Below are 45901 nucleotides of genomic sequence, written 5' to 3' on the forward strand. Positions count from 1 at the left end.
CGTCACCGACGGTATCGCGATGGGCCACCAGGGCATGAAGTCGTCGCTGGTCAGCCGTGAGGTGATCGCGGACTCGGTCGAGCTGTCGGTGCGTGGGCATTGCTACGACGCGCTCGTCGGCTTCGCCGGATGCGACAAGTCGCTGCCCGGCATGATGATGGCGATGCTCCGGCTGAACGTGCCGTCGATCTTCGTCTACGGCGGATCGATCCTGCCCGGTCGGTTCCAGGACCGCGACGTGACGGTGGTCGACGTGTTCGAGGTCGTCGGCCGCTATGCCGCCGGCGCATGCCCGCTCGAGGAGGTGCACGATCTGGAGAAGGTCGCCTGCCCCGGCGCGGGCGCGTGCGGGGGGCAGTTCACCGCCAACACCATGGCCTGCGTCGCCGAGGCGATCGGGCTGAGCCTGCCCAACAGCAACATGGCACCCGCGCCTTATGCCAGCCGCGAGCAGATCGCGCATGCCGCTGGCGTGCAGGTGATGGAGCTGGTGGAGCGCAACCTGCGCCCGCGCGACATCTGCACCCGCGACGCGTTCGAGAACGCATGCCGCATCGTCGCGGCGACCGGCGGATCGACGAACGCCGCGCTGCACCTGCCCGCGATGGCGAGCGAGGCGGGGATCGAGCTCGACCTGTTCGACGTCGCCGGCTTCTTCCGCTCGACGCCCTATCTCGCCGACCTGAAGCCCGGTGGGCAATATGTGGCGCGCGACATGCACGATGCGGGCGGCGTCTACATGCTGATGAAGACGATGCTGGGTGCAGGCCTGCTCCACGGCGACTGCATGACCGTCACCGGCCGCACGCTCGCGGAGAATATCGACCGGGTGACGTGGAACCCGGAGCAGAAGGTGATCCGCGAGGTGACCGACCCGCTGTCGCCGACCGGCGGCGTCGTGGGCCTCAAGGGCAGCCTCGCCCCCGACGGCGCGATCGTGAAGGTCGCGGGCATGCACCGGCTGGTGTTCGAAGGCCCGGCGCGGGTGTTCGATTGCGAGGAGGACGCGTTCGCCGCCGTCGAGGCGCGCGCGATCCGCGAGGGCGAGGTGGTCGTCATCCGCTACGAAGGCCCAAAGGGTGGCCCGGGCATGCGCGAGATGCTGTCCACCACCGCCGCGCTGTATGGGCTGGGCATGGGCGAGAAGGTGGCGCTGGTGACGGACGGCCGCTTCTCGGGCGGCACGCGCGGCTTCTGCATCGGCCATGTCGGGCCAGAAGCCGCCGACGGCGGCCCGATCGCGCTGGTGGAGGACGGCGACCCGATCCGTATCGACGCGGAGGCGGGCACGATCGATCTGCTGGTCGATCCCAACATCCTGGCCGACCGCCGCGCAGGTTGGCGGGCGCCGGTCAACGCCTATGGCTCGGGCGCGCTGTGGCGCTATTCACGCAACGTCGGCCCGGCGCGCACCGGCGCGCTGACCCATCCCGGCGCGGCGGCGGAGAGGCACGTGTATGCGGATATTTGAGCGGCCTCGCCCCGGATCGCTACTCTACCCGTCACCCCAGCGAACGCTGGGGTCTCCGCGCAGGAAGGACCTGCCTCGCAGAGATGCCAGCTTTCGCTGGCATGACGGATTAGGGCTGTCAGTGCTTGCACTGTCGGCGGCGTGTCATTCTCCTTCTGGCGACAACACCGCCGCCCAGCCCGATCCCGCCCTCGTGCAGGCCGAAGCCGCCGCCAACGCGCAAGCCGCGGACGACGGCCGCATCCTGTGCGCCACCGGCGGCGCGTCGACGATGACGCGCACCTGCACCGTCGATCGCGAGACGTCCCCGCGCGGCCTCGTCCTGACGCTCCATCATGCCGACGGCGGCTTCCACCGGCTGCTCGTCACCACCGACGGCCGTGGCGTCATGGCCGCGGACGGCGCGCAGGATGCGACCATCACGGTCGTCGGTCGCGACGAGATCGAGGTGAAGATCGGCAACGACCGCTACCGCCTGCCCGCGACCGTGGGCAAGCGATCCGCATGATCCCGCTCGCCGGCGCGGCCGTCCTGACGGCGGCGCGGATGAAGGAGGCGGAGGCGGCGTCCGGTGTCGACCTTGCCGACCTGATGCGTCGCGCCGGCGAGGGCATCGCGGCCGCCGTCCATCGGTTGGCGGCAGGCGCGGAGGTACTGGTCCTATGCGGGACGGGCAACAACGGCGGCGACGGCTGGGTCGCGGCGGCGTCGCTCGCGCGGGGTGGCCTGCCGGTGCGCGTGGCCGCGCTGGGCGAGCCGGCGACCGATCTCGCGCGCGCCGCCCGTGCCGGCTGGTCGGGTCCGGTCGAGACGCTGGCCGACGCGGCGCCCGCGCCTGTGCTGGTCGACGCGCTGTTCGGCACGGGGCTTTCGCGCGCGCTGCCGGAGTCGGCGCAGGCCGCGCTGGTCCGGCTTGCCGGCGCCGCCCGGCTGCGGATCGCGGTGGATGTACCGAGCGGGGTTGCGAGCGACGACGGCGCGGTGTTCGGGCGGGTGCCGCGTTTCGACCTGACGCTCGCGCTCGGCGCCGCCAAGCCGGTGCATATTGTGCAACCCGGCGCGCGCTATTGCGGAACGGTGCGGCTGATCGACCTCGGGATCGCCATGCCGAGCGACGTGCACGTGCTCGCCCGGCCTGACCTGCCGCGACCGGGGCCGGACGCGTACAAGTTCTCGCGCGGCATGGTCGCGGTCGTGCCCGGGCCGATGCACGGCGCCGCGCTGCTCGCCAGCACGGCGGCGATGCGGGCAGGGGCCGGATACGTCCTGCTGCTCGATGGTGGGGAAGGACCGCCGCATGCGTTGGTGCGCCGCGCCTGGTCGCCCGAGGCGCTGGCGGACCCCCGCATCGGTGCGGTGCTCGTCGGCAACGGGCTCGGCCGCGACGACGAGGCGCGGCGCAGGGTGGCGGCGGTGCTCGCCACCGATTGGCCGCTGGTGATCGACGGCGACGCGCTGCGCTTGGTATCGCCCGAGGAGTTGGCCGCCCTGCGCCGCGCCGTGATCCTGACCCCGCATCAAGGCGAGTTCCAGGCGCTGTTCGGCGACCTGCCGGGCTCCAAGATCGACCGCGCGCGCGACGCCGCTCGCCGCTCCGGCGTGGTCGTCGCCTACAAGGGCGCGGACACGGTGATCGCGGCGCCCGATGGCCGGGTGGCGTTGGCGGGCGACGCGAGCGACTGGCTGTCGACCGCGGGCAGCGGCGATGTGCTGGCGGGCACAACCGCGGCTATGTTGGCCGGCGGGGTGGACCCGTTCGACGCGGCCTGCGCGGCGGTTTGGCTCAACGGCGAGGCGGCGCGCGCGTGCGGGGCGGCGTTCATCGCCGACGACCTCGCTTACGCGCTGACGGCCGCGCGGGCGTCGTTGTGAACGACAGTCCGGTCCCGCGCGTCGCCGCGAACCTCATCTTGCGCGTCGCCGCGCGGGGCGACGGCGTGTTGGAGGACGGCCGCCACGCCGCCTTCGCCGCACCCGGCGACACGCTGACGGCCGACGGCGCTGTGGTCCCCGGCCCGCACCACCAGGCGCCGCCGTGCCGCCACTTCCCGGTCTGCGGCGGCTGCCAGCTCCAGCATCTCGACGACGCAAGCTACGCGGGCTTCGTCGCCGACCGCGTCGCGACCGCGCTCGTCGCGCAGGGCCTGTCCGCGCCCGTCCGCCCGCCGCTCGTCTCGCCGCCGCGCACCCGCCGCCGGGCGACGCTGCATGCCGAAGCGAAAGGCGGACGCGTCCGGCTGGGCTTCACCGCCGCTGCTTCGCACGACATCGTCGACCTGCACGAGTGCTGGGTACTTGCGCCCGAGCTGTTCGCGCTCGTCGGCCCGCTCAGGAAGTTGCTCGCCCGGATGAAGCTGCGCCGCCGCGCCGACGTGCAGATGACGCTGATCGACGGCGGCGTCGACGTCAGCCTGGCGGGCGTCACCGCCGAGGGGCTGGCCGCGACCGAGGCGCTGACCACGTTCGCGCAGGCGCATGGCCTCGCGCGCCTGTCGCTCGATGAGGGTTATGGGTCCGAGCCACGCTGGGAACCGCGTCCGGCGACCGTGACGCTCGGCGGCGTGCCGGTGCCGTTCCCGGCCGGCGGCTTCCTCCAGGCGACGGCGGAGGGCGAGGCGGCGCTGGTCGCAGCGGTGCGCGAGGCCGTCGGAGCATCCACTGCGACGGTGGATCTGTTCGCGGGCCTCGGCACCTTCGCACTGGCGCTGCCCGGCCGCGTCCATGCGGCGGAGGCGGCGCGCGATGCGGTGCTGGCGCTGAAGTCGGCGGGCGCACGTGCCGGACGCGCGCTGACCGTCGAGCATCGCGACCTGTTCCGCCGACCCGTCACGGCCGAGGAGCTGTCGCGCTTCGACGCCGCCGTCATCGACCCGCCGCGTGCCGGCGCGCAGGACCAGGTCGCGGCGCTGGCGGCGAGCGCCGTTCCCGTCATCGCCTATGTCTCGTGCAACCCCGCGAGCTTCGCGCGCGATGCGGGGGCGCTAGTCGCGGGCGGATACCGGCTCGACTGGGTGCAGCCGGTAGGGCAGTTCCGCTGGTCGACGCACGTCGAGTTGGCCGCGCGGTTCGTTCGGTAGGCGGTCGCCCTCACCCTTCCGCGCCTGACGGCGCTCCCTCCCTCTCCCAACGGGAGAGGGAAGGGGCCCGCTCGCGCAGCGAGTGGGAAGGGTGAGGGCGACCAACTCAATACTCCGCCCCCACGAAATACAGCCCGTCCGGCGGCGCGTTCAGCCCCAGCCGTGCCCGGTTGCGCGCCGCCAGCGCATCGGCCAGCTTGTCCGGCGTCCACTGGCCCTGGCCGACCATCGAGAGGCAGCCCACCATCGAGCGCACTTGGTGATGCAGGAACGAGCGCGCCGAGGCGAACACGTCGATCCGCTCGCCGTCCCGGACCACGTCGAGCCGGTCGAGCGTCCGCACCGGGCTGTCCGCCTGGCAGTGCGCGGAGCGGAAGGTTGTGAAGTCATGCCGCCCGACCAGCCGCGCGGCGCCCGCCCGCATCGCGCCCTCGTCCAGCGGGCGCGTCACCAGCCAGGCGAGCCCGCGCTCCAGCGTCAGCGGCGCGCGGCGGTTGACGATGCGGTAGCGGTAATGGCGCGCGACGCACGAGAAGCGCGCGTGCCAATCGTCCGCCACCGGCTCGCAGGCGAGGATCGCGACCGGATCGGGCCGCAGCCGCGCGTTGAGCGCTTCGGCCAGCCGGAACGGCGCGATGTCCTTCGCCACGTCGACATGCGCGCGCATCGCGGTCGCATGGACGCCCGCGTCGGTGCGCCCGGCGGCCTGGACCGACGCCGTCTCGCCGGTGACGGCGAGCACCGCGCGCTCGATCGCCGCCTGGACGCTCGGGCCATGGTTCTGCCGCTGCCAGCCCATGAAGGGCCGACCGTCCCACTCAACCGTCAGCGCGAAGCGGGTCACACCAGCATGGTACCGGCCGGGACGGGAAAGCCGCGCAGCAGCTCTGCCGTGCTCGTCACGCCGCGCCCCGCGCGCTGCACCAGCGTGGGCCGCAGCGCACCGTCGCGGCAGGCGATCGTCAGCAGCCCGTCGACCGTCGTGCCCTCGCCGCCGGGAAAGGTGAAGGGCAGCGAGTCGGCGGCCAGCACTTTCACCCGCTCGCCCGCGATCGCGATCCAGGCGCCCGGCGCCGGGTTCATCGCCCGGACCTGCCGCTCCGCTTGCGCCGCGGTGCCGTAGCAATCGAGCCGCGCCTCCGCCTTGTCGATCTTGGCCGCATGGGTCACGCCCTGCGCCGGTTGCGGTACGGGCGGGTGGTCGTCGAGGTCCGCCAGGACCCGCACCATCAGCGCAGCGCCCATCGCCGCCAGTTCCGCCGTCAGCTCGCCCGCCGTCTTGCGCGCGACCGGCGTGCGTCCCTCCAGTCGCACCGGGCCGGTGTCGAGCCCCGCCTCCATCTGCATGATCGCAACGCCCGTCTCGGCATCGCCGGCCAGGATCGCGCGCTGGATCGGCGCCGCGCCGCGCCAGCGCGGCAGCAGCGAGGCGTGGGTGTTGAGGCAGCCATGCACCGGCGCATCGAGCACCGCGCGCGGCAGGATCAGGCCGTAAGCCGCGACCACCGCCACGTCGGCACCTAGCTCGGCGAATGCCGCCTGCTCGTCCGCGCCCTTCAGCGACACCGGGCAGCGCACCGGGATGCCCAGCTCCTCCGCCCGGCGCTGGACGGGCGAGGCGACCAGCTCGCGCCCGCGCCGCCCGGCGGGCCGCGGCGGCTGGCTGTACGCCGCGACGAGGTCGTGCCCTGCCGTCACCAGCGCGTCCAGCACCGGCACCGCGAAGCCGGGCGTTCCCATGAAGACTATGTGCATCGTCCGCTTCGCTCTGGCCGCATGAGGTGTCCCTACCGCCGTCGTCACCCCGGCGAAAGCTGGGGTCGCCCTACAACGAGGCGATGCCAGCTTTCGCTGGCATGACGGCGGGGGGAGCCCATATATCGCCGATGGCATCCCCCGAGATCGAGGCGCTGACGCAGGCGCTTGCCCGTCTGCCCGGCCTCGGCCCGCGGTCGGCGCGGCGCGCGGTGCTGCACCTCCTCAAGAAGCGCGATGCCGCGATGGGGCCGCTGCGCGCGGCGCTGGAGGCGGTGGACGAGCGGCTGGCGACCTGCGCGACCTGCGGCAACGTCGACACGTCCGATCCCTGCTCGGTCTGCGCAGACCCGCGCCGCGACGCGCGCGCGTTGTGCGTGGTGGAGGAGGTGGCGGACCTTTGGGCGCTAGAGCGCTCGCGGCTGTTCCCCGGCCGGTTCCACGTGCTCGGCGGGCGGCTGTCCGCGCTGGAGGGCGTGCGGCCCGAGGACCTCGCGATCGACCGGCTGGTCGCGCGCGTCGAGGCGGGCGGGATCGACGAGGTGGTGCTGGCGATGAACGCGACGCTGGAGGGGCAGACGACCGCGCATTACCTCGCCGAGCGGATCGAGCGTTTCCCGGTGCGCGTCACGCAGCTTGCACATGGCCTGCCGGTAGGCGGCGAGCTCGACTATCTCGACGAGGGCACGCTGGCCCAGGCCATGCGCGCGCGGCGGCCGGTGAGCTGAGAGTTTGTTTGAAACGCGCCGAGGCGCGTTGTCCGACTAACTCCGAGCGATCAGGCGGCGCTCGCGGCCGCGTCGGGGGACAGCAGCCAGACGAGCCCCTCGCCGGCGGTCGCGAACACGCGGGCGTAATCCTGCGTCATCACCCGGCGTACCTGCATCCGAACGAGCGAGTCGCCTGTCACGATCGCGATCCGGCGCGCCTTCGGAAAATGCGCCATATGGTCCTGGAACGCGGCGAGCACTTCCTGCGACTGGAGCGTGGCGAGGCTGACGTCGATCCGCATCAGATACCCCGCCCGCATGTGATGGCGGATGAAGGCCGAGCCGAGGTCGGCGATGTAGCGGCGCGCCTCCTCCACGCTCATCAGCCCGGACAGGCGGACGTCCACCAGCCCGGCCCGATCGTCGATCTCGATGTCGAACATACAACTCCTCCGCACGCCGCGACGGGGTAGGCGTCGTCCGCCCCGCCACCTTGATGCATGTTCAAGTTGGCCAGACGCATAGGTTAAGAATTGCGCGATCAGTGCGAGTCGTCGTCCGGCGGCGGGTGACCAGGGCCGCCCGCGATGCCCGTGCTTTCGGGCGCACGCTCGCGGCGCTCGGTCCAGTCGAAATGGATGCGCACCCATTCGCCCAGCATCTCCTTGCCGCCGCGCCGGGGCGGCACGACCAGGAACTGCCACGCCGCCTGGCGCAGCATCCGCGACAGGCCGGACCCGACCGGCGTCTCGTCGAGCTCGCGGCAGTTCTCGACATGGTAATGCTCGATCATGCGACAGGCGATGTTCGCCGATCCGCTGGGGATGCCGCCCTTTGGAATGTAGAAGGCGAGCTCGGCGCTGGTCGGCTCGCGATACCAGCGGACGGGATAGAGCGGCGCGCCGCCGGGCCCTTCGCCCGGACCATAAGGCGCCGCGCTGTCCTTGCCGTCGCCCTTGTCGCCCAGTCCCTCGCCCTGGTGCGACGGCAGCGCGCCGATGTCGGACGACGCGAACTGGTCCTTGTTGAGCGACAGCATCTTGGGCGGCGCGGCGGAGGCGACGGGCGGCGGAGGCGGTGGCGCGACGTGTGGCGTCGGCGGCACGACGCTCTTGGGCGCGGCGCCGCTGGCCGCCTTGTTCTCCTTCTTCACCGTTTTGGTGACGGCGGCGGGCTTCTCGGACGGCGGCAGCATCGAGAAGGTCGCCATCATCGGCTTCTGCTCGGGTCGGCGCAGCCCGGGCACGATGCCCAGCCCCAGCAGCATGCCGATCACCAGAGCGACGACGACGAAGGCGAGCGCGAGCGCCAGCAGGCGGCGGCGGGGCGACACGGCACCGCGATAGGTGCTGGGCAAATAGGCGGCCGCGGGCATGTCGACGCGCCGCGTACAGCGCGCGGGCGCATGCCGCAATGCGGCGGGAGTGGAATGACGCCTTCTTCATGCGCGCCTTGTTTTCGTGGAGCCGCCCGGCTTGACGTCCTGCGCCCCGCTTCCTAGCCCGCGGCCATGCCCGTCCTCTCCGTCGTCGAAGTCCCTGATCAGCGCCTGCGCACGACCTGCGCGCCCGTGGCGGAGGTGACCGACGACGTGCGCCGGCTCGCCGCCGACATGATCGAGACGATGTACGCCGCCAACGGGATCGGCCTCGCCGCGCCGCAGGTGGGCGTGCTGACGCGGGTGGTGGTGATCGACCTGCAGGAGCGGGCGGCGGTGGATGGAGAGCCGGCAGAGGTGCAGGCCGAAGATGCGGAGCCCGAGCGCGTCCGCGACCCCAAGGCCTATATCAATCCCGAGCTCGTCTGGGTCAGCGAGGAGCTGTCGACCTACAACGAGGGCTGCCTGTCGATTCCCGATCAATATGCGGAGGTGACGCGGCCGGCGCGCTGCCGCGTCCGCTGGCTGGACGAGCAGGGCGCGGAACATGAGGCGGACATGGACGGCCTTATGTCCACGTGCATGCAGCACGAGATCGACCATCTGAACGGCGTGCTGTTCATCGACCACATCTCGCGGCTGAAGCGCGACATGGTGATGCGCAAACTCGCGAAGGCACGCAAGGCGGGGTGAGGGGTTTGCGGAACCTTGCGGCGTCGCCCCACCCTTTCCCGTCATCCCGGACTTGATCCGGGGTCCCGCTTTGCTTCTAGCCGCGGGAAGAAGCGGGATCCCGGATCAAGTCCGGGATGACGGGAAAGGGGGGCCGCGGACCACTTGTCGATCATAGGACGTTCGTGATACGTTCCCGCACATGACGCAGTGTCCGCTCCATCCCCAATCGTCCGGCCTCCTTCCGGCCCGCACGCGCGCACGCGAGGATGGTAGGACCTTTGCGACCTTAGCCGGCCAAGCCGCATGACCGGCGCCACGCTGCTGATCGTCGTCGCGGCGCTCCTCGCGCTCGCGGTCGGCCTGGTACTCGGCTGGCTGGCGGGCGCACGCGGGACCAGGGCCGCGCAGGGCGAGCGCGACGCGCGTGAGGCGGACTTCCGCCGTGCGATCGTCGACCTCGCCGGCGCGGAGCAGCGCGCCGCCGTCGCCGACCGGCTGCGGATCGATCTCGACGGCGCGCGCGACGAGCGGGAGGTGGCACGCACCCGCGTCGCCCGGCTCGAGGCGGAGGTCGCGGGCTTCGACGAGAAGATGGACCTGCAGGCCGACGCGTTCGAGGCGCGGCTGGCGGCCCAGCTCGAATCGGCCGACGCGCGGCTGACCGAATTGCGCGAGGCGAAGGACGTGCTCGCCGGCCAGTTCGGCGAGGTTGCGAACAAGCTGCTCGGCGACGCGCAGCGCCAGTTCCTCGAACGCGCCGACGCGCGTTTCCGCCAGTCCGAGGAGAATGCCGGCGCGGGGCTGAAGGCGCTGCTCCAGCCGGTCAACGAGCGGCTGCAACGTTACGAGGAGGGCGTCGCGCGTGTCGAGGCGGAGCGGCGCGACGCGTTCGGCAACCTCACCGGGCTGATCGACTCGATGCGGATCGGGCAGGAAAAGGTGTCGAGCGAGGCGGCGAAGCTCGTCAACTCGCTGCGCAACGCGCCCAAGTCGCGCGGCCGCTGGGGCGAGCAGCAGTTGCGCAACGTGCTGGAGACGTGCGGGCTTGCCGAGCATACCGACTTCCAGATGGAGGTTTCGGTGGCCGATGGTGAGGGCGGCCGGCTGCGCCCCGACGCGGTGGTGAAGGTGCCGGGCGGCAAGTCGCTCATCATCGACGCCAAGGTGTCGTTGAACGCCTATCAGGACGCGTTCGGCGCGGTGGACGAGCGCGAGCGGCATGCGGGGCTCGCCGCCCACGCCGCGTCGATGCGCGCGCACGTCAACGGGCTCGGCAACAAGGCGTATTGGAGCCAGTTTGACGATTCGCCCGAATATGTCGTCATGTTTGTGCCCGGCGAGCATTTCCTGTCCGCCGCGCTGGAGCACGACCCGACATTGTGGGACTTCGCCTTCGATCGCCGCGTGCTGCTGGCGACGCCCACCAACCTGATCGCGATCGCGCGCACCGTGTCGGCGGTGTGGCGGCAGGAGAAACTGGCGAGCCAGGCGCGCGAGATCGCCGCGCTCGGCAAGGAGTTGTACGCGCGGCTGTCGGTGATGGGCGGGCATGTCGGGCGGCTGGGGCGCAACCTCGAAAGCGCGGTGTCGGCCTATGGCGCGTTTGTCGGCAGCCTGGAGAGCAACGTGCTGACGAGCGCGCGCCGGTTCGAGGCGCTGAACATCGACACCGGCGGCAAGGCGATCGAGGCACCGCCAGCGGTGGAGAGCGCGGTGCGGCCGTTGACGAAGCTGACGGCAGTGGAGTGAGAAGCGTACAAACTATCCGTCACCCCGGGCTTGACCCGGGGCCCCGTTTCTAGCGCGCGGGCAGGAGGCAGCGGGGCCCCGGCTCAAGGCCGGGGTGACGAGGAATACGGAGCATTATCCCCGCTGTTGCGCCAGCACCTCATACCCCATCACCGCCGTGGCGACCGCGGCGTTCAGGCTGTCCGCCTTGCCGAGCATCGGAATGCGCACCAGCAGATCGCACGCGGCGGCATAGTCCGGGGGTAGGCCCTGCGCCTCGTTACCGGTCAGCAGGAACGCGGGCGCGGCATAGCGGGCGGCGCGGTAATCGGTGTCGGTGTCCAGGCTCAGCCCCACGAGCTGCCCCGGCCCGGACCGCAGCCACGGCAGGAACGCGTCCCACCCGGCGCGCGCCACGGGAACCGTGAAGATCGCCCCCATGCTCGCGCGCACCGCCTCAACGGAGAAGGGGTCGACGCACTCGCCGATCAGGATCAGCCCGCCCGCGCCGATCGCGTCGCCGGTGCGCAATATGGTGCCGAGGTTGCCCGGATCGCGCAGCCGTTCCGCCACCAGCCAGATGCCCGATGCGCTCCGGTCGAGCCGCTCCAGATCGGTCGGCAACTCGTCAAACACGCCGACCACCGTCTGCGGATTGTCCTTGCCCGACAGTTTGGAGAGGATGTCGGGCGTCGTCTCGATCGCCTCGCCGCCCGCCGCCTCCACGCTGCGGACCAGCGCGGCCAGCAACGGGTGGGCGGTGCCGCTCGCATAGAACAACAACTCCGGCACCCGCCCGGTCTCGCGCGCCTCGGTCAGGATGCGCAGCCCTTCGGCCAGAAACCGCCGCTGCTCGCGCCGGTGCCGCTTGTCGCGCAGGTTGCGCACCTCGCGGACCAGCGGGTTGGAAAAAGCGGTGATCGTGCGGGGCATGAGAGGCGCGGCCGGTCAGTCCTCGCCGAACTTCGCCTCGACCAGACCGGCGAGCGCGCCCACCGCGACCTCCGCGCCCGCGCCGTCGGCGCTGATCGTGATGTGGTCGCCCATCGCGGCGCCCAGCATCATCAGACCCATGATCGACGTGCCGGTGACCGAGCCGGAGCCGTCCTTCTCCACCGACACCTCGACCGGCTGGGTGGCGGCGAGCGTCACGAACTTGGCGGACGCGCGTGCATGGAGCCCGCGCCGGTTGGCGATCAGCACCGTCCTGGCGACCCGGCCCGCCCCCTCGCTCGCATTGCCGCTCACGCCGCCGCCTCGCCCAGCACCTCGGACGCGACCGAGATATACTTGCGCCCCGCCTCGCGCGCGGCGGCGACCGCGGCGGTGACGCCCATCGCCTTGCGCGCCGATTCGAGCCGGATCAGCATCGGCAGGTTGATGCCTGCGATCACCTCGACCCGGCCGCGTTCCAGCAACGAAATTGCGAGGTTGGACGGGGTGCCGCCGAACAGGTCCGTCAGCAGGATCACGCCGCGGCCCGTATCGACGTCGGCGATCGCGGCGGCGATGTCGGCACGGCGCTGTTCCATGTCGTCGTCAGGCCCGATCGCGACCGTCCGCACACGCTCCTGCTTGCCAACGACATGTTCCATCGCGGTGACGAACTCGTCGGCTAGCCGGCCGTGCGTCACCAGAACCAGCCCGATCATGCGTACGCCTGCGCCTCAATCATCGGCGTGCCGGCGGACCCTCGAGCGAGTCCTGCGGGGCGGTCGCCATATCCCGATGGACGACCGTGGGCGAAAAACCATGCTCGCGCAACCACCCCGCCACCCGCTCCGTCACATGGACGGACCGGTGTTTCCCTCCGGTACAGCCGATCGCGACGGTGACATAGGCCTTGCCCTCCGCATGGTAGCGGGGAAGCAGCAGGCCGAGCAGCTCCTCGATCCGCCCGACGGCCTCTTCATAGGCCGGGTCGGCGGCGACATAGGCGGCGACGTCGGGGTCGAGCCCGGTGCGCGGGCGCAGCTCCGGCACCCAGTGCGGGTTGCGCAGGAACCGCATGTCGAAGACCAGATCGGCCTGCCGCGGCAGCCCGCGCGAAAAGCCGAAGGACAGGAGCTGCAACGTCGTGTCGCCCAGTCCCTCACGCCCGAACGTGTCGCGGATCTGGCCGGCGAGTTGATGAGACGACAGATCGGTCGTGTCGATCAGCCGGTTCGCCCATCGCCGCAGCGGCGCCAGCAGCTCGCGCTCGCGGGCGATGCCGTCGCCGGCCGGGCGGTCGAGCGCGAGCGGATGCCGCCGCCGCGTCTCGTCGTAGCGGCGCTCCAGCTCAACGCCCGCGCAATCGAGGAACAGCAGGCCGATCTCGCGACCCGCGCCGTCGCGGTCCTTCGCCGCACGCAGCGCCTCGATGCGGGCGACGATCCGCTCGGGCACGAAGTCACGCGTGCGCGCGCCGAAGCCGACCGCGAGCGGCTGTGTGTCGGGTGCGCCCTCCGGCATCGGCGCGTCGAGCAGCCGGTCGAGAAGCTGGATCGGCATGTTGTCCACCGTCTCCCAGCCCAGATCCTCCAGCGTCTTGAGCACGGTGGACTTGCCCGCGCCCGACAGGCCGGTGACGAGCAATATCTCCTGCGGCTGATCGCTCATGCGATCCGGGCCAGCGCGAGCTCGACCTTGATCGGCGCGGACGCCTCGAACGGCCGGATCGTGACCGCCGGGACCGCGACGCCGGCGAACTCGCGTGTCCGTAGCTCGGGAAGCCGCTCGGGCTCGCCCAGGACGACGACGAGCGCGACGGGCAGGGGGCCTTGGGAGGCCATGTCGACTATCCCCACGCCGCGCACCTCCAGCCTGCCCGCGATCGTCGCCGGCGCCTCCGCATACAGCGTGCCGTCCTCGGAGGCGAGACAGGTGCGATCGTCGCTCACCAGCACCGCGCCGCGATCGATCAGCCGAAGCGCGAGATCGGACTTGCCCGCGCCCGACGGTCCCTCGATCAGCACGGCCCGGTCGCGGATCGCGACCGTGGTGGCGTGGATTGTTCCGGCGGGCGCGTTCACGATCGGTCGGTCGATGGTAGACGTTCGGCCAGCGGCAGGCGGACGACGAAGCGCGCGCCGCTCAGCCGATCCTCACGCGGCTCGGCCAGGATGGTCCCGCCGTGGCCGTCCACGATCGTCCGGGCGATCGCCAGCCCCAGCCCGGAGTGGCGCCCGAACGCCTCGCCTTCCGGGCGAACCGAGTGGAAGCGCCGGAACACCGCCTCGCGCGCATCGGAAGGCACGCCCGGGCCCTCGTCCTCCAGCCGCACGTCGAGCATGGCGCCATCCGCTTGTGCCGCGACGGAGACGATCGCACCGTCGGGGGAGAAGGAGATCGCATTGTCGAGCAGGTTCTCGAACACGCGTTCCAGCCGGGCGCCTTCGCCGGCCACGACGAGCTGCTCGGCCGGCCGATGATCGTAGCGGACCCGCACGCCGCGCTCGACGCCGCGCTGCGTGCGCTGGTGGATGAGGCCGGCGAGGAGCGCGTCGACGTCGACCGGTTCGAACTTCGCGCGGCTGAGCTGCGCGTCGAGGCGCGACGCCTCCGAGATGTCGGTGATGAGCCGGTCGAGCCGATGCACGTCTTCGCGCACGATGCCGAGCAGGCGTTCTTGGAGCGCAGGGTCGCTGACCATCGACAGGCCCTCCACAGCGGAGCGCAGCGAGGCTAGCGGGTTCTTGAGCTCGTGCGTCACGTCGGCGGCGAACGCCTCGGTCGCGTCGATCCGCGCCCGCAGCGCTAGGCTCATGTCCGACAGCGCGCGCGCCAGGCTGCCGATCTCGTCCCGCCGGTCCGGCAGGCGGGGCACCACCACCTCGCGCGCGCGCCCCAGCCGCACCCGCACCGCCGCACGCGCCAGCCGGCGCAGAGGGCGCACGATGGTTCGCGCGAGGAAAAGCGACAGCAGGATCGACACGATGGCGACGATCAGCAGCACGACGCTCAGCCGGAACCGCTCGTTGCGCACCGTGCCGGTGATGTCGCGCGCGTTTGTGGTGGTCATCACCACCGTCCCGTCGCCGAGCGGCGCGGCGGCGGTGAGCACCGGGGTCCGGTCCGGCGCGCGCCACACGGTGGCGACCCGCGCCCGCGTCGATCGCGCCGCCTGCACGTCGGGCCAGCCGCGCCCGTCGGTGCGCTCGCGATAGAGCGGCGGGCGAGGGCTCCCGACGACGATGTCGATGATGGCGTCGAGCCAACGCGCGACCTCCATCCGCCACCCCTGCTGCGAGGGATCGTGCAACACCAGGTTGCGCACGCCGAGCGACCGGCTGTCGGCGATCGGCTTGTCGTCGGCCGCGAACAGGCGGATGCGCGCGCCGGTGTCGCGGGACAACCGGACGATCAACGGCTGCCGCGCTTGCGCCGACGCGCCGACCAGCGCCTCGGCGATCAGCCGCACCTCGCGCGAGGCTTGTCCGAGCCGCGAGTCGACCAGCCGCGATCGATAAGAGTCGAGATAGAAGAACCCCCCCGCCAGCATCGCCAGCGCGAAGATGTTGACCGCCAGGATGCGCCGGGTGAGCGAGAGGTTGCCCGACCAGCGCAGTGCAAGATCGGTCTCAACCGTCCGAGAAGCGATAACCGGCTCCATAGAGTGTCTCGATCGCATCGAACTCGGGATCGACCTGGCGGAACTTGCGGCGCAGGCGCTTGATGTGGCTGTCGATGGTACGGTCGTCGACATAGATGTCGTCGTGATAGGCCGTGTCCATCAGCTGGTTGCGCGTCTTCACGACGCCGGGGCGCTGCGCTAGCGTTTCGAGGATCAGGAACTCGGTGACGGTGAGCGTCACCACCGCCTCGCCCCAGGAAACGCGATGCCGCGCCGGGTCCATGGACAGACGACCGCGGCGGATCGCCTCCTCGGCCGGAGGGGCAGGGGACCCGTCGGCTGCGATCGGTTGAGCAAGTTCGGCCCGGCGCAGGATGGCGCGGATGCGGGCGATCAGGAGCCGTTGCGAGAAAGGCTTGGCGATATAGTCGTCCGCGCCCATCGCCAGGCCCAGCGCCTCGTCCAGCTCGTCGTCCTTGCTGGTAAGGAAGATGACCGGCGTCGTGACCCGCTCGCGGAGGCGACGCAACAGCTCCAGCCCGTCCATGCGCGGCATCTTGATGTCGAGCACGATCAGATCGGGCGGGTTGTCCAGCAGCGAGCGAAGCGCGGTGTCGCCGTCGGAATAGAGGCGGGTGACGAACCCCTCGGCCTGCAACGCGATCGACACCGACGTAAGGATATTGCGATCGTCGTCGACCAGCGCGATCGTGGCTGTCAACGCCTGGGGCCTGGACGGGTCATGGCCATGGGGTAGGACAAGAGCCGGGCACGCTCAACCGTCATCACCCGCGCCGCCTGGCCCCGACAGCAAAAGGGCCGAGGCGTCTCCGCCCCGGCCCCTTTCGTCACTGATACGAACCGCCGGCGGGCGGCGGGGTCGGAACACCCGGCCCCGGCCCACCGTACCGACCGTAAGCCGGCGGGCGACCACCGCCGTCCTTGGGCAGGACGATCGACGGCCCGAGCGTCCGCACCACGGCGTGCGCATCGAACGCGCGGACGTTGCCGGTCGGAACCGGACCCCGGTTCATGACGATCTGCGCTTCCGCCTCTACCCGGTCGACCGTCTGGATGTCGTCGTAGCCGCCGAAGCCGCCCCAGCCGCCCCAGCCGCCGATGCCGTGATAGCGCCATGAGGGGCCCCAGAAACCGCCACCGAACCCACCGTAGCCGAACCCACCACCAAAGCCACCGTACCCGCCGCCAAATCCGCCGAACCCGCCACCATAGCCGAGGCCGGTCGAATAAGTCCGCGTCTGGCGATCGGTGTCCCGGTCCACCATCACGAAATAGTCGTCACCCTGCTGCAGTGTCAGCTCTGCCGCACGAAACAGAAGGTAGCGCTCTACCGTGTCACGCGGCGTCACCGTGTTGCCGGCGAAGGTGACCAGCCAGCGGCCGGGCTCCACCATCCGCTCCGAATAGCCGGTGCGATCGAAGCCTTGGCCTGTCGCGGGGCGATAGTTTGTCTCCGTCGCGCAGCCGGCCGCCAGCAGCGTTGCGGAAGCGAGCGCCGCGGCCATCAGCCCGCGCCCGAAGCGAAACGTTCTCATCCTCGTATCTCCAAGCCGTCAACCGACGACAGCGCATCGTCATGGGCGACACGAGTGGAACGGGCGATGAACGGATCGGCTCCACCGACCACAGATCATGTCGCCGATTTCAGGATCCTCTGGGCGATCAGGCGCTTAGGCCTGATCGCGATGGCTCCCTGAGTTGGATTCGAACCAACGACCAAGTGATTAACAGTCACCTACTCTACCGCTGAGCTATCAGGGAATGCGCTCGGTCTCGCCGCTATACGCACCGCGTCCGCGGATGCAACCCTGGTTGGGCGGGAGCGTCACGCGATGAATTGCTCCATGGTGATCCGGTCGTCGAGCGCGTGCTCTGGATCGAACAGCAGCGTCAGCTCGCGACCGCGGTCCATCTCGATCCGCACTTCGGCGACGTCGCGGATTTCGCGCTGGTCTGCGACGGCAGACACGGGGCGTTTTGAGGCATCCAGGATACGCAACCCGATCCGCGCCTTGTCCGGCAGGATCGCGCCGCGCCACCGACGCGGGCGAAACGGGCTGATCGGCGTGAGCGCGACGAGGGCGGAGCCGAGCGGCAGGATCGGCCCGCTCGCGGACAAATTGTAGGCGGTGGAGCCCGCCGGCGTCGCGACGAGGATGCCGTCGCAGGCCAGGCTGTCGAGCACCACGCGATCGTTGACCGTCACCTGGATGTTCGCGGTCTGCCGCGTCTCGCGCAGCAGCGAGACCTCGTTGATCGCGGGCAGGGTTCGCGTGCGTCCGTCGACGGTGGTCGCGGTCATGCTGAGCGGCACGACCTTGAACGGCCGCGCGCGATCGAGCCGCGCATCAAGGCCGTGATGCCGCCACTCGTTCATCAAGAAGCCGACCGTGCCAAGGTTCATCCCGAACACCGGCGCGCCGGATCCCGGACGCTCGAGCGCGGCGTGCAGCGTCTGCAACAGGAACCCGTCGCCGCCCAGCGCGATCACCACGTCCGCCTGATCGAGCGGGACCCAATCGCCCATCTCCCGCAGTTCGGCCGCCGCCGCCTGTGCCGGCGCGGTCGGCGAAGCGACCAGCGCCCGCCGTGCGAAGGCGGTCATCCGCCGGTGACGCTCATATGCCGGCGAACCGCAGGGGCAGCGCCGGCGGCGATCTGGAAATCGTGGCGCGCGGGCTTCAGCGTCAGCGCCTGGTCGATCGAGGCGTCCAACGCCGCGATGCCGCCGTTCCGCAACGCCGCCTTCAGATCGACCTGCTCGTCATGGCCGAGACACAGATAAAGCTTGCCTTCCGTCGTGAGCCGGACGCGGTTGCACCCATCGCAGAAATTGGCGGTCATCGGCGAGATCAGGCCGAGCCGCGTGGCGGTGCCCTCGACCCGCCAATAGCGGGCCGGGCCGCCGGTGCGATGATCGTCGCGCACCAGCGGGAAGTCGACGCGCAACTGGTCCACCACCGTCGTCAGCGGCAGGAACCGGTCCACCCGATCCTCGTCGATCGCGCCCAAGGGCATCGTCTCGATCAGCGTCAGGTCATGGCCTTCCGCCACGCACCAGCCCAGCATCGCGCCCAGCTCATCCTCGTTCAGGCCCTTCAACGCGACCGTGTTGATCTTCACCGCCAGCCCCGCCGCGCGCGCCGCCGCGATGCCGCCCAGCACCTGCGCCAGATCGCCATGGCGGGTGATGTGACGGAAGCGATCGGCGTCGAGGCTGTCGAGGCTGACGTTGATCCGCCGGACGCCCGATGCAGCCAACTCGCCGGAATATTGCGCCAGCCGGGTGCCGTTGGTGGTCATCGTCAGCTCGTCGAGCCCGGCCCCCAGATGCCTCCCCAGGCGATGGACGAGCTCGCCGACGTCGCGGCGGACCAGCGGTTCGCCGCCCGACAGGCGTATCTTGCGCACGCCGCGGGCGATGAACCGCTCGGCGATGATCGCGATCTCTTCCAGCTTCAGCAGCGCGGACCGGGGCAGGAAGGTCATCTGCTCCGCCATGCAATAGCGGCAGCGCAGGTCGCAGCGATCCGTGACGGAGATGCGCAGGTAGCTGATCGTGCGGCCGTGCCGGTCGATCATGGGCGATGCCGTGGGTTCGGTGGGGTTCGCCATGCACGGCAGCTAGGACGCACGGGAGGCGCAAACAAGGGCGTTGGACCGCGCGCGGGCGCTTGCTACAGCTTCGCCATGAGCCAGGGGGACGATGCGGCGGAGGGCCGGCCGGTGTTCCTGGCGTTCGGTGAGGCCGTCACCCGTCGCGCCGACCTGAAGCCGTTTGGTTGGAGCGTGATCGACGGCGAGGGGCCGGACCCGGCGGCGGCGTTCCTCGACGGCCCCGTCCAGATCGCGCTTGCCGACCTTTCCGGGCTGGACCGGTTGCCGACAGGCTGGCGGGCGCTGAGCCGTGCGGTCGCGCGCCGGGGCGGGGCGCTGGTTGCGACGGGCGCTGCGCCGCTGCTGCGCGAGGCGTTGGGCGTCGGCGCCACCCATGCGGCCGTCGATCCGTCGGCCGAGACGCTGGCGCTGATCCTGGCCAGCGCCGCCGTTCACGTCGCGCGGTTGGAGGCATCGGACCGCGACTGGCCGGGCGAGGCGAGCGGATGGGCGGGACCCGGCGGTGCGCTCGCCCGGGTCGACGCCGTGCTGGCGGACGGCCACGACGCGCCCGTGCTGCTCGTCGCGCTCGAACGGTTCGAGGTGGTCAACGCCGCCTGGGGCCGCGCGGTGGGCGATCAGGTGCTCGGCAGTGCCGCGCGCCGCATCGCGCAGGCGGCGGCCGATGCGCTCGGCGCCGCGGCGATGGTCTTGCGGGTGGCGGGATCGGAGTTTCTGGTCGTGCCCGACCGGGTGGCGCAGCGGCCCGCCGACGTCGGCCCGCTCGTCGCCAGCGGGATCGCGGCGCGTCTGTCGGAGCCGTTCGTCGCGGCCGGCGCTACCGTGAGCGTCGGCCATCGCATCGCGCTCACCGCTCCGGTGACGGGCGAGAACGGCATGGCGTTGCTCGACCGGCTGCGCGAGCAGGTGCAGGCGGCTCGCGCCGACGCGCCGCCGGCGGACGACGGGCCTGACGCGCTGGCCGTCGATCTGCATCACGCGATCGAGCGTGGCGAGGTCGAGCTGCTGTTCCAGCCGCAGGTGACGCTTTCGGACGCGCGGATCGTCGGCGTCGAGGCGCTCGCGCGGTGGGCGCACCCGCGACTCGGCACGCTGGGCGCCGAGCCTCTGCTGGCGGCGGCGGCGCGGGGCGGGCTGTCGGGCGCGCTGTCCGCGCACATCCAGACGCTCGCGCTGCGGCAAGCGGCGGCGTGGACCGGGCCGCTCGCGCGCCTGCGCCTCGCGATCAACGTCACGGCGCAGGACATCGCCGCGCCGGGCTTCGCCGATCGCGTGCTCGCCCGGGTGGCGGCGAGCGGCTTCCAGGCCGATCGGCTGACGGTGGAGGTGACGGAGACCGGGCTGATCCTCGACCTGGACACCGCGGCGGCGGCGCTCGCCGGGCTGCGCGCGGCGGGGTGCCGAGTGGCGCTGGACGATTTCGGCACGGGCTATTCGAGCCTCGCCTATCTCAAGGCGCTGCCGATCGACTACCTCAAGATCGACAAGGCGATCACCCGCGACGTCACCGGCTCGGCGCGCGACCGCGCAGTGCTCGACGGCGTGGTCAGCATCGCGCGGGCTCTGGGGCTCGGCACGATCGTCGAGGGCGTCGAAACGGTCGAGCAGCGCGACCGGCTCGCCGCCTTGGGCTGCGACCTGTACCAGGGTTTCCTGTGCGCCGAGCCGATCGGCATCGATGCGCTTGCCCGCCTGCTGGAGGACCGATGATGCGATCGATCGCGATGGCGATGCTCCCGATCCTGCTGGCGGCCGCGCCCGCCGCCACGCCGCGCGCCGGGGTCGAGCGCGCGCTCGCCGACAGCGCGGAGGGCTGGAACGCCGGTGACCTCACGCGGTTCGTCGCGATCTACGCGCCCGACGCGACGTTCGTGACGAAGGCGGGCCTCGTCCAGGGCCGCGACGCGATCGCCGGCCACTACCGCGCGAGCTTCGCGGGCGGGCGCAACCGGCGCGGCCGGCTGAGTTTCGCGATCCTGGGAACCCGGCCGGTGGACCCCGCTCACCTCATGGTGTTCGCGCGATACCATCTGGAAGGCGTGGGTGCCGGCGAGGACGGGCCGACGACCTTGTTGTTCGAGCACCGGCGCGAGGGCTGGCGCATCGTCGCGGATCATAGCGGGTAGCGACCGTTCCCGCCCCGCCCGTCACCCCAGCGAAAGCTGGGGTCTCGTTGGCTCGGTACTTCGTCGAACGAGATCCCAGCGTTCGCTGGGATGACGTAGTTATTTCACACCGCCGCCTTCGCCAGCCCCTTCGACAGTTGCAGCGCACCGTTCAGCCGCGCCGCCGGATCGCCCCACGCGCGCGTGATCGCCAGTTTGCTGTCCGGCCGCAGCTTGGCGACGCCCCCTAGTCGCTCGACATAGGCGAGCAGGCCCGGGATGTTGGGCGGCGTATCGTCCTGAAACGCGACCAGCGCGCCCTTTGGCCCGACGTCGATCTTCGACACGCAGGCGGCCTTCGCGTTCAGCTTGATCTCGATGACCGTAACGAGGTTGGCCGTCGCCTCGGGCAACGGCCCGAACCGGTCGATCATCTCGGCCGCGAAGCCGTCGATCCCGGCGCGATCCTCTACGTCGTTGAGGCGGCGATACAGGCCCATGCGCAGGTCGAGGTCCGGCACATAGTCTTCGGGGATGAGGATCGGCGCATCGACGTTGATCTGCGGCGACAGGTCCTTGGCGCGGGCCTTGATGCCACCCGCCTTGGCCTCCATGATCGCCTCCTCCAGCATCGACTGGTAGAGTTCGAAGCCGACCTCCTTGATGTGCCCCGACTGCTCGTCGCCCAGCATGTTGCCTGCGCCGCGTATGTCGAGGTCGTGGCTCGCGAGCTGGAAACCGGCGCCGAGCGAGTCGAGATCGGACAGCACCTTCAGCCGCTTGTCCGCCGCCTCCGTCACCATCCGCTCGGGCGGGGTGACCATGTAGGCGTAGGCTCTGGTCTTCGACCGGCCGACGCGCCCGCGGAGCTGGTAGAGCTGCGCCAGCCCGAACCGATCGGCGCGGTTGACGATCATCGTATTGGCGGACGCGATGTCGATACCGCTCTCGATGATGGTGGTCGACACCAGCACCTCAAACTTGCGGTCGTAGAAGGCGCTCATCCGCTCCTCGACCTGCGACGGGCTCATCTGGCCGTGCGCGACGACGTAGCGGACCTCGGGCACTTCCTTCCTCAGGAACTCCTCGATGTCGGGCAGGTCGGCGACGCGCGGCGTGACGACGAAGCTTTGGCCACCGCGATAATGTTCGCGCAGCAGCGCCTCGCGCAGCACCACCGGGTCCCACGGGATGATGTAGGTGCGCACCGCCAGCCGATCGACCGGCGGCGTTTGGATGACGGACAGGTCGCGGATGCCGCTCATCGCCATCTGCAGCGTGCGCGGGATCGGCGTGGCGGTCAGCGTCAGCATGTGGACGTCGGCGCGCAGGGCCTTCAGCCGCTCCTTGTGGGTGACGCCGAAACGCTGTTCCTCGTCCACCACCACCAGACCGAGCCGCTTGAAATCCACGTTCTTGGCCAGCAGCGCGTGGGTGCCGATCACCACATCGACGGTGCCCGCCGTCAGCCCGTCGCGCGTCGTCTTGGCCTCGGCGGCGGTGACGAGGCGCGACAGCCGACCGATCTTCATCGGGAAGCCTTCGAAGCGGGCGGAGAAGTTGTTGAAGTGTTGGCGGGCGAGCAACGTCGTCGGGCAGACGACCGCCACCTGCTTGCCCGCCATCGCCGCGACGAACGCGGCGCGCAGCGCGACCTCCGTCTTGCCAAAGCCGACGTCGCCGACGACCAGTCGGTCCATCGGCTTGCCCGCCTGGAGGTCGTCGATCACGTCGGCGATCGCGCGCTCCTGGTCGTCGGTCTCCGTGTAGGGGAAACGGTCGACGAAGCTCGGATAGCCGCTATGGTCCGGCTCCATAATGTCGCCCGGGTGGAGCGCGCGTTCGGCGGCGGTCGCGATCAGCTCGCCCGCGATCTCGCGGATCCGCTCCTTCATCCGGCTCTTGCGCCGCTGCCATCCCTCGCCGCCCAGCCGGTCCAGCGTCGCGACCTCGTCCGACGAGCCGTAGCGGGAGAGAACCTCCAGATTCTCCACCGGCACGTACAATTTGTCGCCGCCCGCATAGGACAGCGCGACGCAATCGTGCGGCGCCTTGGCGACGGGCACCTGCGTCAGCCCCTCATAGCGGCCGATGCCATGTTCCGAGTGGACCACCAGGTCGCCCGGCGATAGAGTCGCGAGTTCCGCCAGGAACGCGTCGGCCGACTTGCGGCGCTTGGCGCGGCGGACCAGCCGGTCGCCGAGCATGTCCTGCTCGGTCAGCACCGCGACGCCGGGCCCGGTGAAGCCGTGGTCTAGCGGCAGGACGATCAGCGCGACGCCGCCTGCCGATGTCCCAAGCGCTTCCTGCCACGTCTCGACCGGGCGCATGCCGGTCAGGTCATGGTCCTTGAGCAGCCCGGAAAGCCGCTCGCGCGCACCGACCGAATAGCTCGCCAGCACCGGCTTGCGCCCGTCCTTGCGCAACCGGACGATGTGCGCGACCACCGCCTCGTAGACATTCTCCTGCGCCGCCCGCTCGGGCGCGAAATCGCGCGGGCCGTCGACCGCGAAGTCGAGCACGGCGGCCGATTGCGGCTCGTGGAATGGTGACACGAGGTGCGCGGTCGCGTCCGCCAGCCGCGTGGCCCACTCCTGGCGATCGAGGTACAGCGCCTTGGCGGGCAGGGGGCGATAGCTGCCGGGCTGCGCGCCCTCCGCACGGACGCGGTTCTCGTGATAGTCGGTGATCGAGTCGAACCGGCTATCCGCCGCCGCGGCCACGCCCGAGTCGCGCACCACGATCGTCCCCTCACCGGCGGAAGTGTCGCCGAGGTGATCGAACAGCGTGACCAGCTTGTCCTCGAACAGCGGCAGCCAATGCTCCATGCCCGCGAGTCGACGCCCGTCGCTCACCGCCTGGTATAGCGGATCGCCGGTCGCGGTAGCGCCGAAGCGCTCGCGATAGCGGCCGCGGAACCGCTTGACCGACTCCTCGTCGAGCAGCGCCTCGGACGCGGGCAGCAGCGTGAACCGGTCGACGCGCCCGGTGGTGCGCTGGTCGGCGGGGTCGAAGGTGCGGACGCTCTCGATCTCGTCGCCGAAGAAGTCGAGCCGCACGGCCTGCTCCTCGCCGCTCGGGAACAGGTCGACGAGGCCGCCGCGCACGGCATATTCGCCCTGGTCGTGGACCGTCTCGGTCCGGGTATAGCCGTTCGCCGCCAGCAGCGCCGCCACCCGGTCCCGCCCGATCCGCTCGCCGCCCTTCAGCGTCGCGACGAGCTGGCGCAGGCGGAACGGCGTCAGCGTGCGCTGGGTCGCGGCGTTGACGGTGGTGAGCACGAGCTGCGGACCTGCCGGAGTCGCCTGCAACCGGTGCAGCGCGGCGATCCGCTCCGCCTGGACGCGTAGCGTGGGGCTGGCGCGGTCATAGGGCAGGCAGTCCCAGGCCGGATATTGGATGATCTCCAGCTCGGGCGCGAAATAGGGCGCGGTCGCGGCGACAGCGCGCATCGCCGCCTCGTCGGGCGCGACATACACCAGCCGCCGCGGCGCCGCGCGCGCGAGATCGGCGAGCAGCGACGGCAGGAACCCGCCGGGAACGCCGGACAGGGTCAGCGGCCGGGTGGCCGAAAGGATCGTCTTGAGGTCGGGCATGACGTGAGTGCGATACTCGTAATCGCCGTTCATGCTGAGCCTGTCGAAGCACTGTCCTTCTTGGCGAAGAAAGGCAGCCCTTCGACAAGCTCAGGGTAGACGGAGGAAGGTTGGCTTTAGCGGGCAGTCGTCACATAATTGATCGACCGCATCGTCCGCATCATCGGACCGTCCCATTCGGGCGGGCACGGGATCGAGCCGATCGCCCAGCCCATGATGTCGACGTCCTGTTCCTCCATCAGCGCCTCGAACCAGTCGAACTCGGCCGCGGTCCAGGCGAGGTGATGCGCGTCGAAGAAGCCGCCGACGATCATGTCCGCCTCGCGCGTGCCGCGGTGCCAGGCGCGGAAGCGGGTGCGCTTGATGCGGGTGTCGTGATCTGGCGCCATAGACGTCATGCCAGCGTACGCTGGCATCTCCCGGTGAGAAGGTCCCACCACCAACACGGCGATGCCAGCTTTCGCTGGCATGACCGAAGTGGGCTGGGGTAATCACCCGGACATAGCCATGCGCCCCGACATCCTCAATCCGTTGTTCGCCGAAGTCACGGCGCTGAAGGGCGTCGGCCCCGGGCTCGCGCGCCCGCTGGAACGGCTGGGGCTGGCGCGCGTCGTCGACCTTCTCTTCCATCTGCCGAGCGGCTGGATCGATCGGATCGAGCGCGACGAGCTGATGATGGCGGATGCCGGCCGGACGGTGTCGATCGTGCTGACCGCGCAAAGCCATCGGTCGTCCGCCGGGCGGGGGCCGACGCGGGTGCAGGCGACCGACGCGCTCGGCAATTACGTCAGCCTTGTCTATTTCGGCGGCGGATCGGGCTGGGCGAAGAAGGTGCTGCCGGTGGGAGAACCCAGGCGCGTGTCGGGCCGGCTGGAGATGTACGGGCAGGAGCTTCAGATCGTCCATCCCGACTATGTCGGCGATCCCGCGGACCCTGACGGACCGGCGGCGCGCGAGGCGGTGTACCCGCTGACGGAGGGGATCACGTCGCGCCGGCTCGGCGCGCTGGTGGCGCAGGCGCTGGCGCGCGCGCCCGAGCTGCCCGAGTGGATCGAGCCGTCGCTGCTGGCCAAGCACGGCTGGCCGGGCTGGCGCGAGGCGATCGTGCGGGTGCATGCCGATCCGGCGGACACGGTTGCCCGGACGCGCCTCGCCTATGACGAGGTGTTCGCCAACCAGCTCGCGCTGACGATCGTGCGGGCCGACCAGCGCAAGCGCCGGGGGCGGGCGCTGGCGGGCGATGGCCGGCTCCGCGACGCGCTGTCGCTGCCCTATGCGTTGACCGGCGCGCAGGCGCGCACGGTGGCGGAGATCGAGGGCGACCTGGCGCAGCAGGCGCCGATGCTGCGGCTGCTCCAGGGCGACGTGGGCGCGGGCAAGACGCTGGTCGCCGCGCTCGCGATGCTGACGGCGGTGGAGGCGGGCGCGCAGGCGGCGATGCTCGCGCCGACCGAAATCCTCGCGCGCCAGCATCTCGACTCGCTGCGGCGGCTGTTCGCCGGCCTGCCGATCGAGGTCGCGGCGCTGACCGGGCGCGACAAGGGGCGGGTGCGCGAGGGCGTGCTGATGGGTCTTGCCGACGGCAGCATCGACGTGCTGGTCGGCACCCACGCGATCTTCCAGGAGGCGGTGGCGTATCGCGACCTCGGCCTGGTGGTGGTGGACGAGCAGCACCGGTTCGGCGTCGCGCAACGGCTGCTGCTGCAGGACAAGGCGCACAAGCCACCGCACCTGCTGGCGATGACCGCGACGCCGATCCCGCGCACGCTGACGCTCGCCAACTATGGCGAGATGGACGTCAGCCGCCTCGACGAGATGCCGCCGGGTCGCCAGCCGATCGAGACGCGGGTGGTGTCGGAGGATCGGCTGGACGAGCTGGTCGGTGCGCTCGGCCGGCATCTGACGGAGGGCAAGCAGGCGTATTGGGTGTGCCCGCTGGTCGAGGAGAGCGAGACCAGCGACATGGCCGCCGCCGAGGCGCGCGCGGCGGCGTTGCAGATGCGGTTCGGCGATGCGCAGGATGGGAGCGGGGTCGGCCTGGTCCACGGCCGGATGAAGCCGCTGGAGAAGGACGCGGTGATGGCTGCCTTCTCCTCTGGGCGGATCGGCGTGCTGGTCGCGACGACGGTGATCGAGGTGGGGGTCGACGTGCCCAACGCGACGCTGATCGTGATCGAGCATGCCGACCGGTTCGGCCTCGCTCAGCTCCACCAGCTCCGCGGACGGGTCGGGCGCGGACCGGGGCGGTCGGTGTGCGTGCTGGTGCGCAGCGCGGCGCTGACGGAGACCGCGCGTGCCCGGCTGACGCTGATGCGCGAGACGAATGACGGCTTCCGCATCGCGGAGGAGGATCTGCGGCTGCGCGGTGCGGGCGAGTTGCTGGGAACCCGCCAGTCGGGCGAGGCGACCTCGAAGCTGGTGACGCCGGAATTGCTGACGGAACTGATCGTACCCGCCAATCAGGATGCGCGACTGCTCATCGATCGTGACGGCGGCCTTGCGCAGCCACGGGGACAGGCCGCACGCGCGGCGCTGTACCTGTTCGAGCGCGACGCCGGCGTCGCCATGCTGCGGTCGGGCTGAGGATCAGCGCATCGCCGCCAGCGCCGACACGTAGTCACCCAGCGCGATCGGCTGGTCGAACTGGCACCCGATCCGACCGCCCAGCGACCAGCGCACTTCCGCTGCTTGCGCGCCCGCCTTGGGCAGCACGATCCGCAGGCGATCACCGGGCGCGAGCGGCACCTCGCACCGTGCCATCATGCCATGGGGAGACATGTTGACGACCAGCATCGGCAGCGGACAGCCTGCGACGAGATCGGTCGCGCGCGCACGGTGGTTCACCTCGTCGCGCGGCTCGGTCCTGTGTTCATTGGGCGGTAGTTGCGCCCAGCTTGCCGCCATCGTCGATCTCCTCCACCGCCCAGCTTGGGGTCGAGGAGTGAATCCGACGTAAATGCCCCAAAATGGCCGACTTTTCAGGCCGGCAGCAGCATGCCGTGGTGTTTCCGGCCCGCCGACACGCGCACCGGCTCGCCCGCCACCGTGATCGTGTGGGCGTCGCTCGCCACCTGCTCGCCCGCGACCCGCGCGCCGCCGCCCTTGATGAGCCGCCGCGCCTCGCCCTTGGAGGCGGCGAGGCCCAGTCCGACCAGCGCATCGACGATTCCGATCGCACCCGAAACGGGGAGGCTCGGCAGCGACTCGCCGCCCGCGCCCTCCTCGAACGTCCGCCGCGCCGTTTCCCCAGCTTCTGCCGCGGCCGCCTCGCCCCGGCACAATGCGGTCGCGGCGTCGGCCAGCGCCTTCTTCGCGGCATTGATCTGCGCGCCCTCCAACGCTTCGAGCCGCGTAATCTCGTCGAGCGGCAGGTCAGTGAACAGCCGCAGGAACCGGCCGACGTCGCGGTCGTCGGTATTTCGCCAGAACTGCCAGTAATCGTAGTGCGAGAGTTGGTCCTCGTGCAGCCACACCGCACCGTCGACCGATTTCCCCATCTTGCTGCCGTCCGCCTTCGTGATGAGCGGCGTCGTCAGCCCGAACACCTCGGTGCCGTCCATGCGGCGCGCAAGCTCGATCCCGTTGACGATGTTGCCCCACTGGTCGGAGCCGCCCATCTGCAGCCGGCAGCCTGCGCGGCGCGACAGCTCCAGGAAGTCGTAGGCCTGCAGGATCATGTAGTTGAACTCTAGGAAGCTCAACGACTGTTCGCGGTCGAGCCGCAGCTTGACCGAGTCGAACGACAACATCCGGTTGACCGAGAAATGCTGCCCCACCTCGCGCAGGAAGGGGATGTATTCGAGCGCGTCGAGCCATTGCGCATTGTCGAGCAGCACCGCATCGGTCGGGCCATCGCCGAACGTGAGAAAGCGTTCGAAGATGCGGCGGATCGAGGCGATGTTCGCGCCGATCGTCTCCGCGCTCGACAGCTTGCGTGCCTCGTCCTTGAAGCTGGGGTCGCCGATCTTGCCGGTCCCCCCGCCCATCAGGACGATGGGCTTGTGGCCGGCCTGCTGCATCCGGCGAAGCATCATGATCTGGACGAGGCTGCCGACGTGTAGCGACGGCGCGGTGGGGTCGAAGCCGATGTAGCCCGGCACGACCTGCTTCGCCGCCAGCGCGTCGAGCGCGGCGCCGTCGGTCAGCTGGTGGACATAGCCGCGGGTCGACAGCAGGCGGAGGAGGTCGGAGGAGTAGGCCATGGCCGTCTCCCCTCCCGCAAGCGGGAGGAGAGATCAAGCTATCGATCGGGCAACTGCGCCAGCGGGTCGACCGGCGCGCGGCCTTTGCGCAGCTCGAAATGCAGTTCGGGCCGGTCGGCGAAACCGGTGTCGCCCGACAGCGCGATCGTCTGCCCGCGGCGCACGCTCTGCCCGCGCTGGACGAGCAGCTTGCTCGCATGGCCATAGACGGTGGTCCATCCGTCGCCATGGCGGACGATGACGATCCCGCCCAGCGCCGCGATCCCCTCGCCGGCATAGGCGACGACGCCGTCCGCGGCGACGTGGACCGCCGTCTCGACCGGCACCGCGATCTCGATCCCGTCGTTGCGATAGCCGCTCTCGCCGCGGCCGAAGCGCTTCACCAACTTGCCGTCGGCGGGCCAGACGAACCCGCCGCGAAGGCGAGCGGGCGCCGAGATCGCCGCGCTCGGCGGCAGGACGCGGGTGGCGGTCGCGATCGGCCGGGTCGGCGCCTGGTTCACCGCCAGCGCCGGCTCGCCGCCGGTCAGGATGTCGTCGACGTCGAGGTTGAACGCCGCCGCACGCTCCGCTGCGCTCGTCGTCCGGTTGCCGCCGCCAGGGATCAGGATGCGGTCGCCGACATGGAGCGAATAGGGTTCGGCCAGCCCGTTGGCGTCGACGATGCGCGACCATGCGACGCCATAGGCGCGCGCGATCGCGATGCCCGACTGACCCGGGCGAACCAGATGATAGCGCCCGCCCGGCACGCGCAAACGCTGCCCTGCACGCACCGGGTAAGGCGCCGTCAGGTCGTTGGCGCGCGCCAGCGCCTCCACGCCCACGCCGGTCGCCTCGGCCGCCGCCCGCAGGCTTTCGCCGGGATGAACCGTGTAGCTACCGTCGGTCACCTCGACCGCGTCGGCCACGACCGGACGGGCCTCCCATGCCGGCCGCGCGATCGGCGGGGCAGGAGCGCTGGCATCCACCGGCGCACCCGCAGCGGGTTCTATCGGGGGCGGAGGCGGTCGCGTCCGCTGCGTCGGCGCGCGGAACGGCTGCGGTTGCGGCTCGACCATTGTGGCAGCGGGCTGATCCTGCTCGGGCGGTCGGTCGTCGTCGACCGGTGGCACCGGCCGCGCCGACGGCTGCGTCTCGTCGAGCGAGCGGCGGTTCGCCTCGGCGACTTCGTCGGTATGTTGCGCGGCGTCCCGCGGCGCGGGAGCGGGCGGCGGCCGGCCACCATGGTCATAGGGCCAGGGAGCCGCGCCCGGGTAAACTGGCCGATCGCGTGGCGGCGGATCGGACTGCGGAATGCAGCCGGCGAGCAGCAACGCCCCCAGCGATACCGGTCCGGCCAATCTCACGCGCCTCTCCTCAACCGTACGTCCGGCGAAGACCCTCTAGCGATGCGGCATGCGTCAGGTCCAGATGCAGCGGCGTCACCGCGACGTAACCATTTGCCACCGCGTCCAAATCGGTCCCGGGCGCCGGCGTCGTCTCGGTCGGCCCGAGCGCGAACCAGTGATAGTCGAAGCCGCGCGGATCGCGGTTGGTGACGATCTGGAGCCGGCCATAGTCGCGGAAGCCCTGGTCCACGATCCTGACACCCTTCACCTCGTCGGCAGCCAGCGCGGGGAAGTTGACGTTGACCAGCGTCCGCGGTGCCATCGGCACATCGAGCAGCGGGCGCAGCACGCGCTCGCCCCAGGCGGCGGCGGCGTCGAACGGAACCTCGTCCCCTATCCGGCCGCGCCCCTCCATCTGATTGGGCCGCACCTGGCTCAGCGCGATCGAGCGGACGCCGGCGAGTGCGCCCTCCATCGCCGCCGAGACGGTGCCCGAATAGGTGACGTCCTCGCCGAGGTTCGCGCCGCGGTTGACGCCCGACAGGATCAGGCCGGGCGGACTGTCCTTCATCAACCGCGCTAGCGCCATCATCACCGCGTCGGTGGGCGTGCCGGCGACGGCGAACCGCCTGTCGCCCATCCGGCGCACGCGCAGCGGCCGGGTGAGCGTCAGCGAATGGCCTGCGCCCGACTGTTCGTCCGACGGTGCCACGACCCACACATCGTCCGAAAACCGCGCCGCGATCGCCTCCAGCACCGCGAGGCCTGGCGCATAATAGCCGTCGTCATTGGTCAGCAGGATGCGCATCAGCGCGCGGGTTCCAGGCGGTTGAGGCCCGCCAGCCACGGCCGCAGCACGTCCGGGATCGCCACGCCGCCGTCCTCCTGCTGGTAGTTTTCCAGCACCGCGACCAGCGTACGCCCGACCGCGAGGCCCGAGCCGTTGAGCGTGTGGACAAATCGCGTCGCCTTCTCGCCGGCCGGCCGATAGCGCGCATTCATCCGGCGCGCCTGGAAGTCGGTGCAGGTCGAGCAGCTCGATATCTCGCGATACCGGTTCTGACCGGGCAGCCACACCTCCAGGTCATAGGTGCGCGCGGCGGCGAATCCCATGTCGCCGGCGCACAGCTTCATGCGGCGGAACGGCAGGCCAAGCCGCGTCAATATGTCCTCGGCGCAGGACGTCATCCGCTCATGCTCCGCCTCCGACGCATCGGGCGTGACGATCGAGACCATCTCGACCTTCTCGAACTGGTGCTGGCGGATGAAGCCGCGCGTATCGCGCCCCGCCGCGCCGGCTTCGGAGCGGAAACAGGGTGTGAGCGCGGCGAAGCGCAGCGGGAGCGCGTCCTCGGCGAGGATCGAGCCGGCGACGATGTTGGTCAGGCTCACCTCGGCGGTGGGGATCAGCCAGCGTCCGTCGGTGGTGCGGAACAGGTCGTCGGCGAACTTGGGAAGCTGGCCGGTGCCGAACATCGCTTCGTCGCGGACCAGCAGCGGCGGCACGACCTGTTCGTAGCCATGCTCGTCCGCGAGCACCGACAGCATGAACTGGCCGAGCGCGCGGTGGAGGCGGGCGGCGGGGCCGCGCAGCAGCGTGAAGCGCGCGCCGGCGAGCTTCACGCCCGTCTCAAAGTCGAGGCCGAGCGCGGGGCCGATCGCATCATGCTCGCGCGCGGAGAAGCCCAGGTCACGCGGGCGGCCATGCTCGGCGACCACCAGATTGTCGTCCTCGTCCACGCCATCGGGCACGTCGGCGAGCGGCAGGTTGGGCAGGGCGGCGAGCAGACCGTCGAGCTCGGCCCCGGTGCGCGCCTCCTCCGCCTCCAGCGCCGGCAGCGCCTGTTTGATCGCGGCGACTTCCGCCATCAGCGCCGCCGCGGCCGCCTCGTCACGCGCCGCCTTGGCCGCGCCGATCGCCTTGGACGCCTCGTTGCGGCGCGCCAGCCCGGCCTGCACCTGCGTGATGGTGCCGCGCCGCGCTTCGTCGAGTGCTATCAGCGTCGCCGCCACCGGCGCGAGGCCGCGGCGGGCCAGTCCTGCGTCGAAGGCGGCGGGATCGTCTCGGATCAGGCGGATGTCGTGCATGGCGCGCGGGCTATGGCCGGGCGTCGGCGAGGTGGCAACCCGCGCGCCCACGGCGGCGTTCCTCCCCTCGATCGCCAACGACAAAGGAGCTCAAGCGATGCAGATGGCCCATAACGCGGTGGTGCTGGTGGCGGACGGGCGCAAACTGCTGTTCCTGCGCAACAAGGGCGATGCGCCCATCCCGACCTGCAGGTCGAGGCGGCGCAGGAGCATCCCAACCCGGCCGACCGCGACCAGGCGAGCGATGCCGCTGGGCGCGCCTCAGGCGGCCTGGGCGGGGCAGGCTTTGGCTCGGGGCCGGCCGGCGCGGCGCCGGGGACGCGGAGCTCGGTCGCCGACACCGACTTCCATCAGCTGGAGGAGGACCGGTTCGCGGCGGAGGCGGCGGACATGCTCAAGCGGCGGGTGTTGGCGCATGATTTCGAGCAACTGATCGTCGTGGCGCCGCCGCGCACGCTGGGCGAGTTGCGCAAGCATTATCACGGCGAGGTCAGCAAGCGGATCGTGGGCGAACTCGCCAAGGATTTGACCGGCCATCCGGTGGCGGACATCGAGAAGGCGCTGGCCGCCGCCTGATCGCTGCTTCCGACGGGTCACGCCCAAACAGGAAGGGCTCCCGATCGCTCGGGAGCCCTTTTCCGTTCGCGATGCGTGTACCGTCGGCTGGTCGCTCAAGCGGCGGCGGGGCGCTTCGCGAACCGCTGACGCGCTACCAGCGCGGCGGCGGCTGCGCCGAACAGGAGCACCATCGGCGGCGCGGGAACCGGCGTCACCGGCGTCACGGGAGTGACCGGCGAGGTCGGTGTCACCGGCGTGACCGGCGGCTGGTTCCAGCCCGCGCTGCTTGATCCATACTGGTTCTGGTTCTGGTTCTGGTTCTGGTTCTGGTTGTTGGTGTTGTTACTGGTGTTCGAATTGGAATTGTTGTTCGCGTTCGAGTTGTTGTTCGAGTTTGAGTTACTGTTGTCGTTCGTATTTGCATTCGAATTGTTGTTGTTGTTCGTGCTGGTATTCGTGTTCGAGTTGTTGTTCGTCGCATTGGCGTTCGCGTTCGACGCCGCGTTGGCGTTCGATGTCGACGCCGCGTTCGAGTTCGAGCTGGCGTTGTTCGAACTGCTGTTGTTGCTGGAATTGTTGCTGCTGTTATTGCTGGAGTTGTCCACGGTCAGGCCCACGTTGGCGCCGCCGGTCGAGCTGGAGCTCGACACCGTGCCGGTGACGTTGCCCGAGGAACTCGATACCCCGCCCGTCGAGCTGGACACGCCGCCGGTCGAACTGGACACGTTGCCCGATGAACTGGAACTCGACGTCGACGAGACGACGATGCCGGCGTTCCCGCCCGACGTTCCGCCGAAGAAGCCGCCACCGAAGCCGGCGCCAAACCCGTTGCCGAAGCCGAACCCTCCGGTGCCGCCGATCAGCGCCGGGCCCACCACGCCGCTCGACCCGAGCGCGAAACCTTGCGGTTGCGGGACGGGGATCGGCGCGCCCTGGCTCGCCACCGTCACGACGGCGGCGGGGCAGGACGTGCGCGTGGTGGTCACCACACGGTGCAGGCGGGCGGGCGCGATCGTCTGGCGCACGACGCGGCGGACGACATGGTGAATGCGGACGGGGTGTGGCCGCTCGGCCACATGCACCGCGCCGCCGCCGATGATCGCGCCCCCGCAGGTGCAGGCACATAGTTTCGCCAAGGCCATACGAACGGACATTATCGTCGCTTTCCGGTTTACGGCAGGCGGTCCACCGCAGGCCGACTGAAGCGGTTACCCGCCGCTCATCCGCCAAAGTGCAAAACAAACGATTAAGCGCAAGCGCATTAACCATGTTAAGGCGGTCGTCATCGATATGCTGTCTGCGGTTCGTCGCTATACTGTCGTTACCGTATCAGGATGGGACGCAAATCGACGGCAGCCAGTGATGATTGCAACGATAATTGTCGCGGGGAGTCCGCGGTACTGTCGCACGGTCTGACGGCTGCGTCGGCGCGTCAGTCGCTTGTGGGGATGCGAGTCTGCCACTATAGGCGCCGTGGGCGTCGTTCGTTTCCGATGGGGCGGGAATGGCCGACGGGGAGGTGCAGATGGCGTCGTTGGCGAATAGGGTTACGGGCCTTCAGGATTTCGGGCCGATTCTGGCGGCGAACGATGGGCAATATAGACCCGAAAAGGGTGAGCCGTTCATGTCGTCGCGCCAGCAGGCGTATTTCCGCCGCAAGCTGATCGAGTGGAAGGATGCGATCCTGCTCGAGTCGCGCGGTACGTTGTCGCTTCTCCAGCATGACTCGCTCCGGGAGGCCGATCTCAACGATCGGGCGTCGAGCGAAACGGACTGGTCGATCGAGCTTCGCACGCGAGACCGCCAGCGCAAGCTCATCAGCAAGATCGACGCTGCGATCCGTCGCCTCGACGAAGGCGAGTATGGCTATTGCGAGGTGACCGGCGAGCCGATCAGCCTAGGCCGTCTCGAAGCTCGCCCGATCGCGACGATGACGGTGGAAGCGCAGGAGCGCCACGAGCGTCATGAGCGCGTGTCGCGCGAGGATTGACCATTCGGCTTTCAGGCGCGATCCGGTCCGGTTAAGCGCTTGTGAGGGTTTGATCGTTACCGCGCGGGTAAGCCCCAATGATGGACCTGCCGATGGATAGCCTGATGCCCGAGCCGTTCCCTTTTGGCAGTTCGTCCGCCGATGATGCCGGTTCGGGAGCCCGATCGCGCGACAGCCTGTTCCTGATGGCGCGGCTTCGCACGCCGTCGCTGAGCGAGACCTTCTCCGTCCGCATCCGCAACCTGTCGCCCGGCGGGCTGATGGCGGACTTCGCGACGCCGCTGGAGCGCGACACGCCGGTTCAGATCGACGTCCGCGGGATCGGCTGGGTTCCGGGCAAGGTCGCGTGGTTCGCAGAGGGTCGCACCGGGATCGCCTTCGATGCGCCGATCGATCCGTCGAAGGCTCGCAAGCCGATCGCGTTGCGCCCAGCGCCGGCCTCGGCACCAAGACCCCGCAGTCGGTGACGATTCAATCCTGACGGGTATCGCGCGACGGCGTAAGGTCGATGCGAACAAGATCTGATCTAGCCGATCAACAAGTCGGTGGCAGCGAGTCGCCGCGGCATTCCCCGACTCGCTGCATGCTCGCGGCCGGCAAGCGCTGGGCGCCAGCCGGCCGACCGCTTGCTCTGCCTATGCCTTCAGATGTGCGGAGATGTACTTGTTCATCTCGAACATCGTCGCCTTGTCCTTGCCGAACACCTTCTTCAGATTGTCGTCGGCCAGGATCTCGCGCTTGTTCTCCGGATTCTGGAGGTCGTTCTTCTTGATGTAGGTCCAGACCTTGCTGATGACCTCGCTGCGGGGCAGCTTGTCGTTGCCGACCACGGCGCCGAGCTCGGGAGAGGGCTGCACGGGGGCATGGATGCCGGTGCCCTTGGCTTCCTGCGTCTTCGCGCCGCCGGCGTTGGTGGTGGTCTTGGCCATTGGGGTTCCTTCCTGATTGGCGCCGGTCACGGCCGGCTTTGGGGTCACGCTTTCTTCAGCGCCTCGCGCTTGTGCGCCGCCTCGCCGCCTTTGTCACTCTTGACGATATACTGCGGCTCCTCCGCGCTCGCGCGGACGGTGTGCGACTTGATCTTGGTGTCGCTGGTCTGCTTCTTCTCGACCGTGCCGTGCGCGGTGCCGCCGTGGGAGGACCACTCGACCTCGTCACCCTTTTTCAGATCCGCCATCATGCTCTCCTCGATGAACGCAGGCCAAGCGCAGGAGGGCGGAGAAGGTTGCGCCGCGCCCGCTGGCATCGCCGGGTCCGGCCCGCTAGACCCGTCCCGATCCGGTATCCATGGAACCCGACAGATGACGTACGACGAAGCGACCGGCGACATTCTGGGCGACAAGGCCCCGGCGCCGCCGGCCGACGCCATACCGGCGGAGGTGGTCGAGGCGATCCGCACCCTGCTGCGCTGGGCGGGCGACGATCCGGCGCGCGAGGGACTGGTGGATACGCCGCGCCGCGTCGCGCGCGCGTGGAAGGAATATTGCGCGGGCTACGACGACGATCCAGCCCGCCATCTGACGCGCGTGTTCGAGGAGGTGGGCGGCTATGACGAGATCGTGCTGCTGAAGGACATCCCGTTCCAGTCGCATTGCGAGCATCACATGGCGCCGATCATCGGCAAGGCCTCGATCGCCTATCTGCCGCGCGATCATGTCGTCGGCATCTCCAAGCTCGCCCGCGTGCTCCACGGCTTCGCGCGCCGGTTGCAGGTGCAGGAGCGGCTGACCGCGCAGGTGGCCGACTGCATCTGGGAAGGGCTGAATCCGATCGGCGTCGCGGTGGTGATCGATGCGACCCACGCCTGCATGGCCGCGCGCGGCGTGCGCACGCCCGGTGTCGGCATGGTGACCAGCCGGATGATGGGCGTGTTCCGCGACGACGACCGCTCGCGCAAGGAAGTGCTCGCGCTCATGGGGTATTGAGCGTGGCGCTAATCGTGAAGCGGACGGTGCTCGTCACCGGCGGGGCACGCCGGATCGGCGCGGCGATCGTGCGCGTGTTGGCGGGCGAGGGGCACCGCGTGGTGATCCACCACCACGATTCGCCCGGCGAGGCGACGGCGCTGGCGCAGGCGCTCGACCCGACGGGCGATGCCGTTGCGACGGTGGCCGGCGACCTGGCGGCCGAGGGAGCGGGCGCCAGGCTGATCGCGGCGGCGCGGAGCGCGATCGGGAGACCGATCGACGGGCTCGTCAACTGCGCTTCGGTCTTCGAGTTCGACGCCCCGGCGGCGTTCGATCCGGCGCTCCTCGCCCGGCTTGTCCCCGTGAACCTGGCCGCGCCGATCGCGCTGGTTGAGGCTATGGCCGCGCAGCCCGAACTAGAGGACGGGGCGGTCGTCAACATCCTCGACCAGAAAGTGGCCAATCTGAACCCGGACTTCCTGTCCTACACGCTGACCAAGGTCGCGCTGGAAGGCGCGACGACGATGCTGGCGCAGGCGTTCGCGCCGCGGCTGCGCGTCAACGCCGTCTCGCCCGGCCTGACGCTGCCCAGCGGCGACCAGACTCCCGACGAGTTCGCTGCCGTCGCGTCCGAGAACCTGTTGCGCCGTCCGGTGCCGGTCGACGAGATCGGCCGCGCGGTGGCGTTCCTGCTGACCTGTCCCGCGATCACCGGGCAGAACCTGTTCGTCGACAACGGCCAGCGGTTCCTGCCGCGCGACGGCGACGTAATGTTCGCGAACAAGCCCAAGGACCATTTGCGTGGCTGAGTTCACCACCCGCCTCGACATGCCGGCGGTCGCGATCCGCCTGGGCATTCACCCGCACGAAGCCGTGCCGCAGCGGGTGGCGGTGTCGGTCGCGATGACCGTCATCTATCCGGCGCCGCCGCGCGACGATGCGATCGAGGAAGTGCTCGATTACGACTTCCTGCGCACCGGCATCCTGGCGATGGCAGCCGAGCGCCACTTCGCGCTCCAGGAGACGCTGTGCGAGGCGATCGCGGCGCTGTGCCTCGCCGATGCGCGGGTCGCGCACGTCCGGGTGCGTACGACCAAGACGGACGTGTACCCGGATGCGAGCGTAGGCTGCGAGATCGTGCGGACGCGCGGCTGATCGACTTGCAATGTTGGATCGCGCGTGAAGCCCTGAAAAGCGTGTCCCGTGACGCTCTTTCACATCATCGATCCGGTCCCTGCCGCCATCAAGCGCGTCACGATGCGTTTGGTGTTACCTACTGTTACCTACTTTCCCGTCACCCCGCCCGGTTGGCCGCACTAAGCACCGCGCGGACGCTGGCCGTGGCGATGTCGGTGTCCAGCCCGACGCCGAACACGATCCGCCCTGCCGCCGTCCGGCACTCGACATAGGCGGCGGCCTGCGCATCGGCGCCATGGCCGATCGCATGCTCGTTATAGTCGACCACGTCGAGCAGCGGTCCGCCGGCGTCCGCCACCGCTGCGATCACGCCCGAGATCAGGCCGTTGCCTCGCCCCGAGATCGACCGCTCCTCGCCATCGACCGCGACATGGCCGACGAAGAGCCTTTGACCGGCGCCCCCGCTCTCCTCATAGTCTCGCAAGATGAAGCGGTCGGCCGACCGGGGCAGGTACGTCGCCTCAAATCGCGACCAGATGTCGCCGGCATCGAGCTCACGGCCGAGCTCGTCGGCCATCGCCTGCACATGGCCGCTGAAGTCCGCCTGCAGCCGCTTGGGCAGCTTCAGCCCGCGATCCTGCTCGATCACCCAGGCGACGCCGCCCTTGCCCGACTGCGAGTTGACGCGGATCACCGCCTCGTAGCTGCGGCCGAGGTCGGCGGGATCGATCGGCAGATAGGGCACTTCCCAAAGCTCGTCGTTGCGAGTCGCCTGCGCCGCGAACCCCTTCCTGATCGCGTCCTGATGGCTGCCCGAAAAGGCGGTGAAGACCAGGTCGCCGGCATAGGGCATGCGCGGGTGGATCGGCAGGTTTGTGCAATATTCGACCGTGCTCACGACGGTGTCGATGTCCGAGAAGTCGAGCCCCGGCGCGACGCCCTGGGTGTAGAGGTTGAGCGCCACCGTCACGAGGTCGCAGTTGCCCGTCCGCTCGCCGTTGCCGAGCAGGCAGCCCTCCAGCCGGTCTCCGCCCGCCATCAGTCCCATCTCCGCCGCCGCGACGCCGGTGCCGCGATCGTTGTGCGGGTGGAGCGAGATCACCACGCTGTCGCGGTTGCGGATGTGGCGGCCGAACCACTCGATCTGGTCGGCATAGACGTTGGGGCCCGCCGCCTCGACGGTTGCAGGCAAATTGAGGATCAACGGCTTCTCCGGCGTCGGGCAGAGCACGTCCATCACCGCCTCGCAGACCTCGACGGAGAAATCGAGCTCGGCGGTGGAGAAGGTCTCCGGGCTGTACTCGAACCGCCAGTCGGTGCCCGGATGACGGTCGGCCTCGTCCCGCAGCAGCCTGGCGCCGTCGATCGCCAGCGCCTTGATCTCCGCGCGGCTCATCCCGAACACGATGCGGCGCCACACCGGGCTGACCGCGTTGTACAGGTGGACGATCGCAGTGGGCACGCCCTCCAGGCTGCGGAAGCTCGTCTCGATCAGGTCGCGGCGTGATTGGGTCAGCACCTGGATCGTCACGTCGTGGGGGATGCGTCCCGATCGGACGAGGCCCGAGATGAAATCGAACTCGGTCGCACCCGCGCTCGGGAAGCCGACCTCGATCTCCTTGAGGCCGACCTTCACCAGCAGGTCAAACAGCCGCGTCTTCTTCTGCGCGTCCATCGGATCGATCAGCGCCTGGTTGCCGTCGCGAAGATCGGTCGACAGCCAGCGCGGCGGCCGGGTGAGGGTGCGGCCCGGCCACTGCCGATCGGGCAGGTCGACGGGCGGAAACGGACGGTATTTGACGGAAGGATCGGACAGCATGACGGCCTCGCATGGTGCGGGGGAGGGGTGGCGGAAGGAAAGCCCCTAGGCGGGCGGACGCTCGCGCGTCGACGGTCCGCCTAAGGGCGGATAAGTCGACGCAGCAGGAGGGCCGTTGTCAGCACGGTGCCTGACGTGCCGCAGCGGGCAAGCGATGTCCAGCCCGGCGCCTGATCCAAGTCAAAGTGGGGTTTATCTGAAATTGACGTTCGGATGGTAGCCCGAGCGCAAGGAGACGTTTCTTGTTGCAACTCGTCTACATCAGCACCGCGCGGGGCCCGGTCGACATGACGGCGATCCTGCGAGTCTCGCGGCGGAACAACGCGCGCGACGCGGTGACAGGGCTGCTCTATCATGACGGGCGTCGGTTTCTCCAGGCGCTGGAGGGCAAGGAGGCGGCGGTCGAAGCGGCGTTCGCCCGGATCTCGGCCGATCCGCGTCATCGTGCGGTTGTGATACTGTCGCGGCGCATCGTCGAGACGCGGGAGTTCGGGCCCTGGGAGATGGCCGAGCGCCGGTCGGGCAGCGACGGCGACGCACTGGTGCGGCAGGTTGAACCGCTGCTCGCGACCGCCTCGCCCAACGTGCGCGGGACGTTCGACGGGTTCATGCGGCTCGCACGCGCGGCCTGATCGGCCGTCGGTACTGCGGGGAACCGGCCGGCGCGAACGATATCACCCGACCGGTTCCCGACAAAATGAGGATTACTGCTTCTCGAACGCTGCAGTGATCGACATCGACGTGTCGTCGGAAACCATCGGCACATATTTCGTCACGCCGAACTCTGCACGCTTGAACATCAGGCGACCCACGAAGCCGACAGACGCCTTCTTGCTCATCGGATTGGTCGCCGCGCCGAAGAACCGCGCGCTGATCGATGCGGGCCTGGAGACGCCGTGCAGCGTCAGCGTGCCGTCGACCCGCGCCATGCCGTTGCCCATCGGCATCACGCTGCTCGACACGAACGTCGCGGTCGGGAAGCGGGCGGCGTCGAGCCAGTCGGCACTACGCAATTCTTCTGTCAGCTTGTCACTGGTGGTCTGCACGCTTGCGATCGGCACCGAAACGGAAAGCGTCGTCGCTTCCGGATGCGCCGGATCGAGCTTCATCGAGCCACTTGCGCCCGAGAACATGCCGGTGAACGGCGTGATGCCGAGGTGCGTGACGGTGAACGATAGCTGGGTATGCCCGGGCTCGATAGCATAGGTGCCAGCGGCGACATCGGTGGGCGCTCCGGCGCCCATCATCGGCGCCATGCCGCCACCCATCGGCGCGCGCTGGGCGACGAGCGGAACGGCGGCGATCGCGGCGGCGACAGCGACGGCGAGGGTGGCGGGTATGGCGAGGCGCATCTGAAATCTCCCTTTGAACGGGCGAGGTGTGCGCCAAGGGCGGGGAAGCGTCAAACGCCGCTCAGGAACAGGTGCGTTTCCGCGCTCACGCCCCCGGCTCGGGCTTGCGGGCTTCCCAATTCCTGATCCTGAGATTGGCGCTGCCCATTCCTCGCGCGCTGAAGCGTGGGCCGAGGAAGCGGTGGAAGAACCAGTCCTTCGCCCGGAACGGCGTGGCATGGTACATCAACCGCTCGAACAGCGTCCACCGCACGTCCGCGCTGCACGCCCGGCGCGTGGAGGGATGGCACCAGAAATCGGGATCGTAGCGCGACCGCCCGATCTTGAAGACGCGCTGCATCACCTCGTGATCGTCGAGCACCCAGGGCCAGGCGTCGGACCGGGGTCCACCCGCCGCCCGCAGCGCCTCCGTCCGGAAACATTGCCCGAACGTGCCGGTATGCGCCTGCCGCGCCAGCACCAGGCTGGTTCCATATTTGCGGAACCGCTGCCACCGGCCGCGCCAGGAGGTCGCCGGCGCATTGAGCCCGACCGCCATCGCCGCAACCACGCCCGGCGGATCGAGCAACGCTTCCGCGCGTTGGAGGTACTCGGGCGGATACAGCGTGTCGGCATTCCAGAACGCGACCAGCGGCGTGTCCACGGCGGTAAAGCCGGCGTGGAGCGCATGGACGGGTCCCGGTCGCTCCTCGGACACGTGGCGCACGTCGATCCCCGCGACGCCGTCAAGCATGCGCCGGCACAGCGCCTGCGTCGCGTCGGTGGAGCCGTTGTCGACCAGAATCAGCCGAACGGGCCCGCCCCGCAGCGCCAGGGCCGCGCGCAGCGTGGCACCGATGAACGCCTCCTCATTGTAATAGGGGAGCACGATCGACCAGCGCGGACGAGGAGCGGCGGGGGACATACTCTCCTTCGTATGCGACCCGTCCCTACGTCGCCATGACATTTCCGATCAATTGCGTTCGGTATCTACCAGCTTGTTCGCGCCGATCCACGGCATCATCGCGCGCAGCTTGGCGCCGACCTGTTCGATCGGATGCGCGGCGGCCTGCTTGCGCGCGGCCTTCAGCTCGGGCTGCCCCGCGCGGTTGTCGAGCACGAACCTGGACACGAACCGGCCGCCCTGGATGTCGGCCAGCACGCGCTTCATCTCCGCCTTGGTCTCGGATGTGATAATCCGTGGGCCGGTGACGATGTCGCCATATTCGGCGGTGTTGCTGATCGAGTAGCGCATGTTGGCGATGCCGCCCTCATACATCAGGTCGACGATCAACTTCACCTCGTGCAGGCACTCAAAATAGGCCATCTCGGGCGCGTAGCCCGCTTCGGTCAGCGTCTCGAACCCGGCCTGGATCAGGTGCGTCAGACCCCCGCACAGCACCGCCTGCTCACCGAAAAGGTCGGTCTCGCATTCCTCGCGGAAGCTCGTCTCGATCACGCCCGCACGGCCACCGCCGATCGCGCTGGCGTAGGACAGGCACAGGTCGTGCGCGTTGCCGCTCGGGTCCTGCGCGATCGCCATCAGGCAGGGCACGCCGCCGCCGCGCTTATACTCGGAGCGGACGGTATGGCCGGGGCCCTTGGGAGCGATCATGATGACGTCGAGGTCGGCGCGCGGCTCGATCAGGCCGAAATGGATGTTGAGCCCGTGCGCGAAGGCGAGCGCGGCGCCCTGCTTCAGGTGGTCGCGCAGATCGTCGGCATAGATCGCCGCCTGATGCTCGTCGGGAGCGAGGACCATGACGAGGTCCGCCCAGGCGGCGGCATCCTGGTTTGTCATCACCTTGAAGCCCGCGGCCTCGGCCTTCTTCGCCGAGGCGGAGCCGGGCCGCAGCGCGATCGCCACGTCCGTGACGCCCGAATCGCGCATGTTCTGCGCATGGGCATGACCCTGGGAGCCATAGCCGACGATCGCGACCTTCTTGGTAGTCAGCAGGCTGGGGTCGGCGTCGGCATCGTAATAGACACGCATTCTAAAACTCCTTTCGTCACCCCGGACTTGATCCGGGGTCCCGCTTTTTCCCGCGGCTTGAGAACAAGCGGGACCCCGGATCAAGTCCGGGGTGACGGGATGGTTGGTGATCTCGTGGACTAAGCCGCCTCGCGCCCCCGGGCGATGGCGACGATGCCGGTGCGGGCGACCTCGACGAGGCCGAGCTGCTTCATCAGGCCCACGAACGTGTCGATCTTGTCGCGCCCGCCCGTCACCTCGAACACGAAGGACGATACGGTCGCGTCGAGCACCCGGCCGCGGTAGACTTCGGCCAGGCGCATCGCCTCGATCCGGTGCTCGCCGACGCCTGCGACCTTCACCAGCGCCAGCTCGCGCTCAACGTGCGCGCCCAGCACCGTCAGGTCGGCGACGCGATGGACGGGCACCAGCCGCTCGAGCTGGGCGATGATCTGCTCCATCACCGGCGCCGACGCCGAGGTGACGATGGTGATGCGACTGACCGAATCGTCCTCGCTGATCTCCGACACGGTCAGCGACTCGATGTTGTAGCCGCGCGCGGTGAACAGCCCGGCGATCCGCGCGAGGATGCCCGGCTCGTTGTCGACGAGCACGGCCAGCGTGTGGCGGGAGGCGGTTTCAGCTTTGATCTGCACTCTATACGTCACCCCCGCGAAGGCGGGGGTCTCCCTTTTGTCGGGCTTCAACCAAGAGACCTCAGCGTACGCTGAGGTGACAGGCCTACACCAGCGCTCTGGCTTCGTCGGTCATCTCGCCGACCACCTCGTCCGACCATAGCAGCATGTCGGTATGCGCCGCGCCCGACGGGATCATCGGGAAGCAGTTGACCTCCTTGGACACGCGGCAGTCGACCATCACCGGGCCGTCGTGCGCCAGCATCGCGGCGATGCCATCGTCCAGCTCGTCCCGCGCCTCGATGCGGATGCCCTTCCAGCCATATGCCTCCGCAAGCTTCACGAAGTCTGGCAACGATTCGCTGTAACTCTCCGAATAGCGGCTCGAATAGGTCAGCTCCTGCCACTGGCGGACCATGCCCATATATTCGTTGTTGAGGATGAAGATCTTGACGGGCAGCCGATACTGGCCCGCGGTCGCCAGTTCCTGGATGTTCATCTGGATCGACGCCTCGCCGGCGATATCGATCACCAGCGCGCCCGGGTTGCCGAGCTGCGCACCGATCGCGGCCGGAAGCCCATAGCCCATCGTGCCGAGCCCGCCGCTCGTCAGCCATTTGTTGGGCTTCTCGAACCCGAAATGCTGCGCGGCCCACATCTGGTGCTGGCCGACCTCGGTGGTGATGATCGGGTCGCGCGCGCGCGTCGCCTCCCACAGCGCGCGGACGGCGCGTTGCGGCATGATCGCGGCGCCCGGCGCATCGTCCTCGGGGAAGGAAAGACACTCCTTCGCGCGCCAACCCTCGATGTCCGCCCACCAGTCGGCAAGGTCGGGCCTGGGATGCTGCCGCGCCTTCCAGACGTGTATCATGTCCTCCAGCGCGTGGCCGACGTCCGCGACGATGCCCAGGTCGACGCGGACGTTCTTGTTGATGCTCGACCGGTCGATGTCGATGTGGACCTTGCGGCTGGTCGGGCTGAATGCGTCCAGCCGCCCCGTCACCCGGTCGTCGAACCGGGCGCCGATCGCGAGCACCAGGTCCGCGCGGTTCATCGCATGGTTCGCCTCATAGGTGCCGTGCATCCCCAACATGCCGAGGAACTGCTGCGACGACGCGGGGAACGCGCCCAGCCCCATCAGCGTCGATGTGACCGGCGCGCCCGACAGCCGCGCCAGCTCGCGCAGCAGCAGGCTGGCGCCCGGCCCCGAGTTGATGACGCCGCCGCCCGTGTAGAGGATCGGGCGCTCCGCCGCGGCCAGCATGTCGACCGCAGCCTCGATCGCCGGCCGATCCGCCTTCACTTGCGGGCGATAGCTCTTGTGTTGGATCGGCGCGGAGGCCGCAGGCTTCCGGTAACGCGCGGTCGCGACCTGGACGTCCTTGGGGATGTCGACCACCACCGGGCCGGGACGGCCGGAAGTGGCGATATGGAACGCCTCGTGGATCGTGTCGCCAAGCCGTGCCGGGTCCTTCACCAGGTAGTTGTGCTTGGAACAGTGGCGGGTGATGCCGACGGTGTCCGCCTCCTGGAACGCGTCCGTGCCGATCAGCGCGGTCGGCACCTGGCCGGTGATGACGACCATCGGGATCGAATCCATCAGCGCGTCGGTGATGCCGGTGACGGCGTTGGTCGCGCCGGGACCGGAGGTGACGAGCACCACGCCGGGCTTGCCCGTGGAGCGCGCATAGCCCTCGGCGGCATGGGTCGCGGCCTGCTCGTGGCGCACCAATATGTGCCGGATCCGCATGCCACGCGCATTGGCGCGGAACAGCGCATCGTAGATCGGCAGCACCGCGCCGCCCGGATAGCCGAACACCAGCTCGACACCCAGGTCGACCAGCGCCTCGACAAGGATATCCGCTCCGCTTTTCTCGGTCATGACTGAACTCGGCTATGAAGGATGAAGTGGCAGCGCACTAGGAGTTGCAATCGTGCGCGTCAAGCAAAGTTACTGCAACTTTATTACAACCTCGTCCGCGCTAACGGTGGTCATTTGGGGCCATGTAGCGGGTGGCTGGTGCCGGAACCAGGTATATTGCCGCTTAGCGTAGCGACGCGTCGCGAGGCGCAATCGTTCGAGAGCCGTGTCGCGCGTAATCTTCCCTGCCAGAAGCGCCGCCACCTCCGGCACGCCGATCGCGCGCCGTACGGGCGCATTGCTCGGTACGTCCGTCCGCGCCAGCAGAGCCGCGACTTCGTCCAGCGCGCCGCCGTCCACCATCACCTCAGCCCGCGCGTCGAT

At 69.7% G+C, this 45901-nt stretch carries 46 protein-coding genes, 1 tRNA gene and 3 pseudogenes (1 of these 50 only partly in view); 18 read left to right on the forward strand and 32 right to left on the reverse strand.

Going from position 1 to position 45901, the window contains the following annotated elements:
• The 4 genes and pseudogenes from ilvD to ACFE65_RS05735 all read left to right on the forward strand — a co-directional run.
• Window positions 1-1471: pseudogene (gene ilvD / locus ACFE65_RS05720) on the forward strand (dihydroxy-acid dehydratase); it begins 250 nt to the left of the window's first position.
• Between the two features lie 193 nt (window positions 1472-1664).
• Window positions 1665-1979 carry a hypothetical protein gene (locus tag ACFE65_RS05725; RefSeq protein ID WP_375381384.1) on the forward strand — a complete coding sequence of 105 codons (315 nt, stop codon included), beginning with the start codon at window positions 1665-1667 and terminating at the stop codon, window positions 1977-1979.
• Window positions 1976-3343, forward strand: coding sequence for an NAD(P)H-hydrate dehydratase (locus tag ACFE65_RS05730; protein ID WP_375381385.1), 1368 nt, complete (start codon window positions 1976-1978; stop codon window positions 3341-3343). Before ACFE65_RS05725 ends, ACFE65_RS05730 begins: the two co-directional genes overlap by 4 nt.
• A complete protein-coding gene (locus ACFE65_RS05735; RefSeq protein ID WP_375381386.1) occupies window positions 3340-4548 on the forward strand; it encodes a class I SAM-dependent RNA methyltransferase in 1209 nt (402 codons plus the stop codon). The genes ACFE65_RS05730 and ACFE65_RS05735 overlap by 4 nt, the downstream gene beginning before the upstream one ends.
• A gap of 106 nt (window positions 4549-4654) precedes the next feature.
• Here ACFE65_RS05735 and truA read toward each other — a convergent pair whose 3' ends face one another.
• Complete coding sequence (truA, locus tag ACFE65_RS05740; RefSeq protein ID WP_375381387.1) at window positions 4655-5392, reverse strand: tRNA pseudouridine(38-40) synthase TruA; 738 nt, start codon at window positions 5390-5392, stop codon at window positions 4655-4657.
• Window positions 5389-6303, reverse strand: a complete 915-nt coding sequence (gene fmt / locus ACFE65_RS05745) for a methionyl-tRNA formyltransferase (RefSeq protein WP_375381388.1) — start codon at window positions 6301-6303, stop codon at window positions 5389-5391. Before fmt ends, truA begins: the two co-directional genes overlap by 4 nt.
• Before the next feature lie 131 nt (window positions 6304-6434).
• Here fmt and recR point away from each other — a divergent pair, with 131 nt between their 5' ends.
• Window positions 6435-7031, forward strand: a complete 597-nt coding sequence (gene recR / locus ACFE65_RS05750) for a recombination mediator RecR (RefSeq protein ID WP_375381389.1) — start codon at window positions 6435-6437, stop codon at window positions 7029-7031.
• 50 nt (window positions 7032-7081) lie between these two features.
• On the opposite strand, the gene ACFE65_RS05755 is transcribed toward recR, so the two are convergent.
• Window positions 7082-7456, reverse strand: coding sequence for an STAS/SEC14 domain-containing protein (locus ACFE65_RS05755; RefSeq protein WP_375381390.1), 375 nt, complete (start codon window positions 7454-7456; stop codon window positions 7082-7084).
• Window positions 7457-7554: 98 nt separating this feature from the next.
• Window positions 7555-8388, reverse strand: coding sequence for a hypothetical protein (locus tag ACFE65_RS05760; RefSeq protein WP_375381391.1), 834 nt, complete (start codon window positions 8386-8388; stop codon window positions 7555-7557).
• A 135-nt stretch (window positions 8389-8523) separates the two neighbouring features.
• Between ACFE65_RS05760 and def the strand changes: the two genes are divergently transcribed.
• Both def and rmuC read left to right on the forward strand, forming a co-directional pair.
• Window positions 8524-9084 carry a peptide deformylase gene (gene def, locus ACFE65_RS05765; protein WP_375381392.1) on the forward strand — a complete coding sequence of 187 codons (561 nt, stop codon included), beginning with the start codon at window positions 8524-8526 and terminating at the stop codon, window positions 9082-9084.
• A gap of 285 nt (window positions 9085-9369) precedes the next feature.
• Entirely contained in the window at window positions 9370-10815 is a 1446-nt protein-coding gene (rmuC, locus tag ACFE65_RS05770; protein WP_375381393.1) for a DNA recombination protein RmuC, read from the forward strand.
• A gap of 114 nt (window positions 10816-10929) precedes the next feature.
• Here rmuC and ACFE65_RS05775 read toward each other — a convergent pair whose 3' ends face one another.
• From ACFE65_RS05775 to moaA, 11 genes are all read right to left on the reverse strand, one after another.
• Window positions 10930-11727, reverse strand: a complete 798-nt coding sequence (locus tag ACFE65_RS05775; protein ID WP_375381394.1) for a TrmH family RNA methyltransferase — start codon at window positions 11725-11727, stop codon at window positions 10930-10932.
• Between the two features lie 15 nt (window positions 11728-11742).
• A complete protein-coding gene (locus ACFE65_RS05780) occupies window positions 11743-12042 on the reverse strand; it encodes an HPr family phosphocarrier protein (protein WP_375381395.1) in 300 nt (99 codons plus the stop codon).
• Entirely contained in the window at window positions 12039-12446 is a 408-nt protein-coding gene (locus tag ACFE65_RS05785; RefSeq protein ID WP_375381396.1) for a PTS sugar transporter subunit IIA, read from the reverse strand. The genes ACFE65_RS05780 and ACFE65_RS05785 overlap by 4 nt, the downstream gene beginning before the upstream one ends.
• Before the next feature lie 19 nt (window positions 12447-12465).
• Window positions 12466-13395 carry an RNase adapter RapZ gene (rapZ, locus tag ACFE65_RS05790; RefSeq protein ID WP_375381397.1) on the reverse strand — a complete coding sequence of 310 codons (930 nt, stop codon included), beginning with the start codon at window positions 13393-13395 and terminating at the stop codon, window positions 12466-12468.
• On the reverse strand, window positions 13392-13811 hold the full coding sequence (locus tag ACFE65_RS05795; RefSeq protein ID WP_375381429.1) for an HPr kinase/phosphorylase: 420 nt from the start codon (window positions 13809-13811) through the stop codon (window positions 13392-13394). Before ACFE65_RS05795 ends, rapZ begins: the two co-directional genes overlap by 4 nt.
• Window positions 13805-15388 (reverse strand): stimulus-sensing domain-containing protein, encoded by a 1584-nt coding sequence (locus ACFE65_RS05800; protein WP_375381398.1) that lies wholly within the window; start codon window positions 15386-15388, stop codon window positions 13805-13807. Before ACFE65_RS05800 ends, ACFE65_RS05795 begins: the two co-directional genes overlap by 7 nt.
• On the reverse strand, window positions 15357-16070 hold the full coding sequence (locus ACFE65_RS05805) for a response regulator (RefSeq protein ID WP_375381399.1): 714 nt from the start codon (window positions 16068-16070) through the stop codon (window positions 15357-15359). Before ACFE65_RS05805 ends, ACFE65_RS05800 begins: the two co-directional genes overlap by 32 nt.
• A gap of 127 nt (window positions 16071-16197) precedes the next feature.
• The gene (locus ACFE65_RS05810; RefSeq protein WP_375381400.1) at window positions 16198-16905 is read right to left on the reverse strand and encodes a hypothetical protein; all 708 of its coding nucleotides are present in this window, start codon (window positions 16903-16905) and stop codon (window positions 16198-16200) included.
• A gap of 151 nt (window positions 16906-17056) precedes the next feature.
• A tRNA-Asn gene (locus ACFE65_RS05815) sits at window positions 17057-17131 on the reverse strand.
• Window positions 17132-17195: 64 nt separating this feature from the next.
• Window positions 17196-17975, reverse strand: a complete 780-nt coding sequence (locus ACFE65_RS05820; protein WP_375381401.1) for an NAD kinase — start codon at window positions 17973-17975, stop codon at window positions 17196-17198.
• Entirely contained in the window at window positions 17972-18985 is a 1014-nt protein-coding gene (moaA, locus tag ACFE65_RS05825; protein WP_375381402.1) for a GTP 3',8-cyclase MoaA, read from the reverse strand. Before moaA ends, ACFE65_RS05820 begins: the two co-directional genes overlap by 4 nt.
• A gap of 75 nt (window positions 18986-19060) precedes the next feature.
• On the opposite strand from moaA, the gene ACFE65_RS05830 reads away from it, so the two are divergent.
• Window positions 19061-20698 carry an EAL domain-containing protein gene (locus tag ACFE65_RS05830; RefSeq protein ID WP_375381403.1) on the forward strand — a complete coding sequence of 546 codons (1638 nt, stop codon included), beginning with the start codon at window positions 19061-19063 and terminating at the stop codon, window positions 20696-20698.
• Complete coding sequence (locus ACFE65_RS05835) at window positions 20695-21114, forward strand: YybH family protein (protein ID WP_375381404.1); 420 nt, start codon at window positions 20695-20697, stop codon at window positions 21112-21114. The genes ACFE65_RS05830 and ACFE65_RS05835 overlap by 4 nt, the downstream gene beginning before the upstream one ends.
• A gap of 104 nt (window positions 21115-21218) precedes the next feature.
• Here ACFE65_RS05835 and mfd read toward each other — a convergent pair whose 3' ends face one another.
• Together mfd and ACFE65_RS05845 are read right to left on the reverse strand one after the other, a co-directional pair.
• Window positions 21219-24689, reverse strand: coding sequence for a transcription-repair coupling factor (mfd, locus tag ACFE65_RS05840; protein ID WP_375381430.1), 3471 nt, complete (start codon window positions 24687-24689; stop codon window positions 21219-21221).
• 116 nt (window positions 24690-24805) lie between these two features.
• Window positions 24806-25078: a succinate dehydrogenase assembly factor 2 gene (locus tag ACFE65_RS05845; RefSeq protein ID WP_375381405.1), complete on the reverse strand. Its 273-nt coding sequence runs from the start codon at window positions 25076-25078 to the stop codon at window positions 24806-24808.
• A 118-nt stretch (window positions 25079-25196) separates the two neighbouring features.
• Here ACFE65_RS05845 and recG point away from each other — a divergent pair, with 118 nt between their 5' ends.
• Entirely contained in the window at window positions 25197-27272 is a 2076-nt protein-coding gene (gene recG / locus ACFE65_RS05850) for an ATP-dependent DNA helicase RecG (protein WP_375381406.1), read from the forward strand.
• Window positions 27273-27275: 3 nt separating this feature from the next.
• Here the strand turns inward: recG and ACFE65_RS05855 are convergent, their stop codons facing one another.
• The 5 genes from ACFE65_RS05855 to serS form a co-directional block, all read right to left on the reverse strand.
• Window positions 27276-27593, reverse strand: coding sequence for a PilZ domain-containing protein (locus tag ACFE65_RS05855; RefSeq protein ID WP_375381407.1), 318 nt, complete (start codon window positions 27591-27593; stop codon window positions 27276-27278).
• Between the two features lie 74 nt (window positions 27594-27667).
• The gene (gene tyrS / locus ACFE65_RS05860; protein ID WP_375381408.1) at window positions 27668-28891 is read right to left on the reverse strand and encodes a tyrosine--tRNA ligase; all 1224 of its coding nucleotides are present in this window, start codon (window positions 28889-28891) and stop codon (window positions 27668-27670) included.
• A gap of 38 nt (window positions 28892-28929) precedes the next feature.
• Window positions 28930-30237, reverse strand: a complete 1308-nt coding sequence (locus tag ACFE65_RS05865) for a peptidoglycan DD-metalloendopeptidase family protein (RefSeq protein ID WP_375381409.1) — start codon at window positions 30235-30237, stop codon at window positions 28930-28932.
• Window positions 30238-30247: 10 nt separating this feature from the next.
• The gene (gene surE, locus ACFE65_RS05870) at window positions 30248-31027 is read right to left on the reverse strand and encodes a 5'/3'-nucleotidase SurE (protein ID WP_375381410.1); all 780 of its coding nucleotides are present in this window, start codon (window positions 31025-31027) and stop codon (window positions 30248-30250) included.
• Complete coding sequence (gene serS / locus ACFE65_RS05875; protein ID WP_375381431.1) at window positions 31027-32307, reverse strand: serine--tRNA ligase; 1281 nt, start codon at window positions 32305-32307, stop codon at window positions 31027-31029. The genes surE and serS overlap by 1 nt, the downstream gene beginning before the upstream one ends.
• Before the next feature lie 97 nt (window positions 32308-32404).
• Here serS and ACFE65_RS05880 point away from each other — a divergent pair.
• Window positions 32405-32883: pseudogene (locus ACFE65_RS05880) on the forward strand (host attachment family protein).
• A gap of 95 nt (window positions 32884-32978) precedes the next feature.
• Here the strand turns inward: ACFE65_RS05880 and ACFE65_RS05885 are convergent.
• Window positions 32979-33080 (reverse strand): PEP-CTERM sorting domain-containing protein, encoded by a 102-nt coding sequence (locus ACFE65_RS05885; protein ID WP_375381411.1) that lies wholly within the window; start codon window positions 33078-33080, stop codon window positions 32979-32981.
• A 13-nt stretch (window positions 33081-33093) separates the two neighbouring features.
• Between ACFE65_RS05885 and ACFE65_RS05890 the strand changes: the two genes are divergently transcribed.
• From ACFE65_RS05890 to ACFE65_RS05900, 3 genes are all read left to right on the forward strand, one after another.
• Window positions 33094-33912, forward strand: a complete 819-nt coding sequence (locus ACFE65_RS05890) for a hypothetical protein (RefSeq protein ID WP_375381412.1) — start codon at window positions 33094-33096, stop codon at window positions 33910-33912.
• Window positions 33913-34489: 577 nt separating this feature from the next.
• Window positions 34490-34855, forward strand: coding sequence for an RNA polymerase-binding protein DksA (gene dksA / locus ACFE65_RS05895; RefSeq protein ID WP_375381432.1), 366 nt, complete (start codon window positions 34490-34492; stop codon window positions 34853-34855).
• Window positions 34856-34959: 104 nt separating this feature from the next.
• Window positions 34960-35322 (forward strand): PilZ domain-containing protein, encoded by a 363-nt coding sequence (locus ACFE65_RS05900; protein ID WP_375381413.1) that lies wholly within the window; start codon window positions 34960-34962, stop codon window positions 35320-35322.
• A gap of 168 nt (window positions 35323-35490) precedes the next feature.
• Here the strand turns inward: ACFE65_RS05900 and ACFE65_RS05905 are convergent, their stop codons facing one another.
• A complete protein-coding gene (locus ACFE65_RS05905; protein WP_375381414.1) occupies window positions 35491-35784 on the reverse strand; it encodes an SWIB/MDM2 domain-containing protein in 294 nt (97 codons plus the stop codon).
• Window positions 35785-35828: 44 nt separating this feature from the next.
• A complete protein-coding gene (locus tag ACFE65_RS05910; RefSeq protein ID WP_375381415.1) occupies window positions 35829-36032 on the reverse strand; it encodes a DUF2945 domain-containing protein in 204 nt (67 codons plus the stop codon).
• 124 nt (window positions 36033-36156) lie between these two features.
• Between ACFE65_RS05910 and folE the strand changes: the two genes are divergently transcribed.
• The 3 genes from folE to ACFE65_RS05925 are packed head-to-tail and all read left to right on the forward strand — an operon-like array spanning window position 36157 to window position 37917.
• A complete protein-coding gene (gene folE / locus ACFE65_RS05915) occupies window positions 36157-36780 on the forward strand; it encodes a GTP cyclohydrolase I FolE (RefSeq protein WP_375381416.1) in 624 nt (207 codons plus the stop codon).
• Between the two features lie 2 nt (window positions 36781-36782).
• Window positions 36783-37571 (forward strand): SDR family oxidoreductase, encoded by a 789-nt coding sequence (locus tag ACFE65_RS05920; protein WP_375381417.1) that lies wholly within the window; start codon window positions 36783-36785, stop codon window positions 37569-37571.
• A complete protein-coding gene (locus ACFE65_RS05925) occupies window positions 37558-37917 on the forward strand; it encodes a dihydroneopterin aldolase (protein ID WP_375381433.1) in 360 nt (119 codons plus the stop codon). Before ACFE65_RS05920 ends, ACFE65_RS05925 begins: the two co-directional genes overlap by 14 nt.
• A 139-nt stretch (window positions 37918-38056) precedes the next feature.
• On the opposite strand, the gene leuA is transcribed toward ACFE65_RS05925, so the two are convergent.
• On the reverse strand, window positions 38057-39718 hold the full coding sequence (gene leuA / locus ACFE65_RS05930) for a 2-isopropylmalate synthase (RefSeq protein WP_375381418.1): 1662 nt from the start codon (window positions 39716-39718) through the stop codon (window positions 38057-38059).
• A 242-nt stretch (window positions 39719-39960) separates the two neighbouring features.
• On the opposite strand from leuA, the gene ACFE65_RS05935 reads away from it, so the two are divergent.
• The gene (locus ACFE65_RS05935; protein WP_375381419.1) at window positions 39961-40350 is read left to right on the forward strand and encodes a BLUF domain-containing protein; all 390 of its coding nucleotides are present in this window, start codon (window positions 39961-39963) and stop codon (window positions 40348-40350) included.
• A 72-nt stretch (window positions 40351-40422) separates the two neighbouring features.
• On the opposite strand, the gene ACFE65_RS05940 is transcribed toward ACFE65_RS05935, so the two are convergent.
• From ACFE65_RS05940 to ACFE65_RS05965, 6 genes and pseudogenes are all read right to left on the reverse strand, one after another.
• On the reverse strand, window positions 40423-41070 hold the full coding sequence (locus ACFE65_RS05940) for a YceI family protein (protein WP_375381420.1): 648 nt from the start codon (window positions 41068-41070) through the stop codon (window positions 40423-40425).
• A gap of 85 nt (window positions 41071-41155) precedes the next feature.
• A complete protein-coding gene (locus tag ACFE65_RS05945) occupies window positions 41156-41974 on the reverse strand; it encodes a glycosyltransferase (protein WP_375381421.1) in 819 nt (272 codons plus the stop codon).
• 48 nt (window positions 41975-42022) lie between these two features.
• Window positions 42023-43042 (reverse strand): ketol-acid reductoisomerase, encoded by a 1020-nt coding sequence (ilvC, locus tag ACFE65_RS05950; protein WP_375381422.1) that lies wholly within the window; start codon window positions 43040-43042, stop codon window positions 42023-42025.
• A 119-nt stretch (window positions 43043-43161) separates the two neighbouring features.
• Window positions 43162-43677 carry an acetolactate synthase small subunit gene (ilvN, locus tag ACFE65_RS05955; RefSeq protein ID WP_375381423.1) on the reverse strand — a complete coding sequence of 172 codons (516 nt, stop codon included), beginning with the start codon at window positions 43675-43677 and terminating at the stop codon, window positions 43162-43164.
• Between the two features lie 85 nt (window positions 43678-43762).
• Window positions 43763-45538 carry a biosynthetic-type acetolactate synthase large subunit gene (ilvB, locus tag ACFE65_RS05960; protein ID WP_375381424.1) on the reverse strand — a complete coding sequence of 592 codons (1776 nt, stop codon included), beginning with the start codon at window positions 45536-45538 and terminating at the stop codon, window positions 43763-43765.
• Between the two features lie 69 nt (window positions 45539-45607).
• Window positions 45608-45901, reverse strand: a pseudogene (locus ACFE65_RS05965) (tRNA (adenosine(37)-N6)-dimethylallyltransferase MiaA); the annotation flags it as partial.

The sequence above is a fragment of the uncultured Sphingomonas sp. genome, assembly GCF_964237335.1.
Taxonomy (GTDB): domain Bacteria; phylum Pseudomonadota; class Alphaproteobacteria; order Sphingomonadales; family Sphingomonadaceae; genus Sphingomonas.

What these genes read in the sequence shown, in the direction of transcription:
- ACFE65_RS05730 (WP_375381385.1), top strand. Translation starts at nt 1,976, where the DNA reads ATGATCCCGCTCGCCGGCGCGGCCGTCCTGACGGCGGCGCGGATGAAG.
- rapZ (WP_375381397.1), bottom strand. Translation starts at nt 13,395, where the DNA reads ATGAGCGATCAGCCGCAGGAGATATTGCTCGTCACCGGCCTGTCGGGC.
- dksA (WP_375381432.1), top strand. Translation starts at nt 34,490, where the DNA reads ATGTCGTCGCGCCAGCAGGCGTATTTCCGCCGCAAGCTGATCGAGTGG.
- serS (WP_375381431.1), bottom strand. Translation starts at nt 32,307, where the DNA reads ATGCACGACATCCGCCTGATCCGAGACGATCCCGCCGCCTTCGACGCA.
- ACFE65_RS05940 (WP_375381420.1), bottom strand. Translation starts at nt 41,070, where the DNA reads ATGCGCCTCGCCATACCCGCCACCCTCGCCGTCGCTGTCGCCGCCGCG.
- ACFE65_RS05820 (WP_375381401.1), bottom strand. Translation starts at nt 17,975, where the DNA reads ATGACCGCCTTCGCACGGCGGGCGCTGGTCGCTTCGCCGACCGCGCCG.
- ACFE65_RS05945 (WP_375381421.1), bottom strand. Translation starts at nt 41,974, where the DNA reads ATGTCCCCCGCCGCTCCTCGTCCGCGCTGGTCGATCGTGCTCCCCTAT.
- ACFE65_RS05845 (WP_375381405.1), bottom strand. Translation starts at nt 25,078, where the DNA reads ATGGCGCCAGATCACGACACCCGCATCAAGCGCACCCGCTTCCGCGCC.
- mfd (WP_375381430.1), bottom strand. Translation starts at nt 24,689, where the DNA reads ATGCCCGACCTCAAGACGATCCTTTCGGCCACCCGGCCGCTGACCCTG.
- recR (WP_375381389.1), top strand. Translation starts at nt 6,435, where the DNA reads ATGGCATCCCCCGAGATCGAGGCGCTGACGCAGGCGCTTGCCCGTCTG.
- ACFE65_RS05810 (WP_375381400.1), bottom strand. Translation starts at nt 16,905, where the DNA reads ATGAGAACGTTTCGCTTCGGGCGCGGGCTGATGGCCGCGGCGCTCGCT.
- ACFE65_RS05855 (WP_375381407.1), bottom strand. Translation starts at nt 27,593, where the DNA reads ATGGCGGCAAGCTGGGCGCAACTACCGCCCAATGAACACAGGACCGAG.
- tyrS (WP_375381408.1), bottom strand. Translation starts at nt 28,891, where the DNA reads ATGGCCTACTCCTCCGACCTCCTCCGCCTGCTGTCGACCCGCGGCTAT.
- ACFE65_RS05800 (WP_375381398.1), bottom strand. Translation starts at nt 15,388, where the DNA reads ATGGAGCCGGTTATCGCTTCTCGGACGGTTGAGACCGATCTTGCACTG.
- ACFE65_RS05900 (WP_375381413.1), top strand. Translation starts at nt 34,960, where the DNA reads ATGCCCGAGCCGTTCCCTTTTGGCAGTTCGTCCGCCGATGATGCCGGT.
- ilvC (WP_375381422.1), bottom strand. Translation starts at nt 43,042, where the DNA reads ATGCGTGTCTATTACGATGCCGACGCCGACCCCAGCCTGCTGACTACC.
- fmt (WP_375381388.1), bottom strand. Translation starts at nt 6,303, where the DNA reads ATGCACATAGTCTTCATGGGAACGCCCGGCTTCGCGGTGCCGGTGCTG.
- moaA (WP_375381402.1), bottom strand. Translation starts at nt 18,985, where the DNA reads ATGGCGAACCCCACCGAACCCACGGCATCGCCCATGATCGACCGGCAC.
- ACFE65_RS05905 (WP_375381414.1), bottom strand. Translation starts at nt 35,784, where the DNA reads ATGGCCAAGACCACCACCAACGCCGGCGGCGCGAAGACGCAGGAAGCC.
- ACFE65_RS05830 (WP_375381403.1), top strand. Translation starts at nt 19,061, where the DNA reads ATGAGCCAGGGGGACGATGCGGCGGAGGGCCGGCCGGTGTTCCTGGCG.
- surE (WP_375381410.1), bottom strand. Translation starts at nt 31,027, where the DNA reads ATGCGCATCCTGCTGACCAATGACGACGGCTATTATGCGCCAGGCCTC.
- leuA (WP_375381418.1), bottom strand. Translation starts at nt 39,718, where the DNA reads ATGCTGTCCGATCCTTCCGTCAAATACCGTCCGTTTCCGCCCGTCGAC.
- folE (WP_375381416.1), top strand. Translation starts at nt 36,157, where the DNA reads ATGACGTACGACGAAGCGACCGGCGACATTCTGGGCGACAAGGCCCCG.
- recG (WP_375381406.1), top strand. Translation starts at nt 25,197, where the DNA reads ATGCGCCCCGACATCCTCAATCCGTTGTTCGCCGAAGTCACGGCGCTG.
- def (WP_375381392.1), top strand. Translation starts at nt 8,524, where the DNA reads ATGCCCGTCCTCTCCGTCGTCGAAGTCCCTGATCAGCGCCTGCGCACG.
- ACFE65_RS05835 (WP_375381404.1), top strand. Translation starts at nt 20,695, where the DNA reads ATGATGCGATCGATCGCGATGGCGATGCTCCCGATCCTGCTGGCGGCC.
- ilvB (WP_375381424.1), bottom strand. Translation starts at nt 45,538, where the DNA reads ATGACCGAGAAAAGCGGAGCGGATATCCTTGTCGAGGCGCTGGTCGAC.
- ACFE65_RS05785 (WP_375381396.1), bottom strand. Translation starts at nt 12,446, where the DNA reads ATGATCGGGCTGGTTCTGGTGACGCACGGCCGGCTAGCCGACGAGTTC.
- ACFE65_RS05910 (WP_375381415.1), bottom strand. Translation starts at nt 36,032, where the DNA reads ATGGCGGATCTGAAAAAGGGTGACGAGGTCGAGTGGTCCTCCCACGGC.
- ACFE65_RS05775 (WP_375381394.1), bottom strand. Translation starts at nt 11,727, where the DNA reads ATGCCCCGCACGATCACCGCTTTTTCCAACCCGCTGGTCCGCGAGGTG.
- ACFE65_RS05755 (WP_375381390.1), bottom strand. Translation starts at nt 7,456, where the DNA reads ATGTTCGACATCGAGATCGACGATCGGGCCGGGCTGGTGGACGTCCGC.
- rmuC (WP_375381393.1), top strand. Translation starts at nt 9,370, where the DNA reads ATGACCGGCGCCACGCTGCTGATCGTCGTCGCGGCGCTCCTCGCGCTC.
- ACFE65_RS05760 (WP_375381391.1), bottom strand. Translation starts at nt 8,388, where the DNA reads ATGCCCGCGGCCGCCTATTTGCCCAGCACCTATCGCGGTGCCGTGTCG.